Origin of the sequence: Enterococcus sp. CWB-B31, assembly GCF_020567645.1 — a bacterium.
Classification (GTDB): Bacteria; Bacillota; Bacilli; order Lactobacillales; family Enterococcaceae; genus Enterococcus_L.
Map to the genome: position 1 here is coordinate 1 of NZ_JAJDJW010000012.1, position 57,671 is coordinate 57,671.

The 57,671-nt window shown below is 36.3% G+C and carries 55 protein-coding genes, 1 other RNA gene and 1 pseudogene (1 of these 57 running past the window's edge); 10 read left to right on the forward strand and 47 right to left on the reverse strand.

What is annotated here, in order from left to right:
• Positions 1 to 206: 206 nt before the first annotated feature.
• The 5 genes from ffs to LI954_RS11085 form a co-directional block, all read right to left on the reverse strand.
• Positions 207 to 305: signal recognition particle sRNA small type (ffs, locus tag LI954_RS11065), an RNA gene on the reverse strand.
• Positions 306 to 337: 32 nt separating this feature from the next.
• Complete coding sequence (gene tadA, locus LI954_RS11070) at positions 338 to 850, reverse strand: tRNA adenosine(34) deaminase TadA (protein WP_229444542.1); 513 nt, start codon at positions 848 to 850, stop codon at positions 338 to 340.
• 154 nt (positions 851 to 1,004) lie between these two features.
• Positions 1,005 to 1,346 carry a hypothetical protein gene (locus LI954_RS11075; RefSeq protein ID WP_229444490.1) on the reverse strand — a complete coding sequence of 114 codons (342 nt, stop codon included), beginning with the start codon at positions 1,344 to 1,346 and terminating at the stop codon, positions 1,005 to 1,007.
• An 82-nt stretch (positions 1,347 to 1,428) separates the two neighbouring features.
• On the reverse strand, positions 1,429 to 2,133 hold the full coding sequence (locus tag LI954_RS11080; protein WP_229444491.1) for a zinc metallopeptidase: 705 nt from the start codon (positions 2,131 to 2,133) through the stop codon (positions 1,429 to 1,431).
• A 99-nt stretch (positions 2,134 to 2,232) separates the two neighbouring features.
• The gene (locus LI954_RS11085; protein ID WP_324254757.1) at positions 2,233 to 2,418 is read right to left on the reverse strand and encodes an Inorganic pyrophosphatase; all 186 of its coding nucleotides are present in this window, start codon (positions 2,416 to 2,418) and stop codon (positions 2,233 to 2,235) included.
• A gap of 122 nt (positions 2,419 to 2,540) precedes the next feature.
• Here LI954_RS11085 and LI954_RS11090 point away from each other — a divergent pair, with 122 nt between their 5' ends.
• Entirely contained in the window at positions 2,541 to 2,801 is a 261-nt protein-coding gene (locus LI954_RS11090) for a transposase (protein ID WP_202069280.1), read from the forward strand.
• A 194-nt stretch (positions 2,802 to 2,995) separates the two neighbouring features.
• Here the strand turns inward: LI954_RS11090 and LI954_RS11095 are convergent, their stop codons facing one another.
• The 3 genes from LI954_RS11095 to LI954_RS11105 form a co-directional block, all read right to left on the reverse strand.
• Positions 2,996 to 3,268 (reverse strand): type II toxin-antitoxin system YafQ family toxin, encoded by a 273-nt coding sequence (locus tag LI954_RS11095; RefSeq protein WP_202069282.1) that lies wholly within the window; start codon positions 3,266 to 3,268, stop codon positions 2,996 to 2,998.
• Positions 3,261 to 3,527, reverse strand: coding sequence for a type II toxin-antitoxin system RelB/DinJ family antitoxin (locus tag LI954_RS11100; RefSeq protein ID WP_229444492.1), 267 nt, complete (start codon positions 3,525 to 3,527; stop codon positions 3,261 to 3,263). The genes LI954_RS11095 and LI954_RS11100 overlap by 8 nt, the downstream gene beginning before the upstream one ends.
• A gap of 174 nt (positions 3,528 to 3,701) precedes the next feature.
• A complete protein-coding gene (locus LI954_RS11105) occupies positions 3,702 to 3,929 on the reverse strand; it encodes a hypothetical protein (protein ID WP_229444493.1) in 228 nt (75 codons plus the stop codon).
• 69 nt (positions 3,930 to 3,998) lie between these two features.
• On the opposite strand from LI954_RS11105, the pseudogene LI954_RS16355 reads away from it, so the two are divergent.
• Positions 3,999 to 4,100, forward strand: a pseudogene (locus LI954_RS16355) (hypothetical protein); the annotation flags it as partial.
• A gap of 253 nt (positions 4,101 to 4,353) precedes the next feature.
• On the forward strand, positions 4,354 to 4,716 hold the full coding sequence (locus LI954_RS11110) for a YxeA family protein (RefSeq protein WP_229441131.1): 363 nt from the start codon (positions 4,354 to 4,356) through the stop codon (positions 4,714 to 4,716).
• 57 nt (positions 4,717 to 4,773) lie between these two features.
• Here LI954_RS11110 and LI954_RS11115 read toward each other — a convergent pair whose 3' ends face one another.
• The 4 genes from LI954_RS11115 to LI954_RS11130 all read right to left on the reverse strand — a co-directional run bounded on the left by LI954_RS11115 (position 4,774) and on the right by LI954_RS11130 (position 10,074).
• Complete coding sequence (locus LI954_RS11115) at positions 4,774 to 5,778, reverse strand: nucleoid-associated protein (protein ID WP_229444494.1); 1,005 nt, start codon at positions 5,776 to 5,778, stop codon at positions 4,774 to 4,776.
• A gap of 483 nt (positions 5,779 to 6,261) precedes the next feature.
• Positions 6,262 to 7,242 (reverse strand): aldo/keto reductase, encoded by a 981-nt coding sequence (locus tag LI954_RS11120; RefSeq protein WP_229444495.1) that lies wholly within the window; start codon positions 7,240 to 7,242, stop codon positions 6,262 to 6,264.
• 808 nt (positions 7,243 to 8,050) lie between these two features.
• Complete coding sequence (locus LI954_RS11125) at positions 8,051 to 9,028, reverse strand: Gfo/Idh/MocA family protein (RefSeq protein WP_229444496.1); 978 nt, start codon at positions 9,026 to 9,028, stop codon at positions 8,051 to 8,053.
• A gap of 26 nt (positions 9,029 to 9,054) precedes the next feature.
• Positions 9,055 to 10,074, reverse strand: a complete 1,020-nt coding sequence (locus tag LI954_RS11130; RefSeq protein ID WP_229444497.1) for a Gfo/Idh/MocA family oxidoreductase — start codon at positions 10,072 to 10,074, stop codon at positions 9,055 to 9,057.
• 217 nt (positions 10,075 to 10,291) lie between these two features.
• Between LI954_RS11130 and LI954_RS11135 the strand changes: the two genes are divergently transcribed.
• On the forward strand, positions 10,292 to 11,158 hold the full coding sequence (locus LI954_RS11135; protein WP_202068674.1) for a MurR/RpiR family transcriptional regulator: 867 nt from the start codon (positions 10,292 to 10,294) through the stop codon (positions 11,156 to 11,158).
• Between the two features lie 1,059 nt (positions 11,159 to 12,217).
• Here the strand turns inward: LI954_RS11135 and LI954_RS11140 are convergent.
• The 10 genes from LI954_RS11140 to LI954_RS11185 form a co-directional block, all read right to left on the reverse strand.
• Positions 12,218 to 12,718: a hypothetical protein gene (locus LI954_RS11140; RefSeq protein ID WP_229444498.1), complete on the reverse strand. Its 501-nt coding sequence runs from the start codon at positions 12,716 to 12,718 to the stop codon at positions 12,218 to 12,220.
• A gap of 3 nt (positions 12,719 to 12,721) precedes the next feature.
• Complete coding sequence (locus tag LI954_RS11145; protein ID WP_202068676.1) at positions 12,722 to 13,405, reverse strand: ABC transporter ATP-binding protein; 684 nt, start codon at positions 13,403 to 13,405, stop codon at positions 12,722 to 12,724.
• Between the two features lie 9 nt (positions 13,406 to 13,414).
• Positions 13,415 to 14,878 carry an ABC transporter permease gene (locus LI954_RS11150; protein ID WP_202068677.1) on the reverse strand — a complete coding sequence of 488 codons (1,464 nt, stop codon included), beginning with the start codon at positions 14,876 to 14,878 and terminating at the stop codon, positions 13,415 to 13,417.
• Positions 14,879 to 15,125: 247 nt separating this feature from the next.
• The gene (locus LI954_RS11155) at positions 15,126 to 16,442 is read right to left on the reverse strand and encodes a sensor histidine kinase (protein WP_229444499.1); all 1,317 of its coding nucleotides are present in this window, start codon (positions 16,440 to 16,442) and stop codon (positions 15,126 to 15,128) included.
• Positions 16,443 to 16,445: 3 nt separating this feature from the next.
• Positions 16,446 to 17,123 carry a response regulator transcription factor gene (locus tag LI954_RS11160; RefSeq protein WP_229444500.1) on the reverse strand — a complete coding sequence of 226 codons (678 nt, stop codon included), beginning with the start codon at positions 17,121 to 17,123 and terminating at the stop codon, positions 16,446 to 16,448.
• Between the two features lie 1,031 nt (positions 17,124 to 18,154).
• Complete coding sequence (locus tag LI954_RS11165) at positions 18,155 to 20,476, reverse strand: immunoglobulin-like domain-containing protein (RefSeq protein ID WP_229444501.1); 2,322 nt, start codon at positions 20,474 to 20,476, stop codon at positions 18,155 to 18,157.
• Positions 20,477 to 21,229: 753 nt separating this feature from the next.
• A complete protein-coding gene (locus tag LI954_RS11170; protein WP_229444502.1) occupies positions 21,230 to 22,732 on the reverse strand; it encodes a DUF1846 domain-containing protein in 1,503 nt (500 codons plus the stop codon).
• A gap of 1,197 nt (positions 22,733 to 23,929) precedes the next feature.
• The gene (locus LI954_RS11175) at positions 23,930 to 24,106 is read right to left on the reverse strand and encodes a ribbon-helix-helix domain-containing protein (protein ID WP_202068684.1); all 177 of its coding nucleotides are present in this window, start codon (positions 24,104 to 24,106) and stop codon (positions 23,930 to 23,932) included.
• 42 nt (positions 24,107 to 24,148) lie between these two features.
• Positions 24,149 to 25,174, reverse strand: coding sequence for an SPFH domain-containing protein (locus LI954_RS11180; RefSeq protein ID WP_229444503.1), 1,026 nt, complete (start codon positions 25,172 to 25,174; stop codon positions 24,149 to 24,151).
• A gap of 304 nt (positions 25,175 to 25,478) precedes the next feature.
• On the reverse strand, positions 25,479 to 25,835 hold the full coding sequence (locus LI954_RS11185; RefSeq protein ID WP_229444504.1) for an Asp23/Gls24 family envelope stress response protein: 357 nt from the start codon (positions 25,833 to 25,835) through the stop codon (positions 25,479 to 25,481).
• Positions 25,836 to 26,171: 336 nt separating this feature from the next.
• On the opposite strand from LI954_RS11185, the gene LI954_RS11190 reads away from it, so the two are divergent.
• Positions 26,172 to 27,023, forward strand: coding sequence for a glycosyltransferase family 8 protein (locus LI954_RS11190; protein ID WP_229444505.1), 852 nt, complete (start codon positions 26,172 to 26,174; stop codon positions 27,021 to 27,023).
• Positions 27,020 to 27,946: a glycosyltransferase family 8 protein gene (locus LI954_RS11195; protein ID WP_202068688.1), complete on the forward strand. Its 927-nt coding sequence runs from the start codon at positions 27,020 to 27,022 to the stop codon at positions 27,944 to 27,946. The genes LI954_RS11190 and LI954_RS11195 overlap by 4 nt, the downstream gene beginning before the upstream one ends.
• Before the next feature lie 182 nt (positions 27,947 to 28,128).
• Here the strand turns inward: LI954_RS11195 and LI954_RS16360 are convergent, their stop codons facing one another.
• Entirely contained in the window at positions 28,129 to 28,266 is a 138-nt protein-coding gene (locus LI954_RS16360) for a transposase (RefSeq protein WP_420705979.1), read from the reverse strand.
• Between the two features lie 488 nt (positions 28,267 to 28,754).
• On the opposite strand from LI954_RS16360, the gene LI954_RS11200 reads away from it, so the two are divergent.
• A complete protein-coding gene (locus LI954_RS11200; RefSeq protein WP_202068692.1) occupies positions 28,755 to 29,321 on the forward strand; it encodes a GNAT family N-acetyltransferase in 567 nt (188 codons plus the stop codon).
• Between the two features lie 102 nt (positions 29,322 to 29,423).
• Here the strand turns inward: LI954_RS11200 and LI954_RS11205 are convergent, their stop codons facing one another.
• Together LI954_RS11205 and LI954_RS11210 are read right to left on the reverse strand one after the other, a co-directional pair.
• On the reverse strand, positions 29,424 to 29,951 hold the full coding sequence (locus LI954_RS11205; protein WP_202068694.1) for a PadR family transcriptional regulator: 528 nt from the start codon (positions 29,949 to 29,951) through the stop codon (positions 29,424 to 29,426).
• A 2-nt stretch (positions 29,952 to 29,953) separates the two neighbouring features.
• The gene (locus LI954_RS11210; protein ID WP_229441140.1) at positions 29,954 to 30,808 is read right to left on the reverse strand and encodes a sialate O-acetylesterase; all 855 of its coding nucleotides are present in this window, start codon (positions 30,806 to 30,808) and stop codon (positions 29,954 to 29,956) included.
• Positions 30,809 to 31,471: 663 nt separating this feature from the next.
• Here LI954_RS11210 and LI954_RS11215 point away from each other — a divergent pair.
• Positions 31,472 to 32,443: a diaminopimelate dehydrogenase gene (locus LI954_RS11215; RefSeq protein ID WP_202068696.1), complete on the forward strand. Its 972-nt coding sequence runs from the start codon at positions 31,472 to 31,474 to the stop codon at positions 32,441 to 32,443.
• Positions 32,444 to 33,406: 963 nt separating this feature from the next.
• Here the strand turns inward: LI954_RS11215 and LI954_RS11220 are convergent.
• The 3 genes from LI954_RS11220 to LI954_RS16365 form a co-directional block, all read right to left on the reverse strand.
• Complete coding sequence (locus tag LI954_RS11220; RefSeq protein WP_229441142.1) at positions 33,407 to 34,111, reverse strand: AAA family ATPase; 705 nt, start codon at positions 34,109 to 34,111, stop codon at positions 33,407 to 33,409.
• A gap of 348 nt (positions 34,112 to 34,459) precedes the next feature.
• Entirely contained in the window at positions 34,460 to 35,539 is a 1,080-nt protein-coding gene (locus LI954_RS11225; RefSeq protein WP_229444506.1) for an IS30 family transposase, read from the reverse strand.
• A 497-nt stretch (positions 35,540 to 36,036) separates the two neighbouring features.
• Positions 36,037 to 36,189: a helix-turn-helix domain-containing protein gene (locus tag LI954_RS16365; RefSeq protein WP_420705980.1), complete on the reverse strand. Its 153-nt coding sequence runs from the start codon at positions 36,187 to 36,189 to the stop codon at positions 36,037 to 36,039.
• Positions 36,190 to 37,135: 946 nt separating this feature from the next.
• Here LI954_RS16365 and LI954_RS11230 point away from each other — a divergent pair.
• Positions 37,136 to 37,804: a hypothetical protein gene (locus tag LI954_RS11230; protein ID WP_229444507.1), complete on the forward strand. Its 669-nt coding sequence runs from the start codon at positions 37,136 to 37,138 to the stop codon at positions 37,802 to 37,804.
• A 24-nt stretch (positions 37,805 to 37,828) separates the two neighbouring features.
• Complete coding sequence (locus tag LI954_RS11235) at positions 37,829 to 38,281, forward strand: hypothetical protein (protein WP_229444508.1); 453 nt, start codon at positions 37,829 to 37,831, stop codon at positions 38,279 to 38,281.
• 300 nt (positions 38,282 to 38,581) lie between these two features.
• Here the strand turns inward: LI954_RS11235 and sufB are convergent, their stop codons facing one another.
• From sufB to LI954_RS11335, 19 genes are all read right to left on the reverse strand, one after another.
• Entirely contained in the window at positions 38,582 to 39,970 is a 1,389-nt protein-coding gene (gene sufB / locus LI954_RS11240; protein ID WP_229444509.1) for a Fe-S cluster assembly protein SufB, read from the reverse strand.
• Positions 39,960 to 40,292 (reverse strand): hypothetical protein, encoded by a 333-nt coding sequence (locus LI954_RS11245; protein WP_229441144.1) that lies wholly within the window; start codon positions 40,290 to 40,292, stop codon positions 39,960 to 39,962. Before LI954_RS11245 ends, sufB begins: the two co-directional genes overlap by 11 nt.
• A 75-nt stretch (positions 40,293 to 40,367) precedes the next feature.
• Positions 40,368 to 41,024 carry an ATP-binding cassette domain-containing protein gene (locus LI954_RS11250; protein WP_202068703.1) on the reverse strand — a complete coding sequence of 219 codons (657 nt, stop codon included), beginning with the start codon at positions 41,022 to 41,024 and terminating at the stop codon, positions 40,368 to 40,370.
• Positions 40,981 to 41,724, reverse strand: coding sequence for an ATP-binding cassette domain-containing protein (locus LI954_RS11255; RefSeq protein ID WP_229441145.1), 744 nt, complete (start codon positions 41,722 to 41,724; stop codon positions 40,981 to 40,983). Before LI954_RS11255 ends, LI954_RS11250 begins: the two co-directional genes overlap by 44 nt.
• Positions 41,717 to 42,502 carry an ABC transporter permease gene (locus LI954_RS11260; protein WP_229441146.1) on the reverse strand — a complete coding sequence of 262 codons (786 nt, stop codon included), beginning with the start codon at positions 42,500 to 42,502 and terminating at the stop codon, positions 41,717 to 41,719. Before LI954_RS11260 ends, LI954_RS11255 begins: the two co-directional genes overlap by 8 nt.
• Positions 42,499 to 43,437 (reverse strand): ABC transporter permease, encoded by a 939-nt coding sequence (locus LI954_RS11265; protein WP_229444510.1) that lies wholly within the window; start codon positions 43,435 to 43,437, stop codon positions 42,499 to 42,501. The genes LI954_RS11260 and LI954_RS11265 overlap by 4 nt, the downstream gene beginning before the upstream one ends.
• Before the next feature lies 1 nt (position 43,438).
• On the reverse strand, positions 43,439 to 45,013 hold the full coding sequence (locus LI954_RS11270; protein ID WP_229444511.1) for an ABC transporter substrate-binding protein: 1,575 nt from the start codon (positions 45,011 to 45,013) through the stop codon (positions 43,439 to 43,441).
• Positions 45,010 to 45,696 (reverse strand): class I SAM-dependent methyltransferase, encoded by a 687-nt coding sequence (locus tag LI954_RS11275; protein ID WP_229444512.1) that lies wholly within the window; start codon positions 45,694 to 45,696, stop codon positions 45,010 to 45,012. The genes LI954_RS11270 and LI954_RS11275 overlap by 4 nt, the downstream gene beginning before the upstream one ends.
• Before the next feature lie 856 nt (positions 45,697 to 46,552).
• On the reverse strand, positions 46,553 to 47,974 hold the full coding sequence (locus LI954_RS11280) for an ABC transporter ATP-binding protein (RefSeq protein WP_229444513.1): 1,422 nt from the start codon (positions 47,972 to 47,974) through the stop codon (positions 46,553 to 46,555).
• 1 nt (position 47,975) lies between these two features.
• Positions 47,976 to 48,671 carry an energy-coupling factor transporter transmembrane component T gene (locus tag LI954_RS11285; protein ID WP_229444514.1) on the reverse strand — a complete coding sequence of 232 codons (696 nt, stop codon included), beginning with the start codon at positions 48,669 to 48,671 and terminating at the stop codon, positions 47,976 to 47,978.
• A 64-nt stretch (positions 48,672 to 48,735) separates the two neighbouring features.
• On the reverse strand, positions 48,736 to 49,347 hold the full coding sequence (locus LI954_RS11290) for an MptD family putative ECF transporter S component (protein WP_202068717.1): 612 nt from the start codon (positions 49,345 to 49,347) through the stop codon (positions 48,736 to 48,738).
• 63 nt (positions 49,348 to 49,410) lie between these two features.
• Entirely contained in the window at positions 49,411 to 51,150 is a 1,740-nt protein-coding gene (locus tag LI954_RS11295; RefSeq protein ID WP_229444515.1) for an ABC transporter ATP-binding protein, read from the reverse strand.
• Between the two features lies 1 nt (position 51,151).
• A complete protein-coding gene (locus LI954_RS11300) occupies positions 51,152 to 52,900 on the reverse strand; it encodes an ABC transporter ATP-binding protein (RefSeq protein ID WP_229444516.1) in 1,749 nt (582 codons plus the stop codon).
• A gap of 193 nt (positions 52,901 to 53,093) precedes the next feature.
• Positions 53,094 to 53,210 carry a putative metal homeostasis protein gene (locus LI954_RS11305; protein WP_202068722.1) on the reverse strand — a complete coding sequence of 39 codons (117 nt, stop codon included), beginning with the start codon at positions 53,208 to 53,210 and terminating at the stop codon, positions 53,094 to 53,096.
• Between the two features lie 400 nt (positions 53,211 to 53,610).
• Positions 53,611 to 53,880, reverse strand: coding sequence for a 30S ribosomal protein S14 (gene rpsN, locus LI954_RS11310; RefSeq protein ID WP_229441152.1), 270 nt, complete (start codon positions 53,878 to 53,880; stop codon positions 53,611 to 53,613).
• Between the two features lie 12 nt (positions 53,881 to 53,892).
• Positions 53,893 to 54,045: a 50S ribosomal protein L33 gene (gene rpmG, locus LI954_RS11315; protein WP_202068725.1), complete on the reverse strand. Its 153-nt coding sequence runs from the start codon at positions 54,043 to 54,045 to the stop codon at positions 53,893 to 53,895.
• A gap of 155 nt (positions 54,046 to 54,200) precedes the next feature.
• Positions 54,201 to 54,440 (reverse strand): hypothetical protein, encoded by a 240-nt coding sequence (locus LI954_RS11320; protein WP_229444517.1) that lies wholly within the window; start codon positions 54,438 to 54,440, stop codon positions 54,201 to 54,203.
• A 165-nt stretch (positions 54,441 to 54,605) separates the two neighbouring features.
• Entirely contained in the window at positions 54,606 to 54,815 is a 210-nt protein-coding gene (locus LI954_RS11325; RefSeq protein ID WP_229444518.1) for a hypothetical protein, read from the reverse strand.
• Positions 54,816 to 55,186: 371 nt separating this feature from the next.
• Positions 55,187 to 57,671, reverse strand: the 3' portion of a protein-coding gene (locus LI954_RS11335; protein ID WP_229444519.1) for a BspA family leucine-rich repeat surface protein. It continues 152 nt past the right edge of the window; only the last 2,485 of its 2,637 coding nucleotides appear in the window; its start codon lies beyond the right edge, outside the window; the stop codon is at positions 55,187 to 55,189.

Genomic DNA, 57,671 nt, shown 5'->3' on the forward strand with positions numbered 1-57,671 from the left:
CAATAAGTGATCGACCTACAAGCCCTTCTGTCCTCTTTAGTATGACAGGAAATAGCGTGTAGGTCGATCATTTTTTCTTTTCATTCTGTTTGGTGTGGGCGATAGCCCTCATGAGTGTTTGTCACAACCTCTTTTTATACTATGGAATTGCCCCTTTTTGTCCTCTGGACCAAAAAGTAAAATAAAAAAGCCCTCTAAGGCTTGATATCATTGAAATAATTCAGACACATGGTGGCACCTGCTTAGTGCTGCTTCCTTCCAGATCTGACACGCTTCACTGGCCCACCATTGTCCTGCCTTTCGGCTTTTATAGTATACCGCATTTTTATTTCGTTGGCTAGTCTTTCTTTTGTTTTTTTAATTCTTTCTTTTTTTGTCGAAGGTCTCTAAAAAAATCAGTCAACAGCTGTCCGCATTTTTCTCCCAAAATACCGCTCTCTACATAAGCAGTATGATTAAAACGTTCATCATCCAGCAGATTCATGAATGTTCCTGCTGTTCCTCCCTTGGGATCAGGAGCTCCATAATAAACTTCGTCGACTCTGGACAAAAGCATAGCACCGCTGCACATTGGGCAAGGCTCCAATGTCACAAAGAGTTGTGCTCTCTCCAGTCGCCAGCTGCCCACATGCTTACATGCCTCTTCAATCGCAAACATTTCTGCATGTGAAGCTGCCTGTTGTGTATGCTCTCTAAGATTATAGCCTCTTCCAATAATCTCTCCATCCAAAACTATGACCGCTCCAATCGGAACCTCATCAATAGAGGCAGCTTTTTCTGCCATACGAATAGCTTCATTCATATAATATTCTTTATCAGTTAACGTCAGTTCTGACAGTTGTTCTTTCATCATTGTCCCTCCGCTAATTTCCACAATACCTGTTTTATTATACTGATTGACAGGACAGCTGTCTATTCCCTTTCTCTATATCATACTCTTTCTCTGTAAAAAGAAAGACAGAAGCAAATGCCTTTCCAGCATTCTTTCTGTCTAAAAATTTCTATTAATTTTGCAGTAAATCTTCCAAGAATGAAGTGAATTTATCTTTCATTCCGCCTGCGTTATCCTTAAGTTTATCTGCATACTCAGAAGTCTTATCACGACCTTCTTTTACTTTATCCAATAAATTTAGGATTGAGTCCAGCTCATCATCTGAAAGATGATCGACAACCTCCATTACCTTTTCATTGCCGCCAAATCTATCTTTAACAATTTTTTTAGCTTTGCAGCGATTTGATAATTGAGAAACCTTTTTAATAATTTTTTCTGAAGCAGTTACAGCAACTACTACACTTGCCACAGCAGCAATACTTAGTCCGACAGTTATTTTTGTTGATGCTTTCATTGTATCGTCTCCCTGCTAATTAAATTTACATTAATCATAACATAAAGCCAAAATACAACACAGTAATTCAACTGATTCTTAGTTAATTTCTGCGATTATTTCCACTAAACAGGAGAATTAAACGTAACAGCTGAAGAAAAGTGGAAAGAGCTGCTGCAACGTACGTAAGCGCCGCTGCTAACAAAACCTTTCTAGCCATAGGTACTTCTTCTTCTGTTAACAAGTTCCCATCAGATAAGATTTTCAACGCTCGTCTTGATGCATTAAATTCAACCGGCAAAGTGACCAGTTGAAATAGTAAGACCAATGAAAAAGCAAGGATACCAATATTAATCAACGTTTGATTCCAGCTCAGCAGCACACCAATCATAATGATTGGAAATGACAGCATGGAACCAAAATTTGCGACTGGAACAATCGCAGCTCTGATTTTTAAAGGGCTGTACCCTGTGTGATCCTGAACAGCATGACCACATTCATGGGCTGCAACACCAATTGCTGCTACAGAAGTGGATTGAGCAGTCGCAGCAGATAAACTGAGTATTTTTTTTCCTGAATTATAATTATCTGTTAAATGACCGGAAATTTGCTGCACACCAACATCTCCAATATGTTCAGACTGCAGAATAAACTGTGCAGCTCTCGTTCCTGTAACATTATTTCTACTCTTCACCTGATCGTATTTTTTAAATGTACTGTTCACATAAGCTGAAGCAATCATGGAAATAACCAGTCCGATAATTACCAGAAAATAGGATGGATGAAAAAAACCGTATATCGGCAACATAGTAAATGCCTCCTTTCTTTGACCTTATTTTACCATGACGGCATGAAAAAAGTATGATTTAACATCTGATTTTTTTAAGAGGCACCTTGTCTGAAGCCTTCACTCAAGCAATGCTACATACGAATCAAAATATCGTTCAATAAAATGGATTGCATCTTCAATCTGTTCCTTTGAAAAACGAACTGAATAAGAAGCTGTCACCCACTTCTCTTCCACATCATCTCTTCGATGAACTATCGCAATTATTTCTCCTTCAAATTCTTTCAAGAGCTCTGACATATCCAAAATATAGACATCTTATTCTTCGCCATCATCGCCGATAACTCCTTCAACATAGCCATAATTAATTGGGTAGATATGCATGTATGCTAATAAAGTAGACACTATTTAAGAAAGGACTTTTGATTATGGGAGACAAACGTAAAACAAAGCGAAAGTTTGACGAGGAATTAAAAAAATCAATCGTAAAACTTTATGAAAGTGGAAAATCACAAAACGCATTAGCTAAAGAATATGGTATTGCCCTATCTTCTGTCACTCGATGGGTGAAACAATATTCTGAAGTTAAAATCGATGACAATACGATCCTCACAGCTCGTCAGTTTAAACAGCTTCAGAAAAGAAATCTCCAAGAGGTATCAATTCACAGCTATTCATTTTATGACTAGTGTTCCTTGACAATTTTCGTATATTCCGACTTATTGACATAAATCACTACGATTGACTTGTCAGAGTAGATGATGCATGTTACCTACCTGGTTCTTGAGACAGAACACTTCTGCTCCTGCGGTTACTCGTCGCACAAAAAGCTTGCTTAAGAAGTTATGAAAAAACCAACTCTCAGTAAGAAAGTTGGTTTTTTCTAAAATAATTCGCTGTGTGAACCTGTTCTTGCTAGTGCAAGAATCAGCTGTTCTTCTTTAACTTGATAGATTAATAGCCAGTCAGGAGTAATGTGACACTCTCTAAAGCCTGCGTAGTTGCCCGTTAGTTGGTGGTCTTTATGTTTTTCAGGTAGAGCTTCTTGCTTTTGAAGCAACGTGATTATTTTCTCAAGTTCTTGAAGTGGCTTCCCTTGTTTTACCATTTTTTTGTAATCTTTTTTAAATTTAGAGGTATAAAAAATATCAAGCATTTAAATCCTCCATTAACTCTTTAACCGAAGAGAAGCCTCCTTGCAAATTCCCATCTTCTACATCTTTTATTGCTTGTAAAGTCTCACTATTTATTTTACGAATTTCAAACGGTATAGCTTGTTCTTTTACAGCCTGTTTTAAAAAGACAGTAATTGCACTTGTCATATTTAGTCCTAAATCATTGAACAACATTTCTGCTTGCTCCTTTAAATCTTTATCAACTGAAATATGAATTGGCTTTTTCTTAGTTGTTGACATCCCTATCCCTCATTTCCTTTCTTTTCTATATTATAACACAAAACAACATAATATATATTAATAAACAACATAATAAATACTGATAAAATGGTTTCCTGAAATCAGAAAACCATTCTACACATTTTTCTATTTTTCTATTTTGTTAATCGCTTCTTCTAATTGCTTCGTTGCTGATTAAATTTGTTTTACTGTTACATTCTGTTCTTTTGACACTGAAACTAGTTGTTCTTTAGCAACTTGAACATCATCAGGGTAAGGCAATGGTACATCGTCCAAACGTGCTAAAGTTTCATTAGCTTCTTCAATTGCCTGTTTCATTGTAATAATGTTTTCATTTGAAGTCTCGGAACCTGAAGTTGAGATCTCTGGTCCTGATGTTAGCATAGAATTAGGACAAGGCAAAATGAGAACACTCTGACTGCACGGTACACTTTAAATGCCAGAAAAAATTATTAACTTAACAAAAGAGCTTTTTCTTCTTTCAAAGAAGTACAACTGGAATGCTTTAAGTACATCGAAGGGTTCTATAACTCCCAACGCCCTCATGGCACCCTAAATATGCTTACCAAATGAAATGGAGGATAAATACTTTGATTCTCGCTAGGTATTTGCTCTTTTTGTGTGTCTACTTTATTGACATTTATCCAATGTTCCCAAAGTCATCTTTATATCCTATGGAACGATCCATGAAGACTTTTACTTTTTTCACACTATTCCCTCCTCGTTCATTCTCATTATCAGACTAACAAAACTGTCACCTCATAGAAAGATATTTCTATGGAAAAAAATTTTAAAAAAAGCGATACTAAGAAAAGAGGTGAACATAATGAAAAAATTGATTGGACTACTAATCATCTTTCTGCTTCTTTCTGGAGGTGCTTGGTATGGTTACAATTACTATTACGGAGGAAAAGATTATTACACAAAGATCACAGTTACAGGAGATGCTGAAAATGGAATAAGCTCAACTGGAGAACCATTTACAAGCTATCATTACACACAAAAAGCCTACGATAAAGATGGGCATGAAGTCACTCAAAAAATGACTGAATACCGTGAAAAACCATTACGCATCGGTGCCTACTTAAAATTGAAAGTAAACAAACGTAAAGGAGTCCTCAGCTGGGAAGAAGTATCACAAAAAGATATTCCAGAAAAGGCTTTGAACCAAATAGAAGCAGCAAAGTAAGAAAAAGGACAGCTCCGGAATTCTCCAATTATTGAGAATATCCTGGAACTGTCTTTTTTATAATTGATTACTGATTTTTTCAATATTTTTCAACGTGATGGAAACTGTTCCATCTGGATTATTGACAAACTCAATCAGATCACTGTTTCTGTATACGTCAATTGGTACAATTAGTTCAATGCCGTTGTCCATTTTCAGTTTTTGCTTTCCGAATTTCTTCTCGGATATTTCCCTGGCCTCCCGAACCGGAGGTGTTTTATCGACAAACTTCGATTCTTTTACTTCTTCCTGATAAGCCATTCGAGCAGAAATATTTTCCTTGAACACCTGCTCAGCAATCTGCTGGTTATCGATGGTTCCAGTTTCTTCAATACTCTCATAAACAGCTTCCTTTACAGAAGCAATCAGTTCAAACTCATCCTCATCATATTTTTTTCCGATACGTTTGACCGCTTTTTTTATTTCCTTGATATTTTCTTCCAATGAAGGAGCCGGCTGAGACTGAATGACTTTTTCAGAAAAATACCAAATCTTTTCCCCAGAGAATTCGTAACGTTTTTCCAAAAGCTCGTAACTCAGAGTATCAAGGTTTATAATAATTCCTTCATCAGGTTTCTGCGTTTTAGAAGGAAGGATTGCCCGATTAATAATCAGTTTATTATAAACAGCTTCATTTTCATAATCGACAAAATGTGTATAGTTTTCTTTATAGTTCAGTTTCAACATCGCCAAATGCAGAACAGTATCTTCTTCATATAGAACGACAAGAATATCCGCACTGGGACCATCCTCGCTTCCAGAATAACTATCGTACCAGTGCTGAACAATTTCCTGACTCTTTGGAATGAATTCGGAAGGAATACCATTCATTTTTTCCACGAATGGACTTTCAGCAACCAGAAGTCCTGTTTTTGTTTGAGCAGTTGACAGCTTATTTATTTTGTTTGTCAGATAAATACGAATGTATTCTATGGTCAAATCCAGCTCATGTTCAGAAAAAACCGGTGTACCGGCTTCCCGGTCAATAATATGTAATGTCGCTTTTTTTAAATAGATATCCAATGGTTGTTATACTCCTTCTATTTTTCAATTGTATTTTGTTTTTTCCAAAAATATGGAATGATTCTATTTTTCAAGCATTAAAAGGAGGTTCCAAGCTGTTTTACTCTCAGAATTCCTTTCTTTCTTCTTGGTCAAATCCTATTCAGTCTACAGGAAATCTTGAAAAAAATCAAAATATCTTTTTGATACGAATAGAGAAAAATTATTGAAAAAGCATCCTTCCCATATTTTAAAAATTACATTCTCTCATCACTAGCAACCCTGTTCATTGCCCAAAATTTTATAGCAAATAGCATAGTGCTTTTTGTGTTGAAACTAACCGGTACTTTTCATTCCAGTCAATAAAGATTTTTTTCTGAATTTTTTAAGCATGATAATACGCTGTAGAAAAACATAAAAATAGAAACCAGTACTACTAACTATCTGATTTCCTTTCAGTAAAGCATTCCAGCCTACGTCCTTTTTCTGCCTGTCCTTCTGTTTCTAGGAGAACCCAACAATATTATGTGGAATATAAGGTTCTTCCAAGTAAAAGATATCTGATGCAGACAGCTGAAAATCTACCGCTGAAGCTGCTGTTTCCACGTGCTTCCTCTTTGTTGCCCCAATAATTGGCGCAGCTACCGAATCTTTCTGTAACAGCCATGCTAATGAAATATGCACTCTGCTCACCTGATATTTCTCAGCAAGCTCTGCCACTCGTTCAATAATTAGACGATCTTTATCAGCGGTTCCATCATATTTTGAACGGGCAATATCATCTGTTGTACTTCGCTCAGTCTGGACAGACAGATCCCTTGTTAATCTTCCGGAAGCAAGCGGACTATAAGGTGTTAACGAAATTTTTTCAGATTGACAGTACGGAATCATTTCCCGTTCTTCCTCACGATAAATCAAATTTAAATGATTCTGCATGGAAATAAATTTGGTCCAGCCATTTTGTTCAGCAATATTCTGAGCTTTCTGAAATTGCCATGCATACATTGCTGAGGCGCCAATATAACGTACTTTTCCTGATTTCACAACATCATGCAGCGCTTCCATTGTTTCCTCAATCGGTGTATTATAATCCCAGCGATGTATAATGTACAAATCCACATAATCTGTCTGCAGACGTTTCAGGCTATGATTGATTTCAGATAAAATTGCTTTTCTGGATAATCCTGAGCTGTTGGGTCCTTCGTGCATTTTCCCATGAACTTTAGTGGCTAACACAATTTCATCCCGATTCGCATAGTCCCTCAATACCTTTCCTAGAATTTCTTCACTTCGACCAATCGAATACACATTGGCCGTATCAAAGAAATTAATTCCCAGCTCGATCGCCTTTCTGATAATAGGACGGCTCTCCTCATCGTTCAATACCCATTTATGAACCCAGTTTCCCCGGTCACCAAAGCTCATTGCTCCTAAACAAATTCTCGAAATATCCATACCAGTATTCCCAAGTTTTGTATACTCCATTCCACAACGCTCCTCTCTTTACTTACTGTAACTATAACAGTTGAAGCGAACTTTAAGTCAAGAGAAATCCAGCATGCTATTTGTAATTTTTTACAATTAAACAAAGTTGATACAACTATTTCTTCTTGTTGTTCATTCCATCCTATTCCCCAGTATTTATGATACCACCATACAAGAAATATCAATCACTATCAACTGGTAGAGGATTTCCAATTGTTTCCACTTGAGCTTTCTTATTTTAAAGACAATCATTTGATTGAATTTAGGTTACCCTAAAAACGAGAGCAGATTCATTATAGAAAAAACAAAGGATAGCACAAAGAATAAATTTCTCCGCTATGCAAGCAGCCTCAGCTTATCTAAAATTAATCATACGATGGGACACTCCCCCGATAGATTATTATTGTATCAGCTTAAAAATTCCTACCTGATCAAGAAGGGGCATTACATGTGTACTTTCTGTTGTACCAGTAATGATTTGTATACTCTATTTTGGCGGAAATGAAACAGCACTCTGCAATCTATTGATCTATTCCCAGCCCTTTTTGAATATTACTTTACCTATTTTCATGATCCCTCACTTGCCCTAAAAAATCATGGGTAAACGATATAAACGCCCACTCTGAACTACAGTTCTCGGCTAGGGCTGTGCTGCTCTTATAGTCTTGACTATTGAACCACTAGCCCCTATTCTTTTCGACTGAATAGAACAAAGGGTCATCAGACAATAAAGATTAAATCTTTCATTGTCCGATGACCGCAATTTTTTTGCAGATTATTTTTTATAAATGATTTTTTTCTTATCATTTCAGCCTAATTGAATCCCTGCATCTTCCAAAGCAAGTTCAACGACTTCCATTACTTTCAGACTGTGCTCCAGCCTTCTTTCCGCAAATTTAGTATCATGTGCAGCGATGACCTGATTAAAGATCCAAAACTCCTCATACAAACGATGCTCTCCCAGTTTTTGATCAATAACCTGAGCTTCAGATTTATTCACCTGCAGTTCAACCTGATTGATAATACTTGTAGGTCCATTAATTATCATTGACCCCTGATTCCCTTGAATGGTCGAGCGAATCGCTGAAGCAGAATCCTTTGCACCAATGCAGACAACCTTTGTATTCGGATAATTCAAAAATAATAACCCGGATGTATCGATTCCCCGTTCAACATTTGCTTTATATTGAACACTTTCCGGCATTCCCAGCAATCCAACCACAAAATGAATATTATAAATATTGATATCCATCAGTGCCCCTCCGCCTTTTTTGGGATCAAAAGCAGGCAGGATTGTCCCTTCTTTAAACGCATCGTAACGTGATGAATACTGAGAATAATTGCATTCAATAATTTTTAATTCACCTAGCTTCGGCAAAGCGTCTTTGACCGCCTGATAGTTTGCTAAATACTGGTTAGTCACTGCTTCAATCAGTATCAAGTCATTTGCGTGCGCAATTTCCTTCAACTCCACCAGCTCAGACAGCCTCAAAGTGAATGGCTTTTCGCAGATAACATTTTTCCCATGTTCCAAGGCCTTTTTAGCGTATGCATAATGCAAATGATTAGGAAGAGCTACATAGACCGTATCAAATGAATTATCGGTCAGACAATGGTCAAAATCCGTATACATCGCTTCAATCCCATAGTTTTCTTTTAAATTCTGCAAATTTTCTATACTTCTTGTTGTTCCGACAATAGCCTTTAATTCTATTTCCGGTATTGCTCCCACCATCGTCAAAAAATCTTTTACAATCATTCCCGCTCCGAGAATTGCCAGTTTCATAGATACAGCTCCTTTTCTATTACTGATTATTTCTGAATCATTTTGCTTCCTTCTTCAAGTATTTCCAGTTGTCGGATTGTTTCATCATCCTTGATCACTTTTTCTTTTCCATTGATGATTGTTTCATACAACCCGTCATAGACACGACTGTAGTCCCCCACCTCGGATACTACTTTTTCTTCATGGTACACACCATTTTCATCAATATAAGTCAGAATACCATAATGCTCCGGTAAATCAATCCCAAAATCACTATTTTCAGGCATATAAAACATTTTTAGATGCTCTTCCTGACGATCCTTCGTCTGCTTCACAAAAGTTCCCTTCTTACCATACACTGCAAAGCTTGGTCGCTCCTTCAATCTAAAGTAGCTCGATTTAACAGAAATCTTCTTCACATCATAATAAAAATCCAGATCAAAATAGTCATTCATCCGACCTTCTCCCAGCAGTTGACGAACATCATAGCGGATACTGTCCGGATTCCCAAAATAGGACAGTACCTGATCAATAGTATGACAGCCATGACCATACAAATAGCTTGAGTTTTTGGAGTATGCTTCTACACTTTCCGGAACTTCTGGACGGAAATAATCATAATGCATTTCCACTTCTAATATGTCACCCAGAATGCCGCTTTCGATCACTTTTTGAACTGTCAGAAAATCTGAGTCAAAACGACGATTTTGATAGCATTGAACAAGTAAACCTTTTTCTACAGCTAAAGCAAACAGCTCTCTTGCTTCTTCAGCAGTTTCAGTAAATGGCTTTTCAACAAGCGCATTCTTACCATGCTCTAAGATCATCTTTCCATAATGAAAGTGGAGGTTGCTTGGTGTGGAAACCACAACCAGCTGAATCTCAGAATCACTAAAGATGTCATTAATCTCTGTAGTGTAATGCACACCCGGCAGCTTTGCCCAAGCAGTACTTTCTCTCGGCGAATAAATTGTCTTAACCTTGATTTTATCTGTTAGTTTTGTTGAAAATGGTAAATGATAGCGATTGGTACTTTTCCCATTTCCTATATAAGCGATTGTTAACATTGAAATTCCTCCTGTCATTTACTTGCACTTTTAATTATAGCTGCATTCTTTGATTTGATAAGACAAACATATAAAACAGGTCATCATTTTCATAATTTTGCTAAACACCAGCAAATTCTTGAACATAATGTTCAAAGATATTGAACATCTTTAACTGAAAACAGTCGCCCAAACAACCAAAATGCGTTACAATAAACAGCATCAGGGAGGAATTGGTATGTTAGTGATTGATAAACTGAAAGATCAGGAAATGTTCACTGTAACAGAAAAGAGAATAGCTGATTATATTTTACAAAATACAGCCGATATCCCAACGATTTATATAGCAGATTTGGCCAAGCTGACGTATGCTTCACATTCAGCAGTGATTCGATTGTGCAAGAAAATCGGCTGCAATGGGTTCCGGGAATTTAAACTGGCTGTTTCAGCTGTTGTTCACAGTCAATTGCATAAACCTGGACCTGTGAATGTTAATTTTCCTTTTGAGCCAAATGATCCTCCAATGGTTATTGCCAAGAAAATGGCTGATCTAACCATGGATGCAGTAAGAAAAACCTTTGTTCAGCTAGATGACAAAACACTTAATAATGCGGTTGAAATGATTTCTTCCGCAGAAAGAGTCTTTCTATTTTCCAAAGGTGATTCGCAGCTCCGGGCACGGAGCTTTCAAAATAAACTGATTAAAATAAATAAATTTGTCATTATTGCTGAGGAGTATTCAGATGAATCCTGGAATGCAGCAAGTTTAACAAAAAAAGACTGTGCCATTTTTATTTCTTATGCAGGGAGGAACGAAAAATATCATCGTATCCTTTCCTATTTTCAACAGGAAAGGGTTCCCAGTATTTTATTGACAGGGAACAATAAATCACCTTTAGTCAAACAGGTTTCTCTGCCAATTATTACGATACAGGACGAATATGATTTTGTTAAAATCGGAACATTTTCATCTCAAGTTTCATTTGAATATATTCTGGATACACTTTTCTCCATGCTGTACGCCAGAGAATTTCAAAAAAATCTGAAGGATTTGAAGAAAAAACAGGACCTGATTCAATCGGGAATACTTAGGGAAGAGGCATGAAAAATTACAAAGAGATTATCTATTTTGCTCTAGTCTATCTTAAAAAAAAGCAGCCGGAAAACCTTCTATTATGAAAAGTTTTCACGGCTGCTTTTTATAGTTTCTTTTGTTTTTTCAAGCGTAAGTTAATGTTAGTTATCTAATTCTATTTCTAAACTATCGCCTGTTTTCACATCTATTTTCACAAAAGCTTCTGAACGACCGTTTTGATCTTTTACTTTCCAGTAAATAGTTATCCGATCTCTTTCAAGAGACCCTTTGATTACTTCGTCCTATCCTGCTGTTTTCACAGCGACAACCATCGCTTTACCGATATCATAATCTCATCCAAATCAAGCTATTGGTTGTTTCTTTCCGCACCATTCTGCTCATCTAAAATCCAGACATTCTTCTTTTTTCGCCACAGCTTCCGTTTTAGCCTCTATTTTTACTTCACAAACAGGTCAGCTCTTCCTGATGCTCGTTAAAAAGCCCCAATGCTTCTACTCCGTCTTAGGCATGAATTACATTGTACTCCTCAACCTTCAATTCTTCAGAAATAAAATTGTCCAGACTTTCTTCACCCTCCACCAGTAAAACACTGAGTAGCTGATTGATTTTCTCTGCACGATATGTTGTACACCTATCCCGACATTTCTTCGCCAGACAATTTAACTTATATTTTAATTATTCTAGTGATAGCTGGCGGGGGTTCGCTTGGTCCTCTCTTCTTTGAGAATTATAGAAGAAAACACATCCCCCAAATTTGAAACTTCGTATCTGTCCACGCCAACGACTCCTTTACCAGTACAAAAGTCTAGAAAAAATAACAGTGAAAATCATATCGTTTATGTTCTGAATCAAAAATTTCTCTGCTATTTCCTACACACTTTTATTGATGGCAGATTATTAGAAATAAACGATTATTATTTATCAATTGCAAATTTTCTGATCAATAGCTATGCATTTCAGAAAAATATTTCTTCATACTTTTATTGTATTCCATTACTCAGCTTCTTTGCTTCCTTTAGATTTTTCTATATACAAGGGTAGTTATCCTTTTATGGTCATCATTTATTTTCATGGTAAAGGCGGCATTCCTTCTGGTGAAGTTTCGCTCCATGTTTTGCCGTTATCCGTGGAGTATTCAGTTCTTCCGTCGTTTATGCGGAATTGTATCACCGTGCCATCGTCTGCCCGATATTGCCCAAATTGCTCACCACCATCAGCCTCGCCGCCATTATGATTCGGGCCATATGCCCCATACGTATCATTATCCCTATTCCCATAAGTATTCTCCCCATTTTGAAACGGCTGTCCGTAACTTGGCTGATTTTGCGGAATTTGACTGCCATTATTGTCTAAATATCTCCAAATTTGAAAAGCGAACATTGCAATACCAGTAATAAAAATACCGCAAAGCAGAGTGAGAATAACTGGACTCTTCTTTTTCATCGATACATCTTTAGGATAGCGATAGGGCTGTCCCTGCGAGGGATTAGAGTACAGGTACGGTTGTGCCGGAGTTTCATCCAAAAACTCGTCCAATGCATACCCTTCATTATCATTATTTCCATTCATCTGCTACGACTCCCTTCTTTGCTTTATTACATTAAGCCGTCCATCCTGTATACCATATACCACATCAGCAATAGAAGTCACTTTTCGTGAATGGGTCACAATAATAACACAGCGATTTTCTTCATGTGCCAAGGCTGTGAAAGTATTCAAAATATCTTTTTCAGTATCTTTATCAAGATTTCCAGTAGGCTCATCGGCAATGAGTATAGCAGGATTATGTGCCAAAGCTCTCGCAATGCCCACTCGTTGCTGTTCGCCACCAGACATCTTAAGAATTTTACGGTCTGCAGTTTCCCTATCAATACCTACCTTTTCAAGCAATCTATAGGCATAAGTTTTTTTATCTTTTTCATGAGACTTACTGATGTGCATTGACAATACAATATTCTGTACCGCAGTTGCATTCGTCAAGAGATTATATCCTTGAAAAATAACGCCAACATTCTCAGCACGGTATTTGTCTCTATCAATTTTTTTCAAACTCATATCTCCGCACAAAATTTCACCGCTTGTAGCTGTATCTAATCCTGAAATAAGAGAAAGCAGTGTGGATTTACCAGCCCCCGATTTACCTACAATAGTATAAACATAACCTTTCTCAAAAGCGGCATCAATGCCCTTTAATACATTCTTTTTTGTATCCTCATATTGATAGGTCACGTTGTTCAGTGTTAATACGTTTGTCATTTTTCTCACCTAGTTCCTTTCCATGAGTATTTTAATCGGTTCATATTTTACAATCTTTCTTGTAGTGATAATACCGGATAGTGAAGATAATAGAAGTGCTATCCCCACAATTTCAATAATCGTCATAAGTTCAAGAGAAATATCAAGATTTTTAAGTGGTTGTGTATTGGATTCATCAGGATTTCCCCCTATTTGTGTTAATGATGCACCTGGCGACAAAATATTATTATTGTTTGCAGCTTCTTCAGCTGCCGCAACCTGTTGCTCCAGCATCATGTTAGTTACGGGTTGTGCAGCAAGACCGCCAACTCCAAGCCCGATAATCAGACATATCGTGGTTATAACTAAGGTTTCACACCAAAGCCCTGCTAAGATTTTAGATTTTTTCATACCCATTGCCCGAAGAACACCGATTTCATATTTACGTTCACGGATAGCGATAGAAGAAAGCAATGCTAAGATAATTGCTCCAAAAGCAAGTACAATGATAACAAAAGTGACTGATATATTTTTCAGTCCTTCAACAGGACCGACTACCTTGCTGTAGCTACTTGAGTCGGTTGTAACATCAAACACACTTTCAAGTCCTTTTTCCTTAACTTCAGCAGTAAAAGCATCGAGCAAATCAGGATTTTTAAGATAATATTTTGCAGCCACTTCAATCCCAAACAATCCATCCACAATTTTTTCACTCAGTGTTTCAAAAGTAGTCAGAATTTCATTACGGCGGTTAGCATAAGCATTTTCCATCATACCAGCGCTGTATTCATCGGTGATATCGGTATAAGTCCCAACAATAGTCATTTTCCATTCAATATCAGTATAATTTGAATTTTCGGGAGTATCCCCTACTTCCTCCAGTGCAGAAGTAACCGTAATTGTATCACCAATTTTAAGTCCACTGCTCTCCAAAAGTTCTTTACTGATTATACATTCATCTCTATTTTTAGGATAACTGCTATCAGTAGTAAGTTCACGCAGGCCGTTTTCAAAATCCATATAATCTCCTGCCATAATTTTGTGGTAATAATTCCTGCCGACTTGCTCAGTTATTAAATCTCCTCCCTCGGTTTTAGAGCTGAGAGATGGACCGCCGCCCGTACCTTTTTCTTTATCGATAGGGTTTAACTGGTCACTGTTGCCTTTAGTAGTTGCGGTATAAATACTGCTTTGTAAATAATCCGATTCCCCGAATTTAATTAAATCCTCCGAACTGATTTTAGGTTGTCTTATTATAAGATTATCACCTGTGTTATTTTTCATTGCTTCCTCTTGCACCCTCTGCATATTAGGCGAAATGTTGACTTCCGAGCCAAATCGTGTTTTATAATCAGTTATTACACCATTTGCGGTGTTGTTAATCATCAGAGCCGTTACCACTGACACGATTATGACAAAAATGATTCCACCAATCATCAAGTTTCGTCCACGGTTGCGAACAAGGTTTTGTAATGCATTTTTGACAATGTACATATTCATAAACTCCTTTTCTAATTTTGGTTTGTTTTGTCAATACCAATTGCTTTCCATAGCTGCTGCCTTGCTATGGTTAATAGTTTGATATCCGAACCTTGCATGGACCTGTACTGAAATAAAAAATTTAGAATTCTCTGAAAATAATTTCAAAAAAAACTTACCAATAAAACACCTCGGAGTCGAAAAGTAAAAAATACTTTTCGACTCCGAGGTACTGGAAAAAGGATAAAATATCAGATATGTTTTAGATTTCAAATGTAAAAGTAAATTCAGTCCATTCATTTTCCATGCTTTTAGCGGTAATTTTCCCATCAATCTGTTCCACTATACTTTTAGCGATAGATAATCCAAGTCCATAACTATTTTCATCATTGCTTCGTACAGTATCAGAACGGTAGAAGCGGTCAAAAACATGGGGGAGGTCTTTTGCAGAGATTCCTTTTCCCGTATTTTTCACTGTACAGGATACACGGTTTCTCATCCTCTGTACCGTTATCTCAATACTGCCGCTTTCATCCGTATATTTGATTGCATTTTCATATAGTATAATAAATACTTGACGGAGAAAATCCACATACCCATAAATATCCCCAGCAAACTCGATTCTTCGTTCTATTCGTAAATTCTTGATTGCAGCGGCGGCATCCATTGACTGCATAACCTCATGAATCATCGCTGATATATCAAAAGATTGCTTTTCGGTTTTGGTCTCCATTCCCTCTATCTTTGCAAGAGTTAAAAGTCTATTTATAAGTTTACTCATTCTATCAGTACCGATTCTAATATAACCAAGCCACTCCTTTTGGCTTTTGATGGTTTCATCCTCATTGGCTTCTAAAACATCACAATTGGTCATGATAGTAGTCAATGGTGTTTTTAATTCGTGAGATGCATCGGCTATAAATTGCTTCTGCTTTTCCCAGCTTTCCGAGATAGGCTCGATGGCACGATTGGCGTAAATGATACTGATAACGAAAATAACAGCCAACATTCCCATTCCTACAAGTAAAAAGGTTATTGCTAAGTTACTTAAATTCTTCTGCATATCAGTAACATCTAAGAACAAGATTTGAAACTGGTCTTCGGATTCAAATCTTGTTTGCTCGCCATTTTGTATATGGGTAATTTGCAAAGGTGCAATTTTATACCTCCATGTACGTCCTGCTATAACAATAGCGGAATCGTTATTTTCTTCCCATGCAATACTTGCAGCCTCGGCATATTGAGTGCCGGATATATCAATCAAACTATTTATTTCCAAGATATTTCCAAACTTGTCAACAGTGAGAATAAACGAGGGAGCATAGTCGGAGGTGACCTTGTTAAATGAAGTAACCCGTTTCTCATCAACGCTTTTGCCCGACAAATCTACACCAGAATCTTCTGGAGATTCCGATTCACTAACGGTAAACGATCCTGTCACATTATTGAGCTTTTGTTCAATTTCTGACTGGGTATTTCTGTATGTGGTCAAATAAACAACGCAAAAAGCGGTCAACATCACAATTGATGTAACAAGTATATTCAAAACCAAAAATTTATTGCGTAGCTTTTTAAACATTTTTTATTCCCCTCCGGTTAACGTGTATCCGGCTCCACGTATGGTATTTATAGATATTCGTGATTTGACTCGCGTTAATTGTTTGCGTAAACGTGATATGTGGATTTCCACATGATTGTCCTCCGCTTCAGTATCATACCCCCAAACTCTTTCAATAATAGTATTCTTTGAAACCACGATATTTCTATTATCAATTAAAAGTTCTAAAAGCTGCCCTTCTTTTAATTTAAGCATAGTCTCATTTTTAACGCATTTCAACACAAGCGTATGAGGCGAAAATTCAATATCTCCAAAAGTAATCACACCATTGTTGCATAGTTCCGGCTTTCTGCGGTGTAGAGCACGCAAACGTGCTAAAAGCTCATCGGTATGAAAAGGCTTTGCAAGATAATCATCTGCTCCAAAATCAAGGCCCTTAACCTTGTCCTCAATTTGCCCTTTTGCAGTCAATAGAATTACCGGGGTACCAATTCCGATTTTTCGAATTTCACTGAGTATTGTTAGACCATCTCTTCCAGGCAACATAATATCTAATATAATTATGTCATAAATGGACGAACGTGCGTAAGCAAGCCCTTCTGATCCATCATGTACTAAATCCACAGTATAATGATTTTTTTTTAATATTTCGGCAACAGCTTTCGCCATATATTTTTCATCTTCAACCATTAAAACACGCATGGAAACTCCTCCTAAAACTCATATAATAGAAATAATAACATCCAAACCTGTACTGAACCTGTATTAAAAATTTATTTTTTTCGCAATTTTTTAGTTTTTCCCTACCCTCTTAAAGTGTGTGATTATATTGTAAAACATTAGTATTACATAAAAGAAAACAGAATATTCATCTTTCATTAAAAAGAAGCTGTTCTAACATAGAGAATGACTTTCTCGAGAAAATTTACAACGATCTATTTTCATGAAAATCTGGTCCAACATACAAGCATTGACTGCAACTCAAATAGGAATCAATTATTCAAATGAGCGAAAAATCATATAGCAAAACAAGGAGTAGCTCGTTGTTTTCGCTTCACTTGTTTCATTGCTTCCTTTAGATTTTCTGGTTCTAGAATTTGAATTATTTGTTTTCTGTATACATGTGTGTTACTCCCTTCTTTCTCGTATTCTGCTAGTGTCCTTTTTTCTTCTCCCAATTGAAATTTCCTAACAATAAAATTGTTCAGCCTTTCACTTTTACCAGCTTTCGCTAGTTGCCTTCATTACTATAGTATCCGCTCCTGTGATTACTCATCACAGTCTTTATATTTGCGGAATAACCGCAGGGACAAAAAGAATTTTGGCTAACTTCTCACATTCCGGGTTTCTACCACTGAAGACTTTTGGTACAGAGATATGGGATTAAAGCTCAAACTCTTCCTCCCCATCTATCCGTCACATTTACATCGTTTGATTGACCCAGTAACTATTGGGCTTCAACTTCTTTTGCAGTCCTCTCCTCAACCCCTGCTTTCTATATGATTCCTGTTCGTTGGAACAGAGATTTGTCTACAACTTCCTTCAGTTTCCACGTCACTATAGATACCCTTGTTTTCAACTAAGGACTTTTCGTTAATTGGATGTAATCAGGGACTTTGACCTTTAGAATTTGACCCTGCCAGACAAACAAAAGACAGGATTTGCCTAAATGCAAATCCTGCCTTAATTAATAAGAAACCTTCACCAAAAATCAGTTTATTCTTCTATCATTTTTAAAACAAGTCTAAATTATTTTCTTTATCTTTTTTCTTTTTCAGGAAATAAGCACCAGCTACCATAATCATACCTGAAATGGCGGACATGAAGCTGCTTTCTTTAACCCCTGTTTTTGGTAATTCTTTTTCTGAAGACTTAATGGCTTCTGTTTTAACAGCTTTTTGTTCATTTCCTGCATCAGGAGCTGCTGGATCAGCCGGTGTTACAACCTCTTTATCTTTTACAGTCAGAGTCATTGTTGTTTCCGCCATTTTTTCTCCGCGTAGTGCATAGAAGCGAATGGTGTGTACGCCGGCTTCAACCAACGTACTGTCCGAAGCCTTAACCATAATAGGATCACCTGCTATTTCAAAACCAACAGCTTCAGCATTTTCAGCCACTGCCCACTCAAGAATCATATCTTCAGTCAGTTTATCACCAACATACATAACCTTATCTTCAACAGAAATTGTCGGTTCGATTGAATCTACGACATTCAGTGTAATTGTTTTTGTCACAGTATTCTCAATAGAATTTGTAAATGAATATTCAATTGTAAATATACCCGGTACGGTTGTATCAATTGGTCCGTCAAGTACTGTAAAATCTGTAACTGCTAAACCTGTTCCATCAACTGAATCACTTGCTGTTGCCCAGCTCAGAATCATCTCATCAGTAACAGCTGTACCGATTTCAACAGTCTGATCAGCAGCTTCAATTGTCACTTCTCTTTCAATAACTGTTACAGAGATTTGTGCAGTTGTTGTATTTCCTGCAGAGTTGGTTACTGAGTAATCCACTGTATAAACAGCACCTATTACAGATGTATCAATATCACCTTCAACAACTGTATAAGAAACCGCAAGGTCTGTATCCACAGGATCTGTCACTGTTGCCCACCCTAGAATCATATCAGATGTAACTTCCTGACCTTCAAAAACTTCCTGATCTGCAGCAGTAATAGTTGCTGTTCTCTCAACTACATTTACTGTAATAGTTTTTGTTTCAGTTGTTCCGTAAGAATTAGTTGCTGCATAAGTCACATTATATGTTCCCGTAGTGCTTGCCTCAACATCGTTTGCAGTAACTGTTACTGCAAGTGTACCGTCTTTTTCGTCTGTTGCACTTGCATAAGCTAATGGATCAAATGCTTCGCCCTGCATGATAGTTACATCCTCAGCAGTAATTGTTACTATACTTGCTGCAACTGTAATGGTTACTGTTTTTCTTTCAACAACACCACTGGCTGTTTTAGCTGAGTAAGTGATTGGGTAGTCTCCTGGTGTTGTTGTATCAACTGTTCCATAAACAGCAATTCCCTTATCAGAAGCTCCATCATAGGCTCCTAAAGTAACAGTAGAGCCGTCCGCTTTAATTTCATTTGCAGTCACACCTTCTAATGGGTTAAATGTATCACCCAAGAAAACAGTGCGATCTGAAGCTTCCAATGAAATTCCTTTAATTACTTTAATATTTACTGTTGTCTCTGCAAAAGTTCCGTATTTTAAGGATTCTACAACGACAGAGAGTTGGTAATCACCCACATCTCCTCCGCCAGCAGAACCGCTAGTATAGAGATGATATTCAGAAGGATCAGTTATACTGCCATCTGGGTTTTTTACAACTATACGATTTGTGATTTCAGTTATGAAATCGCCATTTTGTGCAACTGTGAAATCTGAAATTGACACATCCAGCATGCCATAATAACTGTCATCAACAACATAGACAGCCGTTGTTGCCGTAGTTACTTTACCAGCAGAATTTTCTACTGAATAAGTAACAGTATAAGGAGTCTCATTTTCTACATTAATATTAACGTTATTACTTGTTACAACTATTTTAGATGAAATATTTCCATCAACATTATCGAAAGCATATACACCTTCCAGAGGATTAAATGCTTTACCCAATCTGATTGTTTTAATTGGAACTACTGAAATTATCGGTGCATCCGCTTCACTAGGAACTGGTGGAATATGCGTAATGTCAACATCAGGAGTTGTACCAGGTACTTCAGGCTCAGCAGGCGTAGCTCCTGGCAGTTCTACTGGAGGCAGTTCTGCTGAAGGCAGCTCAACTGATGGAAGTTCATTTGAAGGTGCAGCTTCTTCAGCGGCAGGTTCTTCCACTACTGCTTCCTCTTCCGCCACCGGAGCCTCTGCAACAGGTGCTGCAGGTGTAATTTCCTCAACAGCAGGTACAGTTGTTTCTGAAACAGCTGTTGCTGTTGAACCTGCTGTCTGTTCAACTGAATCTGCCAATGCAACTTGAGCATTTAATAATGTTGGTGCCAGCAGTGTCACCAGTGTTAATTTAACCATTTTCTTACTTTTCATTTCTTTCTCCTTTTCTGGGTAATTAATATTTTTTACTGATAATTGAAGCAAATAAAAAAACTTTGCAGCTAACTAACAAATAACAACAATAACATGTCTTTTCAAATAGCGCTTTCACATCAGTATATATATATAATACCTTATAACTTGGTAAAAGGTTACACTAAAAATTAATTTTTTCACTTTTTTGAACAATTTTTTTTAATTCCTTAGTGATAACAATAAAAAGTTTGATTTCTTCAAAAAAAGGAATCAAACTTTTTCAATATGAATATAAATGTTTTACCTGTCTATCTCAATCAGAGCGTTTCATGCCATCCTGCCAACTTGCTGCTGGTGCTCTGACCAAAATATAAATTACATAAAAAATATTCTATAAATGATGTTCAATGATAGAAAATTTTTAACTTGTATGCTTTGTGGAATGGTATACAGATGACAATCTTTGAATGTGTAAACATTCATCCTTAATTGGCAGCTGTTCCACTTAACAGAAGAGAACAACTTGGTGTTTTCTACCGAGTTGTTCTCCCATGCTGAATGTACATTTCTTAGGTTAGAAGCAGAACTGACAATTTCACTAGATATTCCTACAATAAAGAAAATCCTTGTATCTACGAGTCTCACAATATTCGATTCAATACAAATGCATCTATTTAGAAAAGCGTTGGCACGTCTTGTATACCCTCTTCAGACAAGCAAAGACTGGCACAACCTCTTACTTATCTATTTTCATTCAAACCTATTCAAATTCTATTGATAATAGAGTTGTTCTGATGGATAGGCAGGTGTACAGGTAATGTCAATGCCTAATTTCCTCAATGTCTGTTCATTACTTTTGCCCAGCAGAACAGTTGAATGCCCTTGTGCTCCTTCCAGCTCTGCCAACTTTTCATAAGCCCTCTGTGCGGTAGGGTTAGTAACTGCACTGATCGCAAGAGCAATCAGTACCTCGCTGATTGTCAAAGAACTGTTTGAAATATGCATTTCATTCTTCTTCAATCGTTGAATGGTTTCCAGTGTAATTGGTGATAGTAAATGAATGTCATCGTCAATATTTGCCAATGTCTTAATCGCATTCAAAATAACCGATGCAGAAGCTTCCATCAGCGATGTAGTTCGGCCGGTAATAATCTCTCCTGACGGTAATTCCAGTGCAATCACTGCAATTGGATCAGTCGTAGATGATTCGAATGTTGCTGCATAATCGTGTGAAGGCGTAACAACTTTTCTATCCTCCGGTTTTAAACCGACTTCCTCCATAATCAGACTGATACGGCTGACTGCTTCCTCATTCACCAGTCCTTTTTTAAAATCACATTCTATTTGGAAATAGCGTCGAATGATCTCCTGACGAGAGGCTTCTTGAACCACTTCATCATCAATAATCCCAGATTCTATTCTGTTAACGCCCATATCTGTTGGAGATTTATAGACAGATTCCTGACCGGTTATTTTTTCAATAATCCGCTTTATAACAGGAAATGTTTCAATGTCCCGATTATAATTGACAGCCATTTCCTGATAGTAATCCCAGTGGAAAGAGTCGATCATATTGACATCCCCCAAATCTGCAGTAGCAGCTTCATAAGCAATGTTCAATGGATGCTTCAGCGGAACATTCCAAACAGGGAATGTTTCAAATTTAGAATACCCTGCATTATGTCCTTTTTTACTTTCATGATAGAGCTGACTAAGACAAGTAGATAGCTTACCGCTTCCCGGACCCGGTGCAGTCACTATAACGATCGGCTTTTCAGTTTCAATGTATTCATTCTTACCAAAACCTTCCTCAGAAACAATTTTTTCAACATTTAAAGGATAGTTTTCGATTGCTTCATGTTTATATACTTTGATATTGCGGCGCTCGAGCTTATTGATAAACACTTTCGTTGCCGGCTGATTATTATAACGGGTAATTACTACACTGTTAATAAACAAACCGTATCCTCTCAATTCATCAATTAGTCGAAGAATATCCATATCATAGGTGATTCCATAATCGCCGCGGATTTTATTTCTTTCAATGTCTCCTGCATAAAGACAAATCAAGATTTCTGCCTGATCTTTTAGCTTTTGGAGCAGCTTGACTTTGCTGTTCTCCTGAAAACCTGGAAGAACTCTTTTAGCGTGTTTATCGTCAACTAATTTACCGCCAAACTCCAAGTACAATTTATCGTACTGGTTCACACGTTCCAATATATATTGGGACTGCTCTGTAAGATATTTTTCTGAATCAAATCCAATCTTCCTCACTAAGTCTCCTCCTTGTCTTTCCCATAACATTCTTCCATTAATAAAGACTTTCGTCAACCGAAAACTGATACAAAATCAAAGAAATGTTAAAAACCAGTCTAAGTGTTTGCAAGGAGTTGTAAGAAGCAGAAAATGAAAAGATACCCAGTAATTACTAACGCTTCCTTCATTATAAAAAATGTTGTTCGTAGTGAGCAATTCATCCAATAGAATTGTGCTATTGGAATAAGGAGAATGTTTAGTATTTAAAGAAAAACGGCAACCTGAAAAAGTATACAAAAATGAAGTACGAGGTTGTGACAAAGCTGCTCCATGCGACGAGTAACCGCAGGAGCACTTGCACGAACTTAATTGCGACGAGTAACCGCAGGAGCACTTGCACGAACTTAATTGCGACGAGTAACCGCAGGAGCACTTGCACGAACTTAATTGCGACGAGTAACCGCAGGAGCAGAAGTGTTCTAGCTCAAGAACCAAGCAGGTATCATCTACTCTGACAAGTCAATCGTCAAGTCAATCGTAGTGATTTATGACAATACGTCGGAATATACGAAAATTGTCAAGGAACACTATTCATAAAATGAATAGTGTTCCTTGACACCTCCCTGGAGCTGCTCATAGTTTCAGTATCGTTCGCCTTATTTCTGAGATGTTGCCTGCGATTACTCGGCACAGATTAGGACCGACAAGTGCTAGTTCTACTTTGCCACTTCTGCTCATATTTGTACTTTAGCAGAATGGTATGCATAGTTTCGATAAGTATTCCTTGAATGAAACCAGCTCACTTGATGTAGTAGAACTGTATGCGGAGCGGAGAAAAACTGCTGTCTCTACGAGTCTAACGATTCTCGAGACAAAACATTACGTAGAAGAACTGTGTCTCTACGAGTCTAACGATTCTCGAGACAAAACATTACGCTATATCCGTTTTTCTGCGTCTTCGGTTCTCACTACACTACACTTCACTTCGATCTCATCAATTTCTAAATGGCAAAGCCACTAAGAATTGAAGGACTTCGTTCCGATCCTCGAAGCATGTCTGAGGGGCATGTAAGAACTTGATCCTACGCTTCTTAACGAATGCTCGAATCATACAAAGACTGGAATACCGTTTATCCGGTTTTAGGGGTATCAGACATACTTATGTTACAGTCCCGTACTTCATATATTTCCCACTATTATTTGGTGTTGCTTTAATTACTCTTTTGTTTTTCCGGAGTGTTTACGCTTTTTGACTGCTTCTGTCAGCAAATACTCTATTTGACCGTTCACACTTCGGAATTCATCTTCTGCCCAAGCCGCCAATTCATTATACAGTGCGGTTGAAAGACGAAGGGGCACTTGCTTTTTTGCTTTTTGCTCTTTCCCTTCCATAACAGCAGACCTCCTTAGCAGTCAATAAGGAACAGGTTAAGTTTAATACAATGACCCGCTGTTGACAACAGGTTGTGCGTCTCGATTTCCACATAATACAACAAGCAGATTGCTTACCATTGCAGCTTTTCTTTCCTCATCCAGATCAACAATTCCCTGAGCGTTTAATTCCTTTAAAGCCATTTCCACCATACCAACAGCACCTTCAACTATCAGCTGACGTGCATCAACAATTGCAGAAGCCTGCTGGCGCTGCAACATTGCAGCCGCAATTTCCGGCGCATAGGCCAAATGAGTAATGCGGGCTTCCAAAATTTCCAAACCGGCAACCTCCACTTTTGACTGAATTTCTTCGCTCAGCTTTGTACTGATTTCCTGACTGGAACCACGAAGACTTTTTTCATTAGCATCTTCGTTATCAGCAGCATCATAAGGGTAGAGCCGCACAATATTCCGCAAAGCAGAATCACATTGAATAGACAGATATTCTACAAAATTATCTACATCAAACATCGCCTTTGCAGTGTCAGCTACACGCCAAATGACAACGATGCTGATAATGATTGGATTCCCCTGCTGATCATTGACTTTTTGTTTATTGTTACTTAGTGCCATCGTTTTTAATGATAGCTTTTTCGTAACAGCTCTTTGTGCTGCTGCACCTTTTGCAGCTGCAGTTTCCTGTTCGAGGATATTCACACCATCCTGATTTGAAAGATTCACTGGAACTGGGATAGCAGTGGTAAATGGATTAACGAAGTAAAATCCTTCCCCTTTTAAGGTACCTATATAGCGCCCAAATAGCGTCATAACCATTGATTCATTCGGACGAATCACTTTAAGCCCTGCGAATAAAAGAATCATTGGCAGACACCAGTAAAAAATAGCAAGCCCCAGCATCATACCTCCAAGTACAAATGACTCTTTTTCTAAATAGACAATGCCGAAGATAAACAGTGCGATTGATAGAATAATCCCCAAAATATTAAGGAGTAAAAACGGCATCCCATTACGAGCCTTCAATTCTATTTCTGTTGATGGAACTTTACTTTTCAATTCTTCATTCATTTTCTTCCCCGCCTTCTTTTTGATATCAAATTGATATCAAATAAATATTAAGCATAGTTTACCAAGGTCTTGATGATCTGTCAACTTTATTAGTATTTATATTATGACAAAGGCACACACTCCCCTATTACCACTACAAAAAAACTTTCGATCCCAGCACATAGCAGAAAATCAAAAGGCTCTTGAATCTTACTTCTGTTTTATTACATCAATTTTGAAACCAAATATACTATACTTTTCTCCTCCTGTTATTCTCTATCAGAAACCTTACTAGCAGGAACAATTACATCTTCTTATCCTTTAGCTAACTTTTTTTGAACTGTTCTTTTTTTCCATCAATAATGTTTACATTCAGCTCTGCAACATTAAATGAAGTCATGTGCTCAACCTCTTCTGAGTCAATTTTCTGTATTGCTTCATACATTACTGGTATACTTTTAATATACTCAATGATACTGTTCACCTGAATAACGATTTTCTTTTGAGCTACTTCCACATCAATATCAGCACTAATCTTTTCATTTTCATCCAATCTCTCTGTTGCATGAGAAAAAATCTTTCCATTTATATTCAACAAGCCGTCTGCAGATTCCAGTGAAATAGCAGCAGCCATTTTGTCCTCAAAATTTAATTCACCTATGTTCCCTAAATTAATGTTCATTTAACCTGCTATTTATTTTCCTGCTCCTCTTGTGTCCTTTCATTTTTCAGAAAAAGTCAATGATTCAATTGAAATCATCAATCCGATGCACTAAAGCAACTGAAAATCATTTCAATTCGCTTATCACCTTCATTCTAAGTCTAAAAGATTTAGTCTTCCTTTAACAACAAAATACTTTTTTATCATTCATTAAAAAGAGCTGGAAGATCAAGCACTTCCATCGAGTATACCTAAAAGTTGTATTTACTGCACTATATTCAAAAGCGTGTATCTTTTGCAAAAAAAAAGAAATGCATTTAATGTATATTTAATAAACCTTAAAGGGGAGAGATATTTATGGACTTTTATAAAGTACCCGTTGTGACCGCATCCGATGAGCACTATGCTCCTTATTTAAGTGTGATGATTGCTACATTACTTGACAATGTCAATGATCCTAACTCAAGGATTTACTTTTATGTAATTGATGACGATATCTCTGATAAGAGTAAGGAACAGCTTCGCAAGACAGTTAATTTACATTCGGATCAAGCATCCATTGAATTTGTAAGTGTTGATCACAGCTTATATAAGGATTTCTTAGTTAGCGATCATATCACTACAACTGCTTATTTTAGAATATCGCTGCCAAAATTTTTACCTGCAGATGATACGTGCAAAGTTCTCTATTTGGATGCCGACACACTGATTCTCGATGACATTACTACGTTGTTTAATTTAGATTTACACGATCAAACAATCGGTGCTGTAATTGATCCTGGACAGACAAAAGCACTAAAGCGTCTGGGTATTGATTCAAATAACTTCTATTTTAATTCTGGTGTCATGGTCATTAATTTAGAACGCTGGAATAAGGAAAATATTACTGAAAAGACTATTCAATTTTTGACAGATCATGGCGACAAAATTATTTATCATGATCAGGATGCCTTGAATGCTGTTCTCTACGAGCAATGGGCTCCTTTTCATCCAAGATGGAACATGCAAAGTTCACTGATTTTTGAAAAACACCCTGCTCCTAATGAACATTATACAAAGCTTTACAAAGCAGGTTCTCGGAATCCGGCTGTTATTCATTTTACCGGACATGATAAACCTTGGAATACACTGGAAAACCATCCTTATCAGGATCTTTATATGAAGAAATTATCTGAAAGTATACTACAGAAGGGAGAGGTCTCAAAATGAATAGAGAAAAGCGAATTATTGTTTCCTGCTGCAATTCAGGATTCACAAAACATATGACCACACTCTTTGTGTCTATTTTAGAAAACAGAAAAGAATCAAATGAAGAATACGCATTTTATGTAATTGATGATAATATTAACAAACAAAATAAGAAACTTTTAATTGATACCTTGAGTCACTACAACACTCAAGTAAACCTTTTACATATCAATAAAAGATTCTTTTCCAATGCTGTTGAAAGTTCAAGAATCCCAAAAACTGCCTACTATCGAATCGCTATTCCAGAGCTTTTCAGAGATACGGATGTAAAAAGAATCCTTTATTTAGATTGTGATATGATTGCTGTCGATGACCTTTCCTATCTATGGGAGATCGATCTTAAGGATTATCCTTTGGCAGCTGTTGAAGATGCCGGCTTTCATAACAGATTTGAGAAAATGGGAATTTCGACTGACTCAGATCTTTACTTTAATTCAGGACTTATGCTGATTAATGTCCAGTCATGGCTTGAAAAAGATATAACCAGACAAGTACTGAAGTATATCCAGTATCATCCTGAAAAGCTTCGTTTTCATGATCAGGATGCGCTGAATGCCATCCTTCACGACCAATGGCTGCCGCTTCATCCCAGCTGGAATGCTCAAAGCTATATTATTAATCAGGAAAAAAAGCATCCAACTATTGAAGGAGAAAGGCAATATGAGGAAACAAGAAAACATCCTCATATCATTCATTATTCAGGACATGTTAAGCCATGGCATGATGAATTTACCTCTCCCATTGAAAATTTCTACAAAATATACTATGCTTTAACAGCATTTGCTGACAACAAAGCAAATTTAAATACACCCACAATTATATATAAGCGAAATTTACTCGATGAAAAGAAAGCACCTGTGAAACGCACCTACTTCTTCTCGTAGTTTATCTTTATAGGCTGCAAATATTACAGGAAAAATAATTATCTGTTTTAATGCATTATCCCCAAAATAAGGCATTAATATAAACAAGTATATGTTATGACAAACACTCATGAGGGCTACCGCCTTCATGAGTGTTTGTCACGCCGTTTATTCGGAGATAGATACGAAGAAAGTTCAGAACTTTATTTCTGTCCCACTCTTAGTTTTTTTTTGCGAATGCCTCCGCTTTCATAGCTCCCAAGACAAAGTCCAGCCCAACTCGTTAAATATTCTTTCGTAGAAAATGCTTGAGCATTCCAGCCAACTTCTACCATGAAAATCTCTGCTGTTCATGCACTGGCTCCCGGCAATTCTTGTAATCATTCGAATACCTCCTGTTATTTGGTGGTATATTCGACAAAATAGTCGTTCAGGTCAGTGATATGCACCTGAATTTCTTCTATAGATCAAAACAATCCTCGTAATACAACTCGTTGTACCTTGGTCAATTTCCTATCCAACACATATCCTATAAATGGCTGTTTCTTTAATACGCTGTTTCTAAATCATTTGTTCTTGGATATATTTTTTTATCTGAAATAGTCATATTGCTTCCACCTTTAATGTTCATTTATAAAAGACTATTTCAAAGAGCACAATACAACGCTTCATATTGACGACTTTCCTCTTAGATTTATGGTAATTGATTTCAGAACCTATCTCAACAGCGTTCCATCCCATTTACTTCAAAGAAATTTTTTGATTTATTTTTACTAGAATTTATTAATAGTTTACGTTAAAATTAGATAAAAAATTCAGGAGTGACTCTATGAAAATCAGACTTATTTCCCCGGGAGATATCGAAGCAGTCTTAAGTATTTACAGTCAATATATTGACACACCTATCACCTGTGAATATGCTCTTCCTTCAAAAAATGAATTTACCCAACGCATCAACAGTTTTACAACAACTTACCCTTATCTGGTCTGTGAAGAAGAGGGAAAAATCATCGGCTATGCTTATGCTCATCGCCATATGGAACGAAAAGCTTACGAGTGGAACGCTGAACTGTCTATTTATCTGGACAAGGAACAAACCGCCAAAGGAGTTGGAATGCAACTCTATACAATTCTCATTTCTATTTTAAAAAAACAGGGTATTAAGACAGTGATAGGCGGAGTTACTCTGCCAAACAGAAAAAGTCAGCAGCTTCATGAAAAGCTTGGATTCGAGCAAATGGGGATCTACCATAATAATGCATTTAAGAACGGACAATGGTTTGACGTTGCCTGGTATGAAAAACAACTAGGTCCTTATACAACACCGGAACCAATTATTCCGATTACAAATTTATCAAAAGAGGAAATAGCAGAAATTATTAGAAATAGTAACTAACCTTTGACTGAGACTGCTGTACATAAACCAATGGGATAGAAGCTTGATTAACGAATAAAATCTCCTATCCCTTTTTTATTTAGCAGCTCTTCATTTTTTGCATTACTGCATGTTTTCTGCATCCTCCAGTAATTCTTCAAACCACCGAATATTTACAAGATGGTGTGTCTGCGAATTCTCCAGCATCTTTGCAAAGCTAGGCAGAATTGTTTCCCGATGTTTCAATGCTTCTTCGATATTCTGTACTTTCTTTTTCGTCTGACTGATCTGAGTTTGAACCAGCTTCTTGAATTTTATCGGATCATAGTCTTCTGCAAACAACATGGCAGCATAAAAAGTTAAATTGACATAGTCTGTTTTTGAGCCATATTTTTCCATCAAGAGATTAAACTCGTGATTTCCTGCGTCCGTCAAAATATAATTATGTGTTTCTTTTAAAGAACTGGCTACTTCTGTTTCAATTCGTTCTATCAGTGCTTTTTCTTCCAGTTGCTGCAAATTATAATAGAATGACCCTTTTGTAAAATTCACAATATATTTATAGTTTCGTTCTCTCATCAGTACCAGAAGCTCATAACCATGAGCACCCGGATTCTCTTTTAGCAAGCCTAATATTAGTAAAGGAATCACTTTTATTCACCCTCCTCATTCACAGCAATCATTCTTGCTTCAAATGTGTCATAGGAAATTTTCCCCAGTGCAAACTCCATACTTTCCAAATAAATTTTTTCATTTTTAGTATATACACGGTTTATGTCCGGATTAATGAATTTCTCTTCATCGGTTAACACATCCATAATATGCTTTTTCTTTGAGAATGATTCAAAATAACGATAACCAAATTTTCTTTGGGAAATTGCATCAATATGAATACCATCTGGATTACAAGTCAAATTTTGTCCGGTAACATAATAGCAGTTTGGCTGTTTAAAAGCGATTTTCTCCAGCTCATTGTTTATCAGTTTGTATTCTGTACATCCTTTGCCAAAGCCAGATTGTCCTAAATAATCTCCCAGTCCGCCAATAATAACTGGTATATCAGGTACATTCAGCTCTTTTCTTAGTGTATCCAAAATAATCAGGAACTTTTTGTAATAGGTTTTATAGCTTTCTCCATAACTGTCGCTCTCTCCCTGATGCCACATAATCCCTGCCAGCTCACTGTTTTCCATAGCAAGCTTTGCTTGACTGACTGCGTTTCTGAATAAAATCCCGTCTACAGCCCATTCCGCTAGCGTACTGCCGCCTTCCGCACAGGGGATTAAGCCTATTTCATCTGTCCGATTTTCCAGACACCATGCAGCAGCAAAAGAGCCTGCCAGTCCTACCCCTGCAACTGGACGATCATAATTAATCGGTTCTGCCATCATCTGCCATCTTCCGTTGCGCAGCATTTTTATTCTTTCATTGTAAATCGGTTCTACATCATCAAGAAATCCCCGCCCTGCCATGTTTGACTGACCGATCATCAAAAATGATTTTATCATCTGTTTTTCCTCCAATACATCATTCAACAATAGAATTTTTATTTGCAACTAGTCTTTTTTCTACTTCAGAAGATTTTCCATTCCAGTCTAATTAGACTATTGAGCGAAAACTATTATAGTCTAACTAGAGTAATTGTCAACAGTTCAAAATTTGAATTCAGCCCAAATTTTTGAAACTAATACAGAAAATCATTGAACTAACAGTATTTTGAAGTGTATTTTATTTGTTTAGAAAGCAGCTTCTGTAACTACTTGATATAATAGAGCTTTTAGTGAAAAATAGGTAAATTCAAAAAGGACGATTTTCATCTGAGCATCTGAAAATTTTTAATACAATAGAGAGTGAGACAGAAATAAAGTTTCACTCTCTATTCGTGTCTACCCTTGAATAAACAGCGGTACAAAAGCAAAAATTCTTTTTTCGACGAGTAACCCCTTCGAAATTAAGCCGAACTATCTTGAAAATATGAGGACCTCCAGATAGGTAACAATTCACAGCTATTCATTCTATGAATAGTGTTCCTTGACAATCTTCGGACATTCCTTCTTAATTCTCAGAGCTGATCGCTTTTGTCCCGACCCCGTACTTTTTATTTAAATGCTGCTTTTCGTCAGCTATCCTTTTTTGGTATAATTTATTTTAAATAGGAAGGAGTGTGTCAAATGATAAAAGCAGCCATCATTGGTTACGGAAATTTAGGCAGAGGTGTTGAACGTGCATTAAAACAAAACAATGATTTCGAGCTGGTTGGTGTCTATACCAGAAGAGCTCCTGAACAAGTAGAAACAGATGGAGCCAAAGCTTACTATATCGATGATTTAAAGAAGAAAAAAGGAGAAATCGATGTTTGTATTTTATGTGGTGGTTCAGCAACCGATTTGCCGGTTCAAACTCCGGAGTTTACCCAGTCTTTCAATACTGTTGACAGCTTCGATACACATGCTAAAATTCCAGAACACTTTGCTAAAGTAAATGAAATTGCAAAGGTAAATCAAACCGTTTCAATTATATCAACTGGATGGGATCCGGGACTGTTCAGTTTAAATCGTCTATACGCACAAAGCATTTTACCAAATGGAGAAACGAATACTTTCTGGGGTAAAGGTGTCAGTCAGGGACATTCTGACGCATTGAGAAGAATTTCCGGTGTGGCTGATGCAACGCAATATACCATTCCAAACACTGAAGTTATTGAAAAATTAAAAGCAGGCGAAAAATTATCTCTCACCACCCGTGACAAGCATTTTAGAGAATGTTTTGTCGTCTTGGAAGATGGTGCTGATGCAAAAAAAATTCAGGAAGAAATTATTTCCATGCCAAACTATTTTTCAGATTATGATACAGAAGTACATTTTATTTCTCAAGAAGAATTAAACCGCGACCACAAGACAATGCCTCATGGTGGAACCGTTCTTCATACAGGAACAACACATAAGTCCAGCAATCAGGTGATTGAGTACAATTTATATCTGGACAGTAATCCGGAATTCACTGCCAGTGTCTTAGTTGCTTATGCAAGAGCTTGTGTCCGTTTAGCCGATGAACAAAACTTTGGAGCATTTACTGTTTTAGATATTGCACCAAAATACCTTTCACCGAAAACAGATGAAGAATTGAGAAAAGAATTGCTGTAATGCTAAGCTTTTTACTGTTTTAATTTTATAAGAACAGATACTGGAATATTGGTATTTGTATGCTATCAACTGCGTATTTCCCAACAAATCATAATATACTACTTGTTATTTATTAAAAAAACCTTAAGAGATTTCAATAAAAAGTGTTATTATTGGTCGGATGAAATAGATGATGGTAATATATCTTTAAACCAACAACAACCTTTTTATTTTTCATTTTACTCTTTGAGTAAATACTCCTTTTCGCTCCTCTATTCAATTAGAGGAGCGTTTTTTAATTTTCAACCAAAGCCAACTGGTTAGCATCAGAAAAAGCACTAAATTAATACAGAAGTATTCCTCCAGAGGAAAGAGAATCTCCCATTTCTTCAATGTTTTTTCGTGTGTTCTGAAAGAGAGCGGAACAATAATACACTCTCACCTCTTTGTATCTAGGTAAACTCATTACAGATCACTAAATCTGAATCCTACTTCTACTGCATTTCGATAATATTCTGGTATTTTATCGAGTCTATGACAATGTGAAAAGCAGTAATAAGGCTATTCTAGCAACCTTCTTACTGCTTAAAAAATATAATCCCTTTATCTACTAGATAATTGCCATGCCTGGCACACTCCAAAAAAGATGGGAATGCCTATATAACAGTGTTCCTAGCTTCTATTTTGTTATTAGCCAACAACCCCTTCCTCTTGATTTCCAAGTTGGTTATAGCCTTTCATAGAGTATTAAAATCGTAATACTATTGGTTTTTAATAGAGGTATGAAAGCATATAATATCACTAAAATTCACACTATTTGTATTCAAAAAATTGAGGAGCTATCTTAAAAATTAACAAAAATATTATACTATAATTTTCAAGTATCAATTTTATAGATTTCAAAATATCACATAGAAATATTGTGGCTGACAGCTCTGATACACACATTCTACTTACATATATTAAAAAAAACTATACATTTTTTTATCCATCAAAAAGCTGGGAAATAAATACCTCTTTCCTTTTGAGAACCATCTCCCATTGTTCAATAATTTTTGACTTTTCTATGGTCACATTGCTTATTCCATTGTCATCAAACTCTAAAATATCTGCATTTGGATACATCATTAGTATTGGAGAATGTGTACAAATTATAAATTGTGAACTCGAATCAACTAAGTCGTATATCATGACAAGTAATTCTAATTGCGATTGAAGTGATAAACCCGTTTCTGGTTCATCTAATAAGTATAAGCCATTTCCAAAAAACCTATTTTTTATCAAATTTTTGATGGATTCTCCTCTAGAAAAATTATGTAAATTTTGATCAAATAATTCATCTGAGACTCCTAAGTAATCTAAATCAGACACCAGATTATAGAATGACTCTGCTCGATAAAAATATAAATCCTTTGGATATGAAGGATATCTAATTAATCTACACTTTTCACTTAGGTTTGAGTAAGAATCATATGTAGCAAAAGTATTATTTTTGGATCCTCCTTCCATATTTAGATCCAATAGCTCGGCAATTGTCTCAATTAAAGTTGACTTTCCAGACCCATTCTCTCCAGTGATAAATGTAACGTTTTTAGAAAATACAATTTCATTCAAGTTTTTTAAAAATGAAAGATTGAAAGGAAATTCATTGTATCTTTCACCATAGAAATTCAATTGCTTCAAATACATAATGTTACTCCTCTTCTATTACTATTTCTTGATCAGCAACTTCAACTAGTTCCTATGAATGATCAACAACAATGACAATTTTCTCTTTTTTTAATTTCATAAGAACATTCATCACTAATCTCTGATTGTCCCCATCAAGATTAGCTAAAGGTTCATCCAGAAGAAATATTTCTTTATTCCTATAATATCCTCTTAAAATAGTTAGTATTTTTTTGAGCAGCAGATAGATTTTTACCATTCTCATAAATTTTTTTATTGTTTAGTAAAAGACGCAAATTTCAAGTGCAAGTTAGCCACTTATTGAAATTCTCTCGTTATTCAATTTTTTTGTTTCCTAGTAAGGGGAGCTCACGTAGTCAAGGATAGTTGGGCCATCTCTTCCAACAAGCATTCCCGAGGTGTTGCATAACCTAAAATTCTTCGTGGCAGGTTGTTCATCCAGTCCTGTACTCGTCGAACGGTAGCCAGCGACACGTCAGACATTCGGGTTCCCTTAGGAATAAACCGACGAATCATGCCATTGTGATTTTCATTGGTTCCGCGCTCCCAAGAAGAATAAGGATGAGTGAAATAAACATCTGTGATGTCTTTGAGCAGGTTGGATAATCCAGAAAACTCCGTTCCATTATCCGAAGTGATCGTCTTGAACAACAGGTCAAAATGTTTTCCCGCAGCTTCTTTTAGCGTTTGTACTGCTTGGTTGACTGGATTTGACGCTTTGCCATCAATCTTAATGATCACTTCATAACGTGTCTTGCGTTCTGTCAAGGTTAACAGTGCCTGATCGTCCTTTACCCGCAGTCCATTCACCGTATCAATTTCCCAGTCACCAAAGCGTTCACGTGTAGTGACAATGTCCGGTCGCTTTTCGATCAGTTCACCGAGAATCGTTTTGTTCTTGCGGTTGCGCGGTGTTTTTCTGTTCCGACGCAGCTTAAGATGCAGGTCGATATTTCGGGTTTTCATCAAGCAAAGGTCGATATAATTGTAAAGTGTTGTGGTGCATGGAATATCCTCGTGGGAAAACAAGCCCAACTTTTTCGCTCGACCAACCACGATATCAGGTGATTGTTTCTCTTTTTCCATTTGATGGTCGGCATAGGCCATGAAGTCAGGGGCGTTCACCCATTTGGCTTGTTTGCGGGAGTTTTCGCGGGCTTTTTCGTAGGCCGCTTGTCCTGCGCTAGCGGAGTAGCAGAAGGACTCATATTCATAGGTTTTTCCGTTCTGTACTTGCCGTCGAATTTGACGTACGTAACCATCTTTGATTTCTGTGTGGATGGTTTGAGGCACTCGGCCAAGCTTTCTAGCGATTTCGCGGTTAGAAAGAGGCTTGTCCAATTGCTTCCAAGCTTCGATTTTTAAGCGTTCTTGATAATTTAGGTGTTTTCCTTTGCGTGATTCTGTGGTATTCTCAGTTTGCGTCATCGTGAGTTCATCCTTTATTGATTGGTGTAAGAACCTCAATAATACATGAAATGTTGCGATGACGTTTTTTTATTTTTCTAGGTGGCTAAGTTCATTATAAAATCCGCCGTTTAGTAAAAGATCATGAATCAAGAAATTCAACTCATCTAATAATTTCATGGTCTTTTTTAGTTGGACTTAAGCTATTATATTAATTAAAACTATATTCTCTTGGAATGTCAAATCGAAAATATGCGAATTCTGCTTTACAGGTGTCTGGTTTTTCCACGGTGTCTAAGTGAACGAACCAGTCCACGATTCCCTTGGCTTATAAGCGCTGTTTCAAAGAGAACGTTATAAATGCTGCGATAAATTGTTGTATGACTTATAGCGATACCTGTCTGTTCGTTTTTCAATCGATGAGAGATTTCTTCGGGAGACTATTGTTCTTCTACGAATAGCCTTCGAACAATTTTCCACACTCTGTCGTTAGACAAGATCAATTTCCGCCCACAATTTTACTTCCTGTAGGAATACAAGGTCTGAGCAGTGACAGGAGAATAAGCTGCATTCTTTGTATTACGCTTTAGTTCTCTAGAGATTGTAGAAGGGCTGCGCTCCATAAGAGAAGCAATGGTGCGTACGGACTGCTTTGGTTGAATAATAAAAATATGTTTTCTCGCTTAAGTATTGTAAGATGGTTATAGTGGCGCATAGCTATCTTCTGAAGTGACCCCAAAAAGTTAGATTTTTTGTCTAACTTTTTGGGGTCGCTACATTTCATTGGATAGTTGTTTTTATGCAATACATTGGTCTTCTAACTACATCGGCATACTCTTGTCTTACAGTTCTAGACTTAAATAACCTTGAAACTAAAGACTCTTTGTTTTCGTATTCTTTTTTGTTCTCTTTGGTAGCTATTTCATCTTTAGCAACTTCTATCAAGAGTATCAACGGAATATCGTATCTTAATACAAAGATTACAAATTTAAAATCTACTTTTCGTTCCCATATAATTTTTAAGTGAACTTTAAAAATAAACATTACCATTACAAAACTTGTAAAATAAGAAATAGAGAGACCTTCTTTTTTTTATGTCAAAACTGTTTTCCGAGAAAGAACAACTAGGTAAGATACGATTGAAGCTATTACAATAAGCAAAATCTCCATCAGACTTTTCTCCCTTCTTTTATTTTCTGCCGTGGCTAACTTGATTATAAAATTTGTATTAAAAATAGTTTAGATTAAAAGAAAAAATTATCGATTCACCAATAATAATATTGCAAAAAAAATAAGCCAATCTCTTTTTATGGAAATCAACTTCATTTTATTTCAAGTAAACCACCAAAAATCCTGTTAATGCTTTTCATTCTATTCCAGTTTATCAAGAAAAAAATTTGAATTTACCCCAAATTTTAGAAACGAATACAGAAAATTATTGAACTAACAGTATTTCGAAGCGTATTTCATTTGTTTAGAAAATAGCTTCTGTAACTACTGATATAACAGGATTTTTAGTGAATACCGGGTAAATCCAAAGAAAAAAAGTATTTACAAAAAAAATGGTATATGTTACGATTTAAGAGTAATAAAAAGACAAAAAGGAGTTTTTTAGCTATGAAGAAAAAAGTTATTTGTACAACAATATTGGGTTTGTTATCATTAGGGTTTGGAGGTTTTTCAAATAATGCAGATGCAGCAAATTATAAACCTCCAGGTAAAGCCGAAGAGGGAGAATATTTTGATAATATGGATGATTCTGAATCAATTGTTGTGCTACCTGATGGTGCTATCATTTCTGGTGGAGTCTTTGAAATAGATGACCCTAATTTATTTGATAAACCAGTAGTAATTGACACAGAAACAAGTCCAGCTGCAACCACTGTAGAAGAATATAAAGAAAGTGTTGGAACTACTCCAAAATTTAACCGTGGAGATTTATTGCGACGTGCAACTCCTGCCCCAAACTCAGCTGCTGGAAAATACACTATTCCAAATCAAGGGAAATATCAATCAAATGCTTTTAGTGGTAGCGGATGGCGTTTCGCTGGGTACAATTTTAAACCAGCTGATGGAACTGGCGCATACTTACAATGGCAAACATACAGAGATTCTGGAGTAGTAGGAACAATGTCTGATGCAAGCTCGACCTATAGTACTGGTTATGCGTATGGAACTCTGCTTTATACTGGGTATTACATTTATCGTACTGGTTCAGGAAATTTTACAACATATTATTCTTATAACCCTATTCCAGGATCATACTACGAAGTTCGGAACTGGTAATAAAACAAGGAAGGTGTTCATACTATGAAAAAAAATACTAATTTTCTAAAAATTGTAGGTTCTCTAATACTTTTAAGTACTGTTATTATTGGTTTTGATGCTCTTCAAAAAAAATCTGTATTTGCAGAAGAAAATGAAGATTATCAAATTATTTCTGAAATACAACCAGATAGCACAATCACTGAACAATCAATTGATAATGAGAACACTGACTTTACTTCTAATTATGAGAACCCTACAGTTCAAGCTGCAATTGAAATTGCGAAAGTTTATCCGGATTATTGGGCATCAATGTTTGATGATGGACATTCTAATGAATCTACAACTGTTTTAGTCATGCCTGAAGGGGCGTTTATGTATGGACAAATTGAACTTGAAACAGGGCAAATTTGGAATAGCGATACCGATCCTAATGCTACGACATTAGGCGAAATACTTGCGGCTTTACGAGAAAATGGACTTGATCCTTTTGAATAATAGAAAGGGACTTTTGTCACAGTCCCTTTTTCTGTAAAGCCTGCCGACGAACATTTTAGCAGAGGATACTCTCTGTGATCACCATTGCTCGATTGCTCGAAAAGTAAAACTTGCCATTCTTGACAAGCTGACAATCCCTTCTAAATGAAGGCCATTGCTCCTTTGTATAGAGGAACCTATTTCCCAAAGGCAACACTGAAAAAGCAAGCAGGGTAACATTGAACCTGAACCGCTCCCTGTTTGCTTTCTCTATCGTATTTCTTTTACCAGCACTAGTTGACAATGAGCCCTGTTTTGTTATCATCCAACCGACCCTTCCATACTCATTGTAATCAATTGATTCAGTTCAACTGCATATTCCATTGGCAGTTCTTTTGTAATCGGTTCCATAAATCCGTTGACAATCATCGCCGTGGCTTCTTCTTCGCTAATTCCTCGACTCATCAAATAATACAATTTTTCTTCTGATATTTTTGATACACTCGCTTCATGCTCCAGAGCTACATTACTATTTAAGATCTCATTAAAGGGAACAGTATCTGCCTTTGAATCATTATCCATCAAAATTGTATCACATTCAATATGAGATTTAGCTCCACTACTTTTTCTGCCAAATCTCACTGTGCCGCGATAATCCGTTCTGCCACCATCTCGAGCTACTGATTTTGAGACAATCGTACTAGAAGTTTTTGGCGCATTATGAATCACTTTACATCCGGCATCTAAATGTTGTCCATAATTGGCAAATGCCATGGACAGGATTGAAGTTCTTGCTTGCGAACCATTTAAATAAGTACAAGGATATTTCATATTTACTTTACTGCCGATATTTCCATCAATCCATTCTAAAACCCCGTTTTCTTCAACTGAACCTCGTTCTGTTACTAAATTATAGACATTATCTGACCAGTTTTGAATAGTCGTATAACGGAAAAATGCATCTTTTTTTACAAATAATTCTACTGTAGCAGCATGCAGACTATTGGTTGTATAATTAGGAGCTGTACACCCTTCAATGTACTGAATAGAAGCGTCTTCCTCAACAATAATCAATGTACGTTCAAATTGACCCGCATTTTCTCCGTTAATTCTGAAATAAGTTTGAACAGGGATTTCACATTTTACCCCTTTTGGTACATAAATGAAGGTACCTCCAGACCACACAGCACCATTTAATGCAGCAAATTTATGTTCGGAGGAAGAAACCAGCCTTCCAAAGTACTGTTTGAAAAGCTTGGGATATTCTCTCAATGCACTGTCTGTATCTGTAAAAATGATTCCTAATTTTTCAAACTCTGTTTTCATATTGTGATAGACAACCTCTGATTCATATTGAGCAGCAGCTCCAGCTAAAAATTTTTGTTCTGCTTCAGGTATTCCCAAACGTACAAAAGTATTCTTGATTTTTTCCGGTACATCTTCCCAATCAGTTGATACCCGCTCACTCAACTTTTGATAGTAAATGACATCTTCAAAGCGAATTCCTGATAAATCAGGACCCCATTTTGGTAAGGGTAATCTTTTAAAGTTTTCAAATGAAGTTAATCGATAGTCTAACATCCATTCAGGTTCTCCCTTTATCTTTGACATCTTCCTGATCACTTCTTCTGTTAATCCGCTCCCGCTTGAAAATAGAGGCTGAACATTATCATGAAAACCATAAGCATAATCTCTACTCCTACTTTTCATTTTTATCATTTGCCTTTCTAATTATCCCGGCAATAAGCTCATGAACAGACATATCTGTTTCTCTATCTTTTTTTGCTCCAAATAAGTTATTAATCACTTCGCTTTGTAATTGATCCATTTCCTTAGGACGAATCCCATAAAAATCACATTCATATTCTTCGATAGCTGCTTTACAACAACTATCAGATCGTTTGGTCTGCTGGCTTCCTGATATTTTTGATGAAGTCGCCAATGTAAAACTAGTTACCATCTCTTGATTTGCTTGTTCTTCTTTGTCTGCTTCATTTTTTAATGTAACACTTACTTTTTTCTTTTTCATCATCCTTACATACTCTCCTCTCCAAATAAAAATCATTTTATCTGCTGTACTTCAATTAATTGAACAACTTATTTTACATCATTTAAAATTTTTTAGATGGACTCGTTGATCACAGACCTCTGTTAACAACTTTTTATTATGAGAAATAAATAAAACAGCCATTTCCTTTTGCTTTTTTATGAGCTGAATCATCCTTAATTCATTAATTTTATCTAAACCGGCTGTTGCTTCATCACAGATTAACAACTTAGGCTGTACTAATAAAGCTAAGACAAGACAACACCTTTGATATTGTCCCCCGCTGATTTCCCCTGGTCTTTTATCTAACAGTCCAGCTGGTAAATTGCATACATCCAAAAGTTCTTCTATTTTCAGCTGATACTTTCCACGCTCAACCAATTTAAACCTTTTTAATGGCTCAACCAATATTTGCTTAATCGTTTTCGTTGGGTCCAGAGACCTTCTGGTATATTGAGGAACTAGCTGAATCTCTTGGTACCATTTTTGTCTAGTCAGTTCAGCAATGGTTTGCCCGTTAAAATAAATTTTACCTTCAGAATAGTGTTCCAGCCCCATTATCATCTTGACTAGTGTTGATTTTCCCATACCATTCTCACCTTCGATCCCGACCCACTGATTGTTGTCAATCACAAAATCAAGAGCTTTAAATAGTAATTGATTGTTAAACTTTTTAGTTAAATTGCTTACCTGTAATAAATGAGTCGTCTTGTTCAAAAATTCCGATCAACTCCTTCGTATAATTTTCTGTAGGATGATTTAGTACCTGCTCTGTCAGACCAACTTCTATTAGTTGTCCATTTTGCATAACACCCAGGTGAGTACTGTATGCTTTAGCAATAGATAAATCATGTGTAATGAAAAAAATAGTCAGCTGCTTTTCTAAATAAATGTTACTTAGCAGTTGTAAAATTGTTTCCTGACTTTGTTCATCCAGTGCACTAGTTGCTTCGTCTGCAATAATTATTTCCGGTTGTGAAATCAGTGCCATTGCTAAAGCTGCCTTTTGACACATACCGCCGCTTAATTGATAAGGACGTTTAGCAGCAATCTCTTGAATAGCTGTAAAACCAACCCGGCTTAACGCTTGGAACATCTTCATTTTTCGATCTTCTTTATTCTTCATTCCTTTTGATTTTAGTAAATGATGAAATTGTGAGTCAATCCTACTATTACTCTGCAAACTTCCAAGGGGGTTTTGCAGGATAATCTCCATTTTTTTACGATCACAATTTATTTTGCCGCTAACTTTTAAATTGGGGGGTAAAATTCCCAAAATCATTTTACCTAACAATGTTTTCCCACCCCCGCTTTCACCAATCAAACAGAAATAAGCACCTTTGGGAACTTTTAAAGAAATGGAATCTAATAATTTACCTTGTTCAGCGGTAATTGAACATTCTGTTAATTCAATCATTATTTACCTCCCAGTACTTATTTATTTGCCGACTTATGGATTGTGTAACAAGTACAATCATCGCAATAATTATTCCAGGGAAAATAAAGAGCTGCGGGGCAGTAAAGAAATACGCCTTTCCATCAAAAAGAATAGTTCCTAGTTCAGGTGTTGGCGGCTGTGCACCAATCCCTAAAAACGAAAGACCAGAAATACTTAAAACCATCTTGCCTAAGTCAGTCGTAAATAGAGAAAACAGCTCAGCCATCATATTAGGAATAATATGGTGAAGAAACGCATGACTCCCAAAAGAGCCTCGTAAAGGTGCAAAAAGAATGAACTCCTCTTTCTTAATATTCAAGACTAAATTGCGGACATAACGAATATATTTTCCTGACCAGCTTATCACTAAAGCAACCATTACTGTGGAAATTGAATTAGAAAAAAGACCTGCAAAAACCAAAGCTAAAATCAAGGACGGTATACTAATCAAGCTATCAGCTAAAATCATTATACTTGTATCTGCTCTTCCTCCTATACAGCCAGCTAAGCTGCCCAACAGCAAACTAATAATAACAACACCTGTCAGCGCAAGAAAAGCGATATACAAAGAGTAAACACTGCCGTGCACAATTCGACTAAATAAATCTCTCCCTAAATAGTCAGTACCAAATACATGACGCCAGCTTATCCCCTGCAAGCTTTCAATTTTGTTAATCGCATAAGGGTCTTTCAAATGCTTGATAACAAGCCAACCAGCCAGGCAGATGACTAAAATAATAATGACTCGCTTTTTCATTTAGCTCCCCCTTGATTGATCTGTATACGACTATCCACCTTTTGAATGAAAACATCCACTATATAATTAAGTAAAAACGTACTGCAAGCAACAAAGAGCGTAATTCCTTGGATAACAGGATAATCTCTAGTAGAAATAGCTTCCATTAACAGCTTCCCTAATCCAGCAATGCTAAAAATGATTTCTACCATTACTGTACCGCCAAATAAATGTGTAAAGCTGTTGCCATATAGAGAGATTAAGGGTACAAAAGACTCTTTTAATTGATAGGAAAAGCGATAATACCATTTTACCCCTCTAAATTTTGCAATCCTTTGTGATTCACTACCACTGACCAGAGTAATCAAATCGCTGACCATTTTTGTCAAATAGCTTCCTTCAGAAAGGCAAATAACCATCACAGGCAAAATAAGGTGCTTTCCAGAATTACTGCCAACAAATGGCAGCCATTTTAATTGAACACCTAAAATAAAAATGAGAACAAGGGATAACCAATAGATAGGAAAAGACAATACCACAGAAAGAATCTGCTGAACCCACTTTAAAGAGGAAAAATTGCCAATAATACTTCCACTTCCTAAAGAAATGATTGTACTAAAGATAAAAGAAATCCCTAATAATTTAAAGGTCACACTTGCCTTTTCGCCAATGATCTGAAGAACAGGCACATTCGTCATAAAAGAATAGCCGAAATCGCCTTTTAAAATATTCCCCAGCCAATGAAAATACTGTTCAAAAAAATTACCATCAATTCCTAGCTTCCTTCTTGTTTCTTCAATTGTTTTCAGCGAGACATTCTGTCCTCCCGACCTGCGCAAAACCCCCAGTGCCGGATCACCCGTCGATACATATAATAATCCGTATAACAAACCAGTAAAAAACAATAGACTTATCAGTAAATGCAAAGTTTTCTTCAACAGAAACCTTTTCTTCATTTTACTTCACCATTAAATTTTTATAATCAATCGGAGAATCAGATAAACCAGAATAAGAAAATTCTGAAATTTTATCGGAGACTACAAATTTTTCATCTTTGTAATCAATTGGAATCGCCAAGGTTTCATCTGAGATACGTTTAAATAATTTATCAGCTATTTGTTGTTTTTGCTGTTCATCAATGACTTGACCAAACTCATCCAATAACTGAGACAGCACCTCATCATTAGCTAACACACCATGTTCTTCCTCTGTATTATGATAGAGTGAATTCAAAAAATTATAAGGCAGCAATGCGTCTGTATAAGTTCGATAAAAAATCAAATCATATTCCTTCGTTTTCCATAAAGCATCATAATAACCTTCTCTGTCCAAAATAGTTATATTGATTTTAATACCCGCTTTTTTCAAATCATTTTCAAGTAATTCCGCCTGCTGTTTCCATTCTGGGAATTCAGTTGTTTGAATCACTAAATCAAAAGAAAGCTCCTGATGATCTTTTTCATAGTAACCTGCTTTATTTTTAGCGTATCCTTCGCTTTCAAGTATGCTCATTGCCTTTTCAATGTCATAAGTAACGGCTTTTTGATTTACTTCAGAAACATACTGTACATTTTCACGAAATAACCCTACAAGTTCCTTATCCGATAAAGAAGCTTTATCAATTGCCAGCTCAATCACATTCCGAAGGGTTGTATTTAATTCTTGATTATCAGGATTAAACGCTAGAAAATGCGACATCGTCCCTTCAAACTCTACTACATTATACTCAGTGTCTGATTCAAAAGAACCTATATCACTATCTGTTACTGCTCCCAGTGTTCCGCCAATAATATCAGCTTCGCCACTCTTTAAAGCCAAAGTTCTTGAGCTTCCATCTTCGATCATCTTAAAGTTTATTTGGTAATTCACAGGATTCTCATCATTGTAATAAGGATTTGGTATCATTAACACGTGTTCAGCAGAACTTTCTTTGATCATAAATGCACCTGAACCAATCGCTTCTATGAATTTTCCCGATACCTTCTCCTCTTCAACGGAGTGAGGACTCATAATTCTTAATGGGCGTGTCTGGCACAGCTCTGCTAATATCTGATTAGAAATCTCAGTGAATGTTAGTTCGATTGTTTGTTCATCTATCACTTCAATTTTTTCTAAATTAGAAAGCAATTGCAGTGAGCTTATTTCGTTATTAAACTTTGCCCGTTCAATAGTAAATTTAACTGCTTCTGCATCAACTGGGCTGCCATCTGAGAATTTTACTTTTTCATTCAGATAAAAAATATATTTTTTGCCATCTTCAGAAATTTCCCAAGAAGCAGCTAGTCCCGGCTTAAAAGCTCCTTTTTCATCATACTCCACTAAAGGTTCATAGACTGCACTGTAAATCGCCATTGAAGAATTGTAGGTAGTTGCATCTAATTGTTCAGCTTTTGGTTCATCCGAGATAGCAATATTGACAGTCTCTGCTTCCTGATTATTCTCATTGGACGATTCTTTATTTGTACCATTACAGCCAGTCAATACCAAAGAAAAGAGGATCATAATTACCCCTATTACTGATAGTTTCTTCATAGCTGCACCCCTTTCTTAGTAGCTTTAATCAAGTATGAACTTTCACAAGAAAGAATATAGTCATCCACGGTTAAATAAAAATCATGATAATTAGTAACATCATAAATTGTACTTGTATACTCTTTACGCAGCTCAACTGAAAAACCATTTTTAACTAAACTATCCACAACTTCTGTTAACGTTTTATTTTGCATTTTGGTTGCTCCAAAACGATCAATTTTACCCCTCATATACTCAAAGCTTGGATTCTTAGATTGATCTGTAAACAAAGCATAGTAGACACCCTGTTCATTTAAGACATCTGACATCATTGAAAAATGATTATCTAAATCTTTGATTAAGTACAATACTGAGGTACTAATTATTGTATGAAACTTTTGCTTCAGCGCTCTTGCTTCTCCCGTTTGGACATAGCAGATCGGATAAGTACCTGCACGCTGATTTGCTGTTTTTATTGCTTGCTTTGCCAAATCAATTCCATAAGCACTGTGGAAAGGAATTTCATCATATAATTTCCTTAAAAAACCACCTTGATTACACCCAAAATCTAAAATATCCCGGTCTAATACATCATCCCTGTCTATTAGACCTATGACATTTTGCCATCCTGTTTGGTGACTGTCCTCCATATCTTGATCCCCCTTACTTCCTTCCTGCCACCAAGTGTCATAAAATTTAATCATACTTCTGTTCCCCTCTCTCAATTGAGAATGATTCTCATTATCAATTATTTCATATGTATGCTTATTTTACAAGCCCTACTTTGTTTGGTCTCATATGTTACTATTGGATATGCTCCACGTTTCTTGGTTTAAAGACCTGGATAATTTTTAATATCATCAATATACTAAGACTTTGTCCATACATTACTCCACTCTATTGCTGTTTAATAAGGGCAGCCTGGTAAGAGAACGTTTGAGATCGAGACAAAAGCAATCAGCTCCGAAAATTGACAAGGAACACTAGTCATAAAATGATTAGCTGTGAATGGATACACTCCGCTGTGCTGCGATCACATCAACTTCGACGCATGAAACATACAAGAGTTGACAGGCTTCACCAGGATTACTTTAGCAGAGTAGATGAAGTCCTGTTACCTACTCGGTGAAGGACCTGGGCGCCTCATATTTTCAGTATTATTTGGCTTAATTCCGAAGGAGTTGCTCCTGCGGTTACTCGTTGCAAAAAGAATTTTTGCTTTTATACCGCCATTTATTTAGAGTTAGATACGAAGAGCGTTTGGAACTTTATTGCTGTCCCACTCACTTTATGTTTGAGCTAGTAAAAAACGAGAAAATCGGATAGTCAAGAATTTCCGAAATATCAAAGGAAAATCAGGAATCAGCAGCTGTTTTAAAAGAACAGCTGCCGTTTATTTGACTCAATTCAGCAATGAAATCGGGCAGCCGCTTTTCACAGTAGAATCGCTTGCGGCTCACTGTCCGAATGCTTGACCACAACGATTCATGAAGTTGCATTTTAATAGAAAAATTACTCCCAGAATACGGATTTTTTTAAATGATGCAGAACTTAAAAAAACTAATTTCCCATAAGTTGAATTGTTCTTTGTCCAAACCCTCTGGCAAATTCAAAATCATGTGTGACAATCAGAAAAGACAGTCCCTGTTTAGCATAATCTAAAATCATCTGCTGCACACGAAGCATATTGCCAGCATCCAAGCCAGAAGTTGGTTCATCCAATATCAACAGCTCCGGTTCTCTCATCAATCCTACTGCAAAAACTAATCTTTGTTTTTGTCCGCCAGAAAGTGTTGCTGGATGTTGTTCTCTAACTTCTATCAATCCTAAGTCTTTTAAAAGCTTCTCTGCTTTTTTCAGATTTGCAGCATCATGTTTAATCCCCAGTAGTAACTCATTTAATACACTATCAGAAAATAACTGGTAATCAGCATCCTGCAATACAAACCAGCATTTTTCTCGTCTTTTTTTCATAGCTGATTGCTTGCCATCAATGAAAATCTGCCCACCCCTTTCATGATTTAAACCACAAAGAGTACGGACCAAGGTTGTTTTTCCCAAACCATTTTTTCCAGTTAATAATAAAATATCTCCTTTGTTCAGCTGTAAACTAATATTACTGAGCAGCTTGGGAGAAAAACGATGATGCCCAATAGCCACATCTGAAAGTTCCAAAAAAGGAGACTTCTCTATATTCTCCTTGTCCTGTTTTTTCAAAATTTCTGTGATTATGATCTCCTGCTTTTCACGAATTCCTAAATTGTCTAATGTTTCTTTAGACAGCTGTTGAAATTCCTCTCTGCCCCACTGCTGAATCAATTTCCCATCTGCCATATAAATGATTCGGTCTACTACATCCATTAAATAGCAGATTCGATGGTCAGCCACTATAATTGTTTTTCCCTCCTTTTTTAGCTTGTGCAAGGCTTTAGTTAATTGTAGACTCCCCTGATGATCAAGATTAGCTGACGGCTCATCCAAAACAAAAAGTTCAGGTCCATGAACTTCTACCGCACTCATCGCAATTTTTTGTTTTTCTCCACTTGAAAGCCTGTCTAACTTTTGTTCCTTTAAATACGCAATTTGATTTACCTCAAGAACCCTATTTACTCGACTATTAATCAATTGTAAATCAAGGCAATAATTTTCAGAGGCAAAAGCGAGCTCATCTAAAACATTGGAAGTAAAGAACTGAGAGCGTGCATCTTGAAAAATACTTCCTATAAGTTCTCCATACTCCCATACCTCTAGATTCTTTACATTTTTCTCCTTTAAATAGAAACTTCCTGAAAGTTCTCCATCGTAATAATGTGGTATTAGCCCATTAAGCAAACGAGTTAATGTTGTTTTCCCGCAGCCTGAAGGTCCTGTCATCAGCACACATTCTCCCTCAGCAATATCTAGAGAAATATCCTTCAACTGATGCCCCTCAGCTCCGTAGCAAAATGAAATTTCTTTCAATCTAATTATGGGATTGTTCATTTTAGAGCCTCCAAACTTTGAATACAAATACATTGAATACATAGCCGATAAAAAACAACACCATGCTAAGATCTTTTATGGTAATCCGGCTTTGATAAATAGAAGTTCGCTGTCCAGGATACTCAATTCCTTTAGTCATTGCGGAGACAGTCAATTCGTCTGTTATTTTCATGGTTCTCATCATCAAAGGAACAAACGTGTGTTCAAAGGTTTTTAAAGGATGCAGCCAATTTTTAGGCTGTGAAAAGGATAATCCTCGCAATTTAGCGGAGAGTTGGATTATACTGTTTTCTTGCCTGATAGTTGGAAAAAATCTTAATACTACTGCTAAGGTAACACTAAAATTTTTCGGTAATTTTAAGGATTGCAGTGCAGACATTAGCCGCCCAGCAGGAACATCCTGCAGGACTCTGGCTATCATTAAGACCGGTCCAAATCTTAAAAACATAAAGCTAAAAAAACCGATATATTTTAACCATTGTTGTTCTGCAGTCACTATATATAAATGAAGTCCTATTGTTATTGAGACTAACACAGCTATTTTAGCCGCTGTTTTAAAAAAGCCATTATAAATTAAATAAAATAAGCCAAAAATATTTAATAAAATCAATTGATTTACATTTGCAGCCAAGACAAGAATACTTTGAGCAATCAGTATAAGAAACTGAATTTTTGGATCAATACTACCTTTCATCATCTTCTCCTTCATTTCATGTTAGAGAGGAAGCAGAGCTTATTGCTTCCCATTACAAATCAAATACTTAATTTACAGGAGAAATAATCCCCGCTTTAATAAAATGCTTTCTTAATAAATGATAACCAAATAAACAGCCCAAGCTAATTGCCATAATTAGCGCCATAATAGAAATGAAAATCCAAAATGGTGTTATCATATATTTTGTATATGCCTCTAACAAAATTCCCTCAATTTGCATAGTAGAAAAGTAATAATCGGCAGAAATTGCCAATATAATGTAATTTGAAAAGCCGTAAAATAAATTATAAATAGTAAAAGCTGCAGTCTGGGCTGTCAATTTACGATATCCTTTAGTTTTTGCCAAAATAAATTCACCAATCAGTGCGCCGATTAATGTAAATGGCAGCACATAAATCGTTCCCATAATCGCATAAAATAAGCCGTTAACTGCACCAAAAATTAACAAAGTTCCTTTTTTCCCTACTTTAAAAGCTATTAATAAGTAAATCGGGCAGGTAAAAAACAGAACAAAGGCTGTTGCATAAGGATATAGCCATAAAAGAAAAGGAACCGTTACCATTGATAAAGTCATCACTATGACAAATTGTACTAAGGTATATAAGCCGATTGTTAAATAATCCTTTGAAGCAAGTGAAGCCGTAGTCTTCTTTTTCATTTGTATACATCTCCTTTATCATTAATAAGCAATCAAACTAGCTTTACTACTTTTTGATATCAGCTAATTATTACTAAATTTCCAATTTGCGGCTTCATTCTGCATGTCTACCAGCCTATGGTAAAGCTCACACTGTTGATAAAGCTCATCGTGTGTCCCCTGTGCTTTGACTGTTCCTTTGTCCAACACCACGATCCTATCGGCATTCATAATTGTTTTTAAGCGGTGTGCAATGACAACCACTGTTTTATCTTCTACCAGTTTTTTGATTGCCTGTTGAACGCCGGCTTCATTTTCTAAATCTAAAGCAGCTGTTGCTTCATCCAGCAGAATAATTTCTGATTGCTTTAAAAAAGCCCGTGCAATACTGACCCGCTGCTTTTCACCACCGGACAGCGTCGAACCGCCTTCCCCAACTAACGTATCATAGCCATCTGGCAGCTCGCTAATAAACTCATGACAATGCGCTTTTTTTGCAGCTTCCATCACTTCCTCAAAGCTGGCATGTTGATTTCCCACACAAATATTATTTAAAATAGTATCTTTAAAAAGATAAACATCTTGAAAAACCATTGATAAATGGGAATAAAGATTTTCCGGATCAATCATTTTTAAGTTTTTACCACCAATTTCAATGGCTCCTTCGTTCACATCATAAAAACGAGCAAGCAATTTTACGATGGTTGATTTGCCGCTCCCAGAAGGACCTACCAAAGCAGTTAAGGTTTTTGGATGAATGTCTAAATCAATATTTTTCAGTACCGCCTCTTCCTTATAAGCAAAACCCACATTCTTAAATCGAATAGTGTAATCATCGCCCAGTTTTTCACTTCCTTCAACTTCCGGCTGATTGCGAATAGCCATGATTCGTTCGCCGCTGATCAATGCATAACGCATTTCAGTATAATTCATCATTAACGCTGTAAAGGGATCATAAATCCGACTAGCCACAACGATAAAAGCTAAAAAGATAGATTCTGTAATGCTTTTTTGTGCCAATAAATAAGAGCCCATAAAAACTAAAATTGGCAGCCCCATTCTAAGCAGCGAAATAGAAACCATCACAACTGGGCCCAGTACCCCTTCAAGCCGAATCGATTCTTTTCGCAGTGTATTAAATGCTTTTTGAATTCTGGTAAACTGTTCTCCACCTAAAGAGTAAGCTTTAATTTCCTTAATTCCCTGTAAATATTCCTGTAGTCTTGAAGCACTCTCAACCTTTGCTTGAATATGCTGGGCTCCCAGCTTATTCATTAGCATATTAGAACCTTTTATCACTAATAATGCAATGGGCAGCATAGCATATAAGCATATGGTCATTTTCCAGTCAATCAGACAAAGAGAAACAAAAGCAATCCCTAAAAGAATAAGTGCAGATACTGCTTGCGGAACAATATGAGAAACAGCCGTTTCCAATAGCGTGTAATCCCCCAGCATCATTGTTGTGAGATCTCCAGGATCTCGACTGTCTAGAAAGCCCAATGATAATTTACGCAGATGATTCGCCAGTTTTGTGCGACCTTTTTCCGAAACCTCATAAGCAGCAATATACTCTTTATCATACGTAACAGTGGATATAAGGAGTTGAAGCAAAAACCAAACAAAGCTGGCAAAAATCAAATAAAAATATAGTTTTGTATTTAACAACCGATTTTGCTGGTAGGCTTCAAATAATTCAGAAATCCCATAAAAAGCAATGATAGGAGGTATCAGTCTTACAGAGGATTCCAATGTTGCCCAAATAGTAGATTGAACTAAATTTTGGGGTTCTCCAGAAGTAATATTATAAATCATTTTTCGCATCTTACTTTACCTCCCAGTCCTTTGTTTCTTCATTAATAGTCCATAGCCTATAATATAAGGGATTAGTTGAAAGCAATTCTTGATGCGTCCCACTTGCCTGAATTTCCCCTTTATTACAAACAAGGATTTGATCCACATGTTGAATGGTCCATAAACGATGAGCAATAATCAACACTGTTTTCCCTTTGACCAGCTCATTAATTGCCTGTTGAATATATACTTCGTTTTCTGCATCCGCATAAGCTGTCGCCTCATCTAAAACAAGGATTGGCGCATTTTTTAAAAGAGCACGAGCAATGGAAATTCTCTGTGCCTCACCTTTAGATAAATAAACACCGTCTTCTCCAATCTTTGTTGCATAGCCATTAGGTAATTCTTGGATAAATTCATTACAGCGTGCCAGATGAGCCATATGCATAACCTCTTCTAAGCTAGCCTCCTTGTTTCCCATTCGAATATTTTCTTCAACGGTATCATTAAACAAGGTGACATCCTGAAAAACAAAAGAGACTTCATGCATCAATGTGTCAATGGTAACCTCACGGATATCCTTATTCCCAATTTTGATTGTACCTTCTGACGGCTCATAGAATCTCAAAAGCAGCTGTGCAATGGTACTTTTCCCTCCACCGGAAGGTCCTACCAGCGCATTCATTGTATTCGGCTTCAACTCAAAGCTGACTTGTTTCAAAATCTGGTTCCCTTCTGTATAAGCAAAGGAAACATTTTCAAAAGCAATAGTATTATTAAAAAATGTACCCTCTGTTTGGATTTCTTTTACAGGCGATTCAGCAAAAATTTCATCCACCCGCTTAACGCCTTCATTTACATTGCTAAAAGTGGCAGCTGCATACATCAACTTCATGAAGGGCCCAGTAGTGCCCGAAGCTAAAATAATGAATAGCATGACAGTCAAAGCTAACGACTTATCCTGAGGGTTTTGACTGATTAAAAAAGCCCCAAAAGGCATTACGAATAAGACAACAGAGGATATTAATGTAGTAAACAGCACATAACCTGAGCGAAATTCTTGTGACCATCCCATTACTAAGGTTCGATAATCTTTGATACTTTGATGAAATCGTTTGAAGTTGTCCACAGACAACCCAAAAATTTTGACTGCCGGCATCGCCCGAACATATTCCACACCATTACTGTTCATCGCTTCTAATGCATCATGATATTCCTTCACCTTGTTTCCCTTCATACTTTGTCCCATAAGATAAGAATACATCCCAACTGCTAAAAAAAGCGGAATCAGGGAAATCAACCCTAAACGCCAATCTATCGTGATCATCAATCCAAGATAAATAAAGGGAAAAATTAAAGCAGAAACAATGTCTGGAATTTGATGAGCAATAAAGGACTCCATCTTCTCAACACACTGATCAATAATCTTCATTAATTGTCCACTGGATTTCTGATTGAAAAAACCCATAGAAAGCTTAGATAAGTGCTGTAAAATATCCATACGAATTTCATATAAAATATCAAAAGCCGCAATATGAGAACACATGGCAGAGGCATAAAGTAGAACCATTCCGGCTAAAACACTTCCCATTGATATCAAACTCCAATGAATAAGACTATTCGCCGAATAGTTTCCCAGCATCAATAATTCGATAATCTTATAAATACAATAAAATGGTATAAATTGTACCACGGTCGCTAATGTTGCTAAAATTCCCGAGATTGACAGCAATCCTTTTTTTTGTTTAATGTATCGGATTAAAACTGATTCGTTTTTCATTCATTTAACTCCTTTCATTTATTTTAACAAAATCCAATTGAGAATGATTATCATTATCATTTAATCATGTTTAGTAAATATTTTCAAGGATTTTCCATATTTTCTTTCATTTGCATACTCCTTTGCCTGAATATCTAGGAGTAGTTAAAATGAATACTCCAACACAATAATTTGCATTGAAGTATCTACAGCGCTATCTTCTTAGTTTATTTCTTTTCGTCTCTTTAATAATTTTTAATGCTCGTTTACGCGTCTTGATATTCGGACTTTTTAATCGTCGATATGCACTCGATAAATCTGTTTTTTCCATATTTTCCTCCTTATGTGGAAGCTTAAATCCTTATATTTTGCTGATTTCTCAACTAATTTTTTTGAAAAGCCTATAAGTCTATAAACGTTTCCTCACTTAAATTCTGTCCAATGATGATCAGCTCATTCTTATTTTCTTTTGCTTCACAAGTCGTCATATTGGACTAAATAAGCTGATCCATGCCTTGAATGTCCATCTGAAATTCTTACCTGCTATTCGATTACTTTTTTTCTTTATACTATCCTTTCAAGGAGATAGGATGACTTTGCCTATTGTCTCTCAAAGTTTCGTCATAAGAAATTTCAGACTTTGAAACTTTAATAGGTACATCACGGCTTCTTTTTTTGGGAAATTTCCCTTGCTGATATAGGCATTAGCTATCTCTCCTAACTTTTCTATATTACCAACTGGCTTTTTTAACACCTGGAATTTTTCCTTGATGTGCCAATTGTCTAAAATTGATTCTTGACATACCAAACTTACGCATATAAGCTCTTGGTCTTCCATCAATCCGGTCTCTTAACTTCATTCTATTGGGGTTCGAATCTCTCGGAAGCTTACGCAATGCTTCATAATCCCCCTTCTTTTTTAATTCATATCGCAATGCTGCATAGTGTTCTACTAAATACTTTTGCTTTTCATATTTTGCAACTTTTGATTTCTTAGCCAAGTTCCTTTTCCCTCATTTCTTGATTTCTCTAAAAATCGCTTTTCTTCTTAGCTTTTGAGAATATTTTTTCAACTCTAGTCTGCCAGGCGTATTTCGTTGATTTTTACTTGTGGAATACAAGCGTTCCCCTGTTTCAATACACTCTAAAATAATCGTTTGACGCATTTTCCTCCTCCTTTTCTTTTTAATAGTGAACCAATATTTCCTGAGCAAATTTCCACCCTATTAAGTTAACTGATAATAAGTGGACCAATGATCTGATTATTTCTATAGTTTCTTTTGTTTTTCACGTCCAAAATAAAGACGATAGACCTCCTCTTCTATACCAGTGAGCGTGTGGTCGCTATATTGGATATATCTGAAAGCTCCTGTACATGGGATATATATCTTAAAAGTAATTCTGCCTCTGTTAAAACTATCATTTCTACTTCGCCTTCATCACCCATAATCTTTTTTGTAAGATCATAAACAGGATAAAAGCAAGTGACAATTTGCAGATTTTCTTCTGAAGCATCCTCCTTGTTTGATGAACAAACACTGAGCAAACCGACAACTACCAATAAACTAGAACCTAAAATGAGTTTTTTTTCATTTGATTATCCCCCATTAGGTTACGATTCACCTTCCTTAAATCGTAATCATTACGTTTTGAGTTATTGAATATTATCAAATGAACAACATTCTGTCAAGATTTTTAAAATAAAAAAAACTTCTACATTCTAAAATCAGACATAGAAGCTTTCAATAACTAGCTTATTCATTTTAACAAGAAGACAATCACTTTCGCGTTGTGCTATTGCTTCTACCATCCTCGATTTCACTGTAGGAAGATCTTCTGTATAGTTCAAATCATTTTGTCCATCATTATTTAGTAGAACTTCAGTCATTTCTCTGGCACTACCTGAATCACTTGAATAAACTGGAGTCTTTGCCATTTTCAGTGCTGGCACAACCTGCAATAGAAAACAATAACATAATCATCATACTTAGCAGAAAGATTGATGCGGAAACTGTTTTTGGATGCATGAAGGCTTGTTTGGGTTTCACCCGTTATCATGTAGGAGGGATGGAGAAGGTTCGGAGAGAATCCGGGATTATCATTTTCGCTTTAAACATGATAAAATTAGCTGCCAGAGCACGGGGAAAAGACAAAGAAAAACGGTAATCGAAATCTTTCAACAGATTTTCGATTACCATTTTTCTTTTTTGATCATTTTAGGACTACTTTTGTCACAGTCCCATTTTCTTATTTAAAAGACTTATCCCATTTAACTTTTCCTTAATTTTAGCTAATTAAGCTATAAATCTAAATTTTTTCTCTTACATATTTTCCAGGCTGACTTCCATCATAATTCAAAATGAACTCTTTTGTCGTATCATATACAGATACTCCATCCGGTCCTAACCATTTCCCTGTATAAAATTCATCGACTATTTCATTTAAATTTATGGAAACTGTACTCAACTTCGAATTTGTACCAAGTATTAATTCTTCAATCCTATTGGAATGAAGAAACATAGCATCCATATTTTTCGCATTCCTTGTATCAAAGTTGCTCATATCTATTTTGGTTACTTTGGTCATTTCTCTAAACATATGAGACATATCTGTTACCTTATCAGTTTTAAAATTACTGACGTCTACTTGTTGCAATTCCTGCATTTCTCTGAACATGCTGTACATACTTGTTACTTTACCTGTTTCAAAATTACTCACATCCAGTTCAGAAAGCTTACGTGCATAGCTGAACATTGCAGCCATATTATTCACATTTTCTGTATTAAAATTGCTGACATCCAATTTTTTTAATTCATAGGTTCTGGCAAACATAGAACCCATATTTGTTACTTTACCAGTATCGAAATGACCTATATCCAACAGTTCAATCTTCTCAAGATAAGCAAACATGGCAAACATATCTCTTACATTACTTGTGTTGAAGTTGCTTACATCTAGACTTGTTAGATTCTTCATGCCATCAAACATTGCACCCATTGATAAAACACTACTTGTATCAAAATGACTCAAGTCTAATTCCGTTAAATTTGTTACGTTATTAAACATCGAGTCCATAAACTGAACTTTGCCAGTATTGAAGCTACTAAGGTCTAATTCCGTTAAGCGGCTCATCCCCTTAAACATATTGCTCATAGTATAGACATTACTAGTGTCAAAATGGCTTAGATCTAATTTCTTCAATGAAGTGCAGCCACTAAACATAAACTTCATCATTACAACTTCAGAGGTATCCAAAAGCTCAATTCCTTCAATTGCCTCCAGATTAGATAGAGAAGAAAACATATAGCTGCTTCTGGAATTCAATTTTACCGGTGCTGTAAAAACAATCTTCTTAATTTTCAATCCACCTAATAATGAATGGTTTTCTATATCATCTCTGATGTAATGTTCAGAAAAATCTCCAACAGGAAATTCTCCGCCGCTAAAAGTCACTGTTTGACTATCTTTATCCCATACCCATGTAGTTGTGCCAAAGGTCCCTTTTGGTTTCTCTGGTGTCACTGTTACAACACAAGAACTTTTTACTTTTCCTGATTTTGTTGAAGCTGTGATTATGGCAGTTCCTTCTTTCAGACCAGTTACTTCTCCTTGAGCATTCACAGATGCTATCGATTCGTCACTTGTTGTCCAAATAACTGTTTTATCTGTCGCTTCTTCTGGAAGCACCGTAACAGTTAACGGAATGTCTTGATTTAGTTCTACTTCAAGAGCTTGAGGTAATTCTATTTTTTCTGCTCTAATTTCATAGTTATCTTCCAAACCAACAAATTTTGTTTCATACTCATGAGTATACTCTTTTCCATCTTTGAGTATTCCTCCAATCTTTACCTTATACAAAACATTTTTTTCAGCAGTAAAATCATTGTTGGGTCTAAAGATTACTGTATTATATCCATCATTCCCATACATATTCTCTCTGACAGTAGCTATTGTTAACTCTCCGCTGTTATCATCATTCTTCATTACAGTTAATTCATTCGTTTCTGTATTTTCAATTGTTACCTTTATATTTTCTGTTAGTCTATAGCCAAAAAGATTAAAATGAACTGTCCAGCGCATATTCTTCTCGTAATCCTGGCCCAGACGGTTTGCATAGGCTTCATCTGCATACGGGTTGTCAGTATTGTACAATTCATATGGAAATAAACCCTCAGCTGGCCAATAAGCAATTGTATCATTACTGTAACGACTGCTCATTGAAGTATAATTTTGAGTTGCATACACACTAGTGTAATACTTAATTCCTGATTCTGGATTTCCATTGGCTATCGCATACCCAAATCCAACACTCGTATTAGCGATTCCAAGCATATGGCTTCGATGCCCGGCATAGGTATTTGTATATCCAAAATCAGTCATAAACGCACGTGTATGATACTCTAGAGACACCTCTTTAAAATGAGAATGAATACTTGAACTATTTGTTGCCTGCTTTGCCTTTTCCCAAAAACTATCAGGCATATCTTCTGGTTTCTTCGAATCATCAAGTCCGTGTTTTTGCAATAGTGCCGCCGCCATCCCTACAGCCCCATATTGGGAAGTTTCAAAGTCAGACTGAGAATACGGAATCTCGGAAACTCCTGCCAGCTTACGCATGAAATTTAGATTTCTTGTAGCATTCTCTGTTGTCTGAACTTTGAAAGTCCCTAGCGTATAAATCCCATCCTGAAGAACTGGTAATTCAATAAATTTCTCTATTGAAACAGCATCATTTTGAATCTCACGGTATTCATCACGCATACTGATAATATTATTATACTCTTCTAATGAC

Bases quoted from the DNA above. Each gene is read 5' to 3' on its own strand.
- tadA (WP_229444542.1), bottom strand. From the start codon at position 850: ATGAAAGAACAACTGTCAGAACTGACGTTAACTGATAAAGAATATTAT.
- LI954_RS11075 (WP_229444490.1), bottom strand. From the start codon at position 1,346: ATGAAAGCATCAACAAAAATAACTGTCGGACTAAGTATTGCTGCTGTG.
- LI954_RS11080 (WP_229444491.1), bottom strand. From the start codon at position 2,133: ATGTTGCCGATATACGGTTTTTTTCATCCATCCTATTTTCTGGTAATT.
- LI954_RS11090 (WP_202069280.1), top strand. From the start codon at position 2,541: ATGGGAGACAAACGTAAAACAAAGCGAAAGTTTGACGAGGAATTAAAA.
- LI954_RS11095 (WP_202069282.1), bottom strand. From the start codon at position 3,268: ATGCTTGATATTTTTTATACCTCTAAATTTAAAAAAGATTACAAAAAA.
- LI954_RS11100 (WP_229444492.1), bottom strand. From the start codon at position 3,527: ATGTCAACAACTAAGAAAAAGCCAATTCATATTTCAGTTGATAAAGAT.
- LI954_RS11110 (WP_229441131.1), top strand. From the start codon at position 4,354: ATGAAAAAATTGATTGGACTACTAATCATCTTTCTGCTTCTTTCTGGA.
- LI954_RS11120 (WP_229444495.1), bottom strand. From the start codon at position 7,242: ATGGAGTATACAAAACTTGGGAATACTGGTATGGATATTTCGAGAATT.
- LI954_RS11125 (WP_229444496.1), bottom strand. From the start codon at position 9,028: ATGAAACTGGCAATTCTCGGAGCGGGAATGATTGTAAAAGATTTTTTG.
- LI954_RS11130 (WP_229444497.1), bottom strand. From the start codon at position 10,074: ATGTTAACAATCGCTTATATAGGAAATGGGAAAAGTACCAATCGCTAT.
- LI954_RS11135 (WP_202068674.1), top strand. From the start codon at position 10,292: ATGTTAGTGATTGATAAACTGAAAGATCAGGAAATGTTCACTGTAACA.
- LI954_RS11140 (WP_229444498.1), bottom strand. From the start codon at position 12,718: ATGAATGGAAATAATGATAATGAAGGGTATGCATTGGACGAGTTTTTG.
- LI954_RS11145 (WP_202068676.1), bottom strand. From the start codon at position 13,405: ATGACAAACGTATTAACACTGAACAACGTGACCTATCAATATGAGGAT.
- LI954_RS11150 (WP_202068677.1), bottom strand. From the start codon at position 14,878: ATGTACATTGTCAAAAATGCATTACAAAACCTTGTTCGCAACCGTGGA.
- LI954_RS11155 (WP_229444499.1), bottom strand. From the start codon at position 16,442: ATGTTTAAAAAGCTACGCAATAAATTTTTGGTTTTGAATATACTTGTT.
- LI954_RS11160 (WP_229444500.1), bottom strand. From the start codon at position 17,123: ATGCGTGTTTTAATGGTTGAAGATGAAAAATATATGGCGAAAGCTGTT.
- LI954_RS11165 (WP_229444501.1), bottom strand. From the start codon at position 20,476: ATGAAAAGTAAGAAAATGGTTAAATTAACACTGGTGACACTGCTGGCA.
- LI954_RS11175 (WP_202068684.1), bottom strand. From the start codon at position 24,106: ATGGAAGGGAAAGAGCAAAAAGCAAAAAAGCAAGTGCCCCTTCGTCTT.
- LI954_RS11180 (WP_229444503.1), bottom strand. From the start codon at position 25,174: ATGAATGAAGAATTGAAAAGTAAAGTTCCATCAACAGAAATAGAATTG.
- LI954_RS11185 (WP_229444504.1), bottom strand. From the start codon at position 25,835: ATGAACATTAATTTAGGGAACATAGGTGAATTAAATTTTGAGGACAAA.
- LI954_RS11190 (WP_229444505.1), top strand. From the start codon at position 26,172: ATGGACTTTTATAAAGTACCCGTTGTGACCGCATCCGATGAGCACTAT.
- LI954_RS11195 (WP_202068688.1), top strand. From the start codon at position 27,020: ATGAATAGAGAAAAGCGAATTATTGTTTCCTGCTGCAATTCAGGATTC.
- LI954_RS11200 (WP_202068692.1), top strand. From the start codon at position 28,755: ATGAAAATCAGACTTATTTCCCCGGGAGATATCGAAGCAGTCTTAAGT.
- LI954_RS11210 (WP_229441140.1), bottom strand. From the start codon at position 30,808: ATGATAAAATCATTTTTGATGATCGGTCAGTCAAACATGGCAGGGCGG.
- LI954_RS11215 (WP_202068696.1), top strand. From the start codon at position 31,472: ATGATAAAAGCAGCCATCATTGGTTACGGAAATTTAGGCAGAGGTGTT.
- LI954_RS11220 (WP_229441142.1), bottom strand. From the start codon at position 34,111: ATGTATTTGAAGCAATTGAATTTCTATGGTGAAAGATACAATGAATTT.
- LI954_RS11225 (WP_229444506.1), bottom strand. From the start codon at position 35,539: ATGACGCAAACTGAGAATACCACAGAATCACGCAAAGGAAAACACCTA.
- LI954_RS11230 (WP_229444507.1), top strand. From the start codon at position 37,136: ATGAAGAAAAAAGTTATTTGTACAACAATATTGGGTTTGTTATCATTA.
- LI954_RS11235 (WP_229444508.1), top strand. From the start codon at position 37,829: ATGAAAAAAAATACTAATTTTCTAAAAATTGTAGGTTCTCTAATACTT.
- sufB (WP_229444509.1), bottom strand. From the start codon at position 39,970: ATGAAAAGTAGGAGTAGAGATTATGCTTATGGTTTTCATGATAATGTT.
- LI954_RS11245 (WP_229441144.1), bottom strand. From the start codon at position 40,292: ATGATGAAAAAGAAAAAAGTAAGTGTTACATTAAAAAATGAAGCAGAC.
- LI954_RS11255 (WP_229441145.1), bottom strand. From the start codon at position 41,724: ATGATTGAATTAACAGAATGTTCAATTACCGCTGAACAAGGTAAATTA.
- LI954_RS11260 (WP_229441146.1), bottom strand. From the start codon at position 42,502: ATGAAAAAGCGAGTCATTATTATTTTAGTCATCTGCCTGGCTGGTTGG.
- LI954_RS11265 (WP_229444510.1), bottom strand. From the start codon at position 43,437: ATGAAGAAAAGGTTTCTGTTGAAGAAAACTTTGCATTTACTGATAAGT.
- LI954_RS11270 (WP_229444511.1), bottom strand. From the start codon at position 45,013: ATGAAGAAACTATCAGTAATAGGGGTAATTATGATCCTCTTTTCTTTG.
- LI954_RS11275 (WP_229444512.1), bottom strand. From the start codon at position 45,696: ATGATTAAATTTTATGACACTTGGTGGCAGGAAGGAAGTAAGGGGGAT.
- LI954_RS11280 (WP_229444513.1), bottom strand. From the start codon at position 47,974: ATGAACAATCCCATAATTAGATTGAAAGAAATTTCATTTTGCTACGGA.
- LI954_RS11285 (WP_229444514.1), bottom strand. From the start codon at position 48,671: ATGATGAAAGGTAGTATTGATCCAAAAATTCAGTTTCTTATACTGATT.
- LI954_RS11290 (WP_202068717.1), bottom strand. From the start codon at position 49,347: ATGAAAAAGAAGACTACGGCTTCACTTGCTTCAAAGGATTATTTAACA.
- LI954_RS11295 (WP_229444515.1), bottom strand. From the start codon at position 51,150: ATGCGAAAAATGATTTATAATATTACTTCTGGAGAACCCCAAAATTTA.
- LI954_RS11300 (WP_229444516.1), bottom strand. From the start codon at position 52,900: ATGAAAAACGAATCAGTTTTAATCCGATACATTAAACAAAAAAAAGGA.
- LI954_RS11305 (WP_202068722.1), bottom strand. From the start codon at position 53,210: ATGGAAAAAACAGATTTATCGAGTGCATATCGACGATTAAAAAGTCCG.
- rpmG (WP_202068725.1), bottom strand. From the start codon at position 54,045: ATGCGTCAAACGATTATTTTAGAGTGTATTGAAACAGGGGAACGCTTG.
- LI954_RS11325 (WP_229444518.1), bottom strand. From the start codon at position 54,815: ATGGCAAAGACTCCAGTTTATTCAAGTGATTCAGGTAGTGCCAGAGAA.